This window comes from Treponema sp. UBA7570 (assembly GCA_002477955.1).
In the GTDB taxonomy this organism is placed as follows: domain Bacteria; phylum Spirochaetota; class Spirochaetia; order Treponematales; family Treponemataceae; genus Treponema_D.
This window is the reverse complement of sequence record DLLE01000043.1, coordinates 10767-51363: the sequence shown is the minus strand read 5'-3', so window position 1 is coordinate 51363 and position 40597 is coordinate 10767. Positions and strand designations below refer to the sequence as shown.

General features: G+C 40.1%; 31 protein-coding genes and 1 pseudogene. 17 read left to right on the top strand and 15 right to left on the bottom strand.

All coding sequences use genetic code 11. The features are described from left to right. The 6 genes from B4N75_RS05250 to B4N75_RS05225 form a co-directional block, all read left to right on the top strand. Positions 1-375: GDP-mannose 4,6-dehydratase (locus tag B4N75_RS05250; protein ID WP_296706787.1), on the top strand; the 375-nt coding region annotated here is incomplete at its 5' end. Positions 376-1188: 813 nt separating this feature from the next. Next, a complete protein-coding gene (locus B4N75_RS05245) occupies positions 1189-1794 on the top strand; it encodes a hypothetical protein (protein WP_296669018.1) in 606 nt (201 codons plus the stop codon). Between the two features lie 132 nt (positions 1795-1926). Continuing rightward, a complete protein-coding gene (locus tag B4N75_RS05240) occupies positions 1927-3642 on the top strand; it encodes a Mur ligase family protein (protein WP_296706785.1) in 1716 nt (571 codons plus the stop codon). A gap of 8 nt (positions 3643-3650) precedes the next feature. After that, positions 3651-4781, top strand: a complete 1131-nt coding sequence (locus tag B4N75_RS05235; RefSeq protein WP_296706782.1) for a D-alanine--D-alanine ligase family protein — start codon at positions 3651-3653, stop codon at positions 4779-4781. Positions 4782-4925: 144 nt separating this feature from the next. Then, positions 4926-6509: a UDP-N-acetylmuramoyl-L-alanine--D-glutamate ligase gene (gene murD / locus B4N75_RS05230; RefSeq protein ID WP_296706780.1), complete on the top strand. Its 1584-nt coding sequence runs from the start codon at positions 4926-4928 to the stop codon at positions 6507-6509. 33 nt (positions 6510-6542) lie between these two features. Beyond that, positions 6543-7382 carry a Cof-type HAD-IIB family hydrolase gene (locus B4N75_RS05225; RefSeq protein WP_296706779.1) on the top strand — a complete coding sequence of 280 codons (840 nt, stop codon included), beginning with the start codon at positions 6543-6545 and terminating at the stop codon, positions 7380-7382. A 279-nt stretch (positions 7383-7661) separates the two neighbouring features. Here the strand turns inward: B4N75_RS05225 and purA are convergent, their stop codons facing one another. The 8 genes from purA to B4N75_RS05185 all read right to left on the bottom strand — a co-directional run bounded on the left by purA (position 7662) and on the right by B4N75_RS05185 (position 18847). Continuing rightward, entirely contained in the window at positions 7662-8894 is a 1233-nt protein-coding gene (gene purA, locus B4N75_RS05220; RefSeq protein WP_296706778.1) for an adenylosuccinate synthase, read from the bottom strand. 165 nt (positions 8895-9059) lie between these two features. Then, the gene (locus tag B4N75_RS05215) at positions 9060-10718 is read right to left on the bottom strand and encodes an AMP-binding protein (protein ID WP_296706776.1); all 1659 of its coding nucleotides are present in this window, start codon (positions 10716-10718) and stop codon (positions 9060-9062) included. Positions 10719-10939: 221 nt separating this feature from the next. Beyond that, positions 10940-11821: a methylenetetrahydrofolate reductase [NAD(P)H] gene (metF, locus tag B4N75_RS05210; RefSeq protein ID WP_296021646.1), complete on the bottom strand. Its 882-nt coding sequence runs from the start codon at positions 11819-11821 to the stop codon at positions 10940-10942. Positions 11822-12024: 203 nt separating this feature from the next. Beyond that, the gene (locus B4N75_RS05205; RefSeq protein WP_296706775.1) at positions 12025-13620 is read right to left on the bottom strand and encodes an NFACT RNA binding domain-containing protein; all 1596 of its coding nucleotides are present in this window, start codon (positions 13618-13620) and stop codon (positions 12025-12027) included. 126 nt (positions 13621-13746) lie between these two features. Beyond that, positions 13747-14376 (bottom strand): adenylate kinase, encoded by a 630-nt coding sequence (locus B4N75_RS05200; protein ID WP_273066130.1) that lies wholly within the window; start codon positions 14374-14376, stop codon positions 13747-13749. A 184-nt stretch (positions 14377-14560) separates the two neighbouring features. Then, on the bottom strand, positions 14561-17023 hold the full coding sequence (locus B4N75_RS05195; protein WP_296706772.1) for an AAA family ATPase: 2463 nt from the start codon (positions 17021-17023) through the stop codon (positions 14561-14563). A gap of 20 nt (positions 17024-17043) precedes the next feature. Further along, a complete protein-coding gene (locus tag B4N75_RS05190) occupies positions 17044-18225 on the bottom strand; it encodes a hypothetical protein (protein WP_296706770.1) in 1182 nt (393 codons plus the stop codon). Between the two features lie 19 nt (positions 18226-18244). Next, complete coding sequence (locus B4N75_RS05185; RefSeq protein ID WP_296021620.1) at positions 18245-18847, bottom strand: TP0733 family outer membrane beta-barrel protein; 603 nt, start codon at positions 18845-18847, stop codon at positions 18245-18247. A gap of 163 nt (positions 18848-19010) precedes the next feature. Between B4N75_RS05185 and folD the strand changes: the two genes are divergently transcribed. From folD to B4N75_RS05140, 9 genes and pseudogenes are all read left to right on the top strand, one after another. Beyond that, on the top strand, positions 19011-19892 hold the full coding sequence (gene folD / locus B4N75_RS05180; RefSeq protein WP_296706768.1) for a bifunctional methylenetetrahydrofolate dehydrogenase/methenyltetrahydrofolate cyclohydrolase FolD: 882 nt from the start codon (positions 19011-19013) through the stop codon (positions 19890-19892). A gap of 233 nt (positions 19893-20125) precedes the next feature. Then, the gene (folE2, locus tag B4N75_RS05175) at positions 20126-20908 is read left to right on the top strand and encodes a GTP cyclohydrolase FolE2 (protein ID WP_296667548.1); all 783 of its coding nucleotides are present in this window, start codon (positions 20126-20128) and stop codon (positions 20906-20908) included. A 132-nt stretch (positions 20909-21040) separates the two neighbouring features. Continuing rightward, on the top strand, positions 21041-22447 hold the full coding sequence (miaB, locus tag B4N75_RS05170; protein ID WP_296706766.1) for a tRNA (N6-isopentenyl adenosine(37)-C2)-methylthiotransferase MiaB: 1407 nt from the start codon (positions 21041-21043) through the stop codon (positions 22445-22447). A gap of 46 nt (positions 22448-22493) precedes the next feature. Beyond that, entirely contained in the window at positions 22494-22955 is a 462-nt protein-coding gene (locus B4N75_RS05165) for a hypothetical protein (protein WP_296021597.1), read from the top strand. Positions 22956-22993: 38 nt separating this feature from the next. After that, the gene (locus B4N75_RS05160) at positions 22994-24004 is read left to right on the top strand and encodes an SPOR domain-containing protein (RefSeq protein ID WP_296706764.1); all 1011 of its coding nucleotides are present in this window, start codon (positions 22994-22996) and stop codon (positions 24002-24004) included. A gap of 23 nt (positions 24005-24027) precedes the next feature. After that, positions 24028-24675 carry a thiamine diphosphokinase gene (locus B4N75_RS05155; protein WP_296706762.1) on the top strand — a complete coding sequence of 216 codons (648 nt, stop codon included), beginning with the start codon at positions 24028-24030 and terminating at the stop codon, positions 24673-24675. A 132-nt stretch (positions 24676-24807) separates the two neighbouring features. Further along, on the top strand, positions 24808-25989 hold the full coding sequence (locus B4N75_RS05150; RefSeq protein WP_296706760.1) for an MFS transporter: 1182 nt from the start codon (positions 24808-24810) through the stop codon (positions 25987-25989). A gap of 259 nt (positions 25990-26248) precedes the next feature. After that, a pseudogene (lysS, locus tag B4N75_RS05145) lies at positions 26249-27871 on the top strand (lysine--tRNA ligase); the annotation flags it as partial. 27 nt (positions 27872-27898) lie between these two features. After that, entirely contained in the window at positions 27899-28456 is a 558-nt protein-coding gene (locus tag B4N75_RS05140) for a hypothetical protein (RefSeq protein ID WP_296706789.1), read from the top strand. Positions 28457-28747: 291 nt separating this feature from the next. On the opposite strand, the gene B4N75_RS05135 is transcribed toward B4N75_RS05140, so the two are convergent. Then, the gene (locus tag B4N75_RS05135; RefSeq protein ID WP_296706759.1) at positions 28748-29182 is read right to left on the bottom strand and encodes a MarR family winged helix-turn-helix transcriptional regulator; all 435 of its coding nucleotides are present in this window, start codon (positions 29180-29182) and stop codon (positions 28748-28750) included. A gap of 137 nt (positions 29183-29319) precedes the next feature. On the opposite strand from B4N75_RS05135, the gene B4N75_RS05130 reads away from it, so the two are divergent. After that, positions 29320-31005, top strand: a complete 1686-nt coding sequence (locus B4N75_RS05130; RefSeq protein ID WP_296021571.1) for a formate--tetrahydrofolate ligase — start codon at positions 29320-29322, stop codon at positions 31003-31005. Next, complete coding sequence (locus B4N75_RS05125; RefSeq protein WP_296021565.1) at positions 30977-31852, top strand: hypothetical protein; 876 nt, start codon at positions 30977-30979, stop codon at positions 31850-31852. Before B4N75_RS05130 ends, B4N75_RS05125 begins: the two co-directional genes overlap by 29 nt. Positions 31853-31921: 69 nt before the next feature. On the opposite strand, the gene B4N75_RS05120 is transcribed toward B4N75_RS05125, so the two are convergent. The 6 genes from B4N75_RS05120 to polA form a co-directional block, all read right to left on the bottom strand. Next, complete coding sequence (locus B4N75_RS05120; RefSeq protein ID WP_296021559.1) at positions 31922-32596, bottom strand: ATPase domain-containing protein; 675 nt, start codon at positions 32594-32596, stop codon at positions 31922-31924. A 66-nt stretch (positions 32597-32662) separates the two neighbouring features. Next, positions 32663-34747, bottom strand: a complete 2085-nt coding sequence (gene fusA / locus B4N75_RS05115) for an elongation factor G (RefSeq protein WP_296021555.1) — start codon at positions 34745-34747, stop codon at positions 32663-32665. Positions 34748-34938: 191 nt separating this feature from the next. Next, positions 34939-36402 carry a hypothetical protein gene (locus B4N75_RS05110; protein WP_296706757.1) on the bottom strand — a complete coding sequence of 488 codons (1464 nt, stop codon included), beginning with the start codon at positions 36400-36402 and terminating at the stop codon, positions 34939-34941. A 175-nt stretch (positions 36403-36577) separates the two neighbouring features. Then, on the bottom strand, positions 36578-37504 hold the full coding sequence (locus tag B4N75_RS05105) for an SPOR domain-containing protein (protein WP_296667563.1): 927 nt from the start codon (positions 37502-37504) through the stop codon (positions 36578-36580). A gap of 68 nt (positions 37505-37572) precedes the next feature. Next, positions 37573-38193: a dephospho-CoA kinase gene (locus B4N75_RS05100; protein ID WP_296706754.1), complete on the bottom strand. Its 621-nt coding sequence runs from the start codon at positions 38191-38193 to the stop codon at positions 37573-37575. A gap of 12 nt (positions 38194-38205) precedes the next feature. Then, the coding region (gene polA / locus B4N75_RS05095; protein ID WP_296706752.1) for a DNA polymerase I at positions 38206-40597 on the bottom strand (2392 nt) is incomplete at its 5' end.

Sequence of the window (40597 nt, the reverse complement as noted above, 5' to 3'; positions counted from 1 at the left end):
CTTTGGGGCGACGGCTCTCCGTTGCGCGAATTCCTTTTTGCAGGCGACTTGGCGGATGCGGTTGTCTACCTTATGGAAAACAAGAACGCAGAAGATTTGCGAACTCCGACTGGAGACTTCGTGAATGTTGGAACCGGAAAGGAGCTGACAATCAGGGAGCTTGCCGAGACAATCCGAGCGGTTGTTTATGCTGATGTCGCAAAAGACGGAAGAACTTGCCGGATTGAGTGGAATTCCTCAAAACCGAACGGAACTCCAAGAAAACTCTGCGATGTAACCCGCCTGAACAACCTCGGCTGGAAGGCAAAAGTCGAGGTCCGCAAGGGAATTGAAATCAGTTATGACGACTTTCTGCATGGAAAGGTGCGAAAGTAAACATCATTTTTTTTAGCAAAATAAAAGTAAAAGGCTTCGATATTGTTTAGTTACCGAAGCCTTTTTTATATATTTAATTGTTGTTTTCTTTTATTGTATTAGATGGTTGTTTGATGAAAATCTTTGGGAGAAATAAATCATAAAATATTTTGGTTGAAGTCGGTAATTATAATAATTTAAAACATAGTTCAAATGAATATGCATATAGAAAACTTGTTCTTGAGCCGCTGTCGTCTAGTGTTCAGTTGAAATTGATAAAAAAATATAGTGGAAAATCATTTTCTTTTTATATGACTTGCATATTGCCTATATATCCTGATTATTCAAAAAATGATTGTATTCATCCTTCTTTTATAGTTGAAACTTTGGACGGGATAAAAATATTAAAAAATGGTAATTGGAAACTTGTACTGCTAAAGATAATTATTGCTTTAGTTTTAGTTTGATATGTGGCTATTGTAAACTTGTTATGCTGGAAACTCCGGTAGAATATCAACACAAAGGATTTGCAGGGGCTGCATTGTGGATATCATTATCGAGTATAACAAATTTATAGAAACAGAGTCGTATCAGATGTTAAAATATTTAAGAAAAATTAGATATATTGCGGGTGAAGCTATACCTTGTGGAAATTGTGCATTAAACTTTGAAAGACTAATAAATTTTTATAAAAAAAATGGATTTTCCGTTAATGACACAAATAAAATACTTTTGATATTTGAAAAGTGATTTTTGATGGCATTTTGATTTCTTTTTATATTATGTTGCCGATTCTATCAGCAATAGAAGAGTAGATTTAAGGAGAAAATATTTTTGGAAATAACCGACCTTTTTAACAATATAAAAGACGTTTTTAATAAACCTGTTTATCTTATCAAATTTCTTTCGATAGCCATAGTTTTTGACATTAGTTCAGTCCTTGCTGCTCAAGAAAATTTGATTTTGTTTTATTTTTCATTTGATAAACATAGAATAGAATGTGTTGAATCATTAGTCAGATTAGTGTTTTTAGGGACGCTTATATGTTTTTGTGTAAAAATCATAATAGGCGGAATTTGCAGGATTGCTTTGGCACATTGGAAAAAAGAATATATTTCTAATGCAAAAGAAAATCTTTCTGTTGAAAATGCTATAAGAATTGCAGAGCGGAAAAATAATGAATTTGCATATAAAAAATTCTCTGAATGTAAACAGGCAATTTTTCAAGAACAGTCGATGTTTTGCGATATTGCGATTAACTTTTTGCTGGCTATTGTATATAGTCGCTTTTATCTTAGAGGTCTTACTGCTTTTAATTTGATTAAGATGCCGATATTATTTCTCGTGGTTCTGGTTTATTTTGTGATTTTAGTAATTATAATACTGACTCTTCTTAACAAGAAACTGTCGTACAGTACTGATTTCAATTTGGATTCTTGATATTATTTGTAACTCAACGGCTTTGGTAACATTTTGTTGCCGAAGCCGTTTTTTTGCACACGCATTTCTTTGGTTTTCAACTTTATTTTTCCCATTGAAGAAACCATTTCTTAGCGGTAAAATAAAAATATTATGGCTAAGAATCTTTCGGAGCTTTTGGGCTCTTTTGACTATATTTCCGTGGAAGGTGACGGAAAAACTGGATGTATCCTTTCTTCGGACTGTGTAATTTCTAACCTTGCTTTTGACAGTCGCGATGTTTCTGAGGGTTCTCTTTTTTTTGCGCTTCCGGGAACTCATACTACTGGTAATATTTTTATCAGTGACTGCATTAAAAAAGGTGCGGCGGCTGTTATTTTTCAGGACGATTTTGATGAAAAAACGGCTTTGGAAATTCAGAATGCCCTTCAAAATTCCAAGAATAAACCTGTTTTTTTACGCGTAAAGGACAGCCGTAAGGTTATGGCGCCTGTTGCAGCCTGTTTTTTTGATTATCCTTCTCAAAAACTCGGTGTTATCGGTGTCACTGGCACTGAAGGCAAATCTTCAACTGTAAGTTTTATCTGGCAGCTTTTGCGTCTTAACGGTCATAAGGCTGGCTTTATTTCTACCGTTCAGTATTCTGTTGGCGGTGAAGCCCTTGCTAATCCTCAGCATACTACAACTCCTGAAGCTCCTGTAATTCAAAATTATCTTGCTCAAATGGTTCAGAACGGCTGTGAATACGCTGTAATCGAAACTTCAAGCCATGGTCTTTCTCCTAAGCTCAACCGTACTGGAAATATTGATTTTGACTGTGGTGTTTTTATGAATGTTACTCTCGAGCATCTTGAATTTCATAAAACTTTTGAGCAGTATCGCGACGACAAGGCTAATCTTTTTAGAAAACTTGACGAAAATTCTCACCAAAAAACTATTCTAGGAAAAAAAGTTGCTGTTCCTTCTTTTGGAATTGTAAATCTCGAGGACGAATCTGCCTCTTTCTTTATAAAAGCTACAAAACAGCCGGTTATTGGCTTTACAACGGAAGGCAAGGCCGGAAAACAGGCTGTCGCTGGTCTTGAAGAACAAAAGCCGCTTCCTCCAGTTCCTCCTTCTATTCCTTATCTTGTTGGCCGTAACATTGCGAGCGCGGCTTATGGACTTTCGTTTAGCATTGTAGAACCGAATCTTGTCGATAAAAATTCAAAACCTGTTGCCGCAGGCGTAATCCATATCAAGGCTTCTCTTCCTGGTGCTTTTAACGCATACAATATTATGGCGTCTTTGATTGCCGTTAGCCGTCTGACTTCGACCCCGCTCGAAAAAGTTGCAGAAAAAGTTTCTGAACTTGTGCCTGTAAAAGGCCGTATGACGGAAATTGACGAAGGCCAGCCTTTTGAAGTTATCGTGGATTACGCCCACACTCCTTCTAGTTTTGAAACTATTTTTCCGCCGTTAAAAAGACGCGCTTCTGGAAAGATTATAAGTCTTTTTGGTTCTGGCGGCGAACGCGATTTAAAAAAACGTCCTTTGCAGGGTGCTATTGCTGCTCGTTTTTGCGATGTTGTGATTTTGACTGATGAAGATCCGAGAGGTGAAGACAGTGTTGCTCTTCTTGAGCAGATTGCTGTTGGTGCAAAAAAAGAGGGCAAAGTTTTGAATAAGGATTTGTTTATAACTGCTGACCGTCCGTCGGCAATTCGTCAGGCTTTTAAAATGGCTAAAAAAAATGATATTGTTCTTTTGCTTGGAAAAAGCCATGAAAATTCAATCATTTATAAAGACGGACCTCATCCTTACGATGAAATTTCTGAAGCAAAAAAGGCCCTTGCAGAAATGGGCTACAATGCGAATTATGGGAGATAAAAAATAAAATGAATGTGACTGTTATTTACGGCGGAAAGTCTGGCGAACACGAGGTTTCTCTGGTTTCTGCGGCTTCTGTTGCTAGAAATATCGACAAAAAACATAAAATCACCCTGATTGCAATTACAAAGACCGGAAAATGGTTTTTGCAGCCGGAAACTGAGCTTGAAAGAATCAGAAACGATGAAAAATCTCATTTTGAAATAACCGAAGACAAAATAAATGAGGTTTTTGCAATTCCTGGCGGCGGAAAGGAAAGAACCTTTGTCGTAAACGGATGCGAAATTCCGTGCGATGTGGTTTTTCCGGTTTTGCACGGAACTTTTGGCGAAGACGGAACGATTCAGGGGCTTTTTGAAATGATAGGCGTTCCTTATGTCGGATGCAGTCCTTTGGGTTCTGCAATTACGATGGACAAAGAAAAAACAAAAGCTGTGCTTGAAAATGCCGGAATTCCTGTTGTTCCTGGAATTTGCGTAAGAAGAAGCGACCTTGCTGACTGGAAAAAATACGATGAAATTTTGGAGAACGCCCAAAAAAAGCTTGGTTTTCCGATGTTTGTGAAGCCTTGTTCTGCAGGTTCTTCTGACGGAGCTAATCTTGCCGTTGACCTGCGTCATTTGAACAGCGCAATTATTGATGCTTTTGATTGGGACGATAAAATTCTTATTGAAAAGGCTGTAAATGCCCGCGAAATTGAATGTTCTGTAACTGGAAATCCTACAATCTGTGATGGACAGAAAAGTTTTGAGGTTTTGACGGCTTATGGCCCTGGAGAAATTGCTCCTAAGCATGATTTTTATGATTATGACGCAAAGTACAATGACCCTGACGGCGCTGAGCTTTTGATTCCTGCGCGGCTCGAAGAAGATAAGCTGGAAGAAATTCGGAGTTTGGCAAAAAAAGCGTATGCTGCGCTTGATTTGTGCGGATTGAGCCGTGTTGATTTTTTTATGGACAAGGATTCTTCTGAAATTTATTTGAACGAAATAAATACAATGCCTGGTTTTACGCAAATTTCGATGTTCCCGAAGATGTGCGCAAAATTTGGTCTTGATTTTACTGCGCTGACTGAACTTTTGATGAACGAGGCTCTGTCAAAATTTGAAGCGGCTTCTAAATTAAAGACATCGCGCTGATTTTTTTAGAAAAAATTCTGCGTTAGCGGGTGGAGTGGCGGCTGTGCCGTTCCGGGGCTTTGCGCCGGAATGAAACCACGCAACACGCGGCCTGCCAAAACTGGCAGGAAACGCCCGTCTTAAAAATTTTATTGGAGACAAAAAATGGCTGATTTGAATGAACCTCTTCCTCCTGTTCCGAAAATTTATCCGGAAGGTTGTTTTTTTGACAAAATCGAGGATATTGCCGGAAAGCACGTTGTTGTTATGGGACTTGGGCTCAACGGTGGCGGCGAAGCGAGCGTGCGTTTTTTGCTTAAACATGGGGCTTACGTTCTTGTTACGGACATGAAGACGGCTGAACAGCTTGCTCCGACAATAAAATCGATTTCGGAAGACCGGGAACTTGATAAAAGCCGGCTGACCTACCGTCTTGGCGAGCATAAAATCGAAGATTTTGAAAATGCGGACTGTGTAATTAAAAACCCTGGCGTAAAATACGACGGAAATAAATTTTTGGCTGCTGCAAAGGCGATTGAAACGGACATCAGCCTGTTTTTGCATTTTACTAAGGCGCCGATTATTGCGGTTACCGGTTCTAAGGGAAAAAGCTCGACTGTGAGCGCGATTTACTATGGTTTGAGGGAAGCTGGTTTTGAGGCGTTTCTTGGCGGAAATATTACTGTAAGTCCGCTGACTTTTCTTGAAAAAACGAGCGGAACTACTCCTGTTGTGCTTGAGCTTTCGAGCTGGCAGCTTGCCGACTTGCACGGAAGAAAAACTCTAAAACCGCACATTGCGATTATTACGAAAATTATGCCTGACCATCAGAATTTTTATCATTCGATGCTTGCCTATGTCGCTGACAAAAAGCTGATTTATGCTGACCAGACTAAGAAGGACTTTACGATTCTTGATTTTGATGATGATGCGGCTTGTGACGGCGGAACTTTGATTGACAACTGGGGAAATATTTTTGCAAAAGAGACAAAGGCCCAGGTTTTGAGATATTCTAAGTCAAAATTGCCGGAAGGCGTTTTTGGCGTATGGCAGGATAAGAATGGAAATGGAATCTGCCGTCTGCCGGAAAAACTTTTGAGCCGTTATGCGCAAGGACACGGAAAAACAACCGATACAATTTTGAAGGAGCTTGTTGTTCCTGGCAAACATATGCGTCTTAATGTTTTAAACGCCGCCCTTGTTCTTGAGCTTATGGGTGTTGCTCCTGAGCAGACTGTCGAGATTTTGGGAAAATGGCACGGAATTGAACATCGTCTTGAATTTTTTCATTCGTACACGGTCAAATATAAGTCGGGAAATTCCTGTGTCTTTAGGTTTTACAACGACAGCGCGGCGACTGTGCCTGAGGCGGCGGCGGAAGCAACCCAGGCTTTTGGAAAACCTGTTGTTTTTTTGACTGGCGGAACGGACAAGGGGCTTGATTTAAGTCCTGTCGCTGATACGATTTCTAAAAGTACGGCTTTTAAACCTTCTTCGATTTATATGCTTGAAGGAAGCGCCAGCGACAAGATGATCTGCGATTTTAACAGGGCGAATATTTCGTTTAACGGACCTTTTAAAAATCTTGACGAAATGCTCAAGTCTCTAAAAACCGATATTTTGTCAAAGAATTGTTCCGGTGAAAAAGTTGTGGTTTTTAGTCCGGGCTCTACGAGTTTTGGAATGTTTATGAACGAATTTGATCGCGGAAATCAGTTTAAGGCGAAAGTCCGCGAGATTTTTATATAGACGGAATACAAGTCCTGGAGAAAAAAAATAGCCATGAAAAATACTGGAAAACTGCATGTAAATCTTATCGCCCTTGATTTGGACGACACTCTTTTAAACGACGAGCGCAAGATAAGTGACAGAAATGCAGAAATCTTAAAGCGATGCGCCCAGCGCGGAATTTACGTTGTTTTGTGTTCTGGCAGGGCAGAAGACGGAATCAAGCCTTTTGTAAGCAGACTGAATATTGCTGCCTTGGAAAGCGGAAAATATGTAATTGCAATAAACGGTTGCTCTATTTTTGACATGCACAAGCGTATTCAGATTTACAAAAAAACTGTGAGTGGCGAAGTCCTTTTGGAAGCGCATAAAATTGCTGTTGAAGAAGGTTTTGAAACAGAAGTTTATTCTGACGGCAAGGTTTTTTACAGCAAGGAGACGGACTGGACCTTGCGCGATGTCAGAATGTGCGGATTAAATGGAGAGGAAGCTCCAGATTTTGAAAAATTTTTGCTTGAGAACCAGAATTCATTTTTTAAAATGCTGATTCCTGGAGAACCTGAAAAAATTCAGGAACTGCAAAAAAAATTGAAGGCCAGCCTTGGTGAAAAAGCTGTAATTTTTACGAGTAAACCTTATTTTTTGGAAATTTTGCCGCCGGATTGTGGAAAAGGCGAGGCGATTGAATGGCTTTCTTCTTTTATAGGCATTGACCACAGCACGACTCTTGCCTTTGGCGACAGCATGAATGACGAAAGTATGATTGAAAAATGCGGTTACGGAGTTGCAATGGTGAACGGAAACGAGCACATAAAAAATATTGCGGATTTTGTGACGGAAAAAACAAACAACGATGACGGTGTTGCAGATTTTATAGAAAAATATATTCTGTAAGTTTTTTGTAATTAAGATTTTTGATGATTTAGCCAGAATGTCGAATTTTGAAAGGAACAGTCATTTAAGAGCCATTTACGTGCTGCGACACTGCGATATTTACGTAGCAAACTCGGTTAGGAATTTGTCGGAACTTTTCAATAAAAGATTATCGGCTCAAGCCCGATGATGGCATTAAATTATAAAACTCGAAATTAAGGGTATTTAAAACGAAAATGGGCGTCTAAAGACAATTTCTATCTTTGGACGCCCATTTTTTTATGGTTTGTCAATACTTAATTATTTTTTCCAAGGATTTTTGCGGATGAATGTCTCGTCGCGTTCGTATCCTACGGAGATTATTCCGACTGGAGTTTTGCAGTAGTCTTCGATAAATTCAACATATTCGCGCGCTTCTTTTGGAAGTTTTGAATATTTGCGGATTTCTTTGAGGGATTTTTTCCATCCTGTAAATTTCTGGAGAACTGGTTTTGCGTTTTCCATGTCTTCAACATTTGCCGGGAAGTCTGTCACGATTTTTCCGTTGATGTCGTAGGCAATGCAGGCTTCAATCTGTTCCATTGGATCGTAAATATCGAGATGTGTCAAAACAAGGCTGTCGATTGAGTTTACACGGCAGGCATAGCGCAATGCGACAAGGTCGAGATAACCGCAACGGCGTGCTCTTCCTGTTGTTACACCGTATTCACGTCCAGTGTCGCGTACTTTGCGGCAAAGCTCGCTTTCTGCTTCGTCCGAATCATTGAATTCTGTCGGCATTGGACCGTTTCCTACGCGAGTTTCGTAAGCTTTAAAGACGCCTAAGATTTTGTCTAAATCATGTGGACCGATTCCGCAACCTGTTGCAGCGCCAGCAGAGCATGAAGCTCCAGAAGAAACATAAGGATATGTTCCTGAATCAATGTCGAGCATTGCGCCCTGCGCACCTTCAAAAAGAATGTTGCTTTTGCGGTATTCGTACATTTTTTGAGTAAGGTCAACGCGCATTTTTATAAGCTGATCTTTGTATTTGTTGATGAATTCTAAATCTTCGCCCCCAAATTCATCCATTTTTTGTTTCCAGTCGAGGTCTGCAAGACGAATGCCGTCGCGCTGTGCTTTTTCTGAATAGGCGATTCCAATTCCGCGGCCTGTTGTTCCAATTGGGCGTTTGCGCTGAGAATCGCGATCTTTGTCCATTTGGCGGTAGCGTGGAAGAATAATGTGTGCACGGTCAGAAATAAAAACACGTCCTTCCCAGTTGATTCCGTTGTCTTTGAGCATCTGGAGTTCGTTAAAAAGTGCTTCTGGATCGATGACCATTCCAGCGCCTAAAAATACAGATTTGTTTGGATAAAGAATTCCGCTCGGAACTTGATGAAGCGCAAACTGTTTTCCGTCAACTACGATTGTATGACCTGCATTTGGACCGCCTGCGTAGCGAACAACGTATTCAGCATCTTCGGCAAGGTAATCAACGATTTTGCCTTTTCCTTCATCACCCCACTGGGCACCAATTACAACGACCTTCATAAAAAGCTCCTGCAAAACAAAAAACTAAATTTGTGTCGCCTCTGCAAGGGTTCTCACAAACGGCACTAATTTTATCATAAAAAAAGTTCTTATTCAATTAAACAAGACATTAAATAGACGTAGCAGGAAAAGCCTGTGCTGTTTTTTTCTGCACGCCGCTTAAAATCAGTTTTTCTCTCGCAGTTCTACACGACGGATTTTGCCAGAAATTGTTTTTGGAAGGGTTTCGGCAAATTCGATTATGCGGGGATGTTTGTATGCCGCCGTTTTTGACTTTATAAACTCAAAAAGCTCGAGTTTTAGCTCTTTTGTAGGTTCAAAGCCTTTGTTTAAAACAACGGTTGCTTTTATTGCCTGGCCGCGTTTTTCATCTGGAATGCCAGTTACTGCACATTCCAGAATCGCTGGATGCAAAAGAATTGCGCTTTCTACTTCAAAAGGACTTACTCTGTAGCCGGAAGTTTTTATTACGTCGTCTTTGCGTCCTATAAACCAAATGTAGCCGTCTTCGTCGTAATATGCAACGTCGCCAGTGTAATAGTCGTCTCCGTTAAATGCTTTTTTTGTCTGTTCTTCATTTTTATAGTAGCCGGAAAAAAGTCCTGTCGGGCGCTGACCGTGCAGATGGATGACAATAGAGCCTTCTTCGTTTGGAGGGCATCTTGTTCCGTCTGGCCGGACAATTTCCAAATCATAGCCAGGAGCAGGCTTGCCCATTGAGCCTGGTTTTATTTTCATTCCGGGAAAATTTCCTGCAAGAACGGTGGTTTCTGTCTGGCCAAATGCCTCGTGCATTTCGAGACCTGTTGCTTCATATACTTTCTCGTAAAGCTCCGGAGGAAGGGCTTCGCCTGCCGTCACAATGTGCTTTAAGGCTGACAAGTCGTATTTTTTTATGTCGGCTTTAACCATAAAGCGGAAAGTTGTCGGAGGCGCACAGAAAGTTGTAACGCGGTATTTTGAAATAATTTCGATTGTTTTTGATGGCGAAAAAGTTGCCATATCGTAAACCATTACCGCAGAACCGCAGATCCACTGTCCGTAGAGTTTTCCCCACATAGCCTTTGCCCAGCCGGTTTCTGCGACCGAAAGATGAAGTCCTCCGTCCATAACGTTCTGCCAGTATTTAGCAGTAACAATGTGTCCAAGAGGGTATGTAAAGTTGTGCTGAACCATTTTTGGGTTTCCGCTTGTGCCGGAAGTAAAGTAAACGAGCATTGTGTCGCTGTTTTCTGTCGGGCGGGTGTTTTCTGAATCAAAATCTCTGGCCTTAAAATTTTCAATTTCGTCATAATAATTGAGCCAGCCGTCGCGATTTTTTCCGACTGTTACAACATTTTTGACTGTCGGTGAATTTTTGAGGGCAGATTCAATTCTTGTCTGAACCTCCTCATCTTCGTACGAAACTATCATTTTGATTTCGGCGGCATTTGTTCGGTACTCAATGTCTTTTGTTAAAAGCTGGTTTGTTGCAGGAACGGCAATTGCTCCGATTCTGTGCAGAGCAAGCAGAAAGAACCAGAATTCGTAGCGGCGGCGCAGAATAAGCATAACTGTGTCGCCTTTTTTGATTCCGTGGAACTTCAAAAAATCAGCAGTTTGCTTTGAACGTTCCGAAATTTGGCTGAAAGTAAAGTAATGGCTTTTTAGAGTGTCATCGCACCAAACCATTGCCAGTTTTGAAGGAACAGTTTGCGCATAGCGGTCTACAATATCGTAGGCAAAATTGAAATTTGCAGGAATTTTAAGTTTAAAATTTTTCTTTAAATCCTCGTAATTACTGTATACTGTTTCGTCCTGAACGAAATCTTTGTAAAAGTTCATTTTTAGTCCTAAAATTATATTTAATGTGCATCCTCCTAGTTAGACACGAATTTTTTTTAAAGGTTGCAGAAAAACTTATTTAGCCCAAACTTCGAGTTTTATGATTTTATGTCGTTATCGGACTTGACCCGGTAATCTATTGCACTTTTTTTGCAAGATTGCCGTGTCAAGCACGGCAATGACACTTAAATTACTGTTCTTATCAAAACTCGACATTCGGGCTATTTATTTACAGCTTTTATGATTGAATCGATGTTTTTTACAATTGATTCTGCGATTTCCGGTTTGTTCATTGTGTAAATGTGAATTCCCCGGATTCCGTTTGAAATTAAATCTATAATCTGGTCTGTGGCATAAGCGATTCCTGCCTGCTTCATAGCTTCGCTGTCGTTTCGGAAGCGGTCGCAAAAAGAAAGGAGCTTGCGTGGAATGTATGCATTTGAAAGGTCAACCATTTTACTTACCTGATTTGCGTTTGTAATCGGCATAATTCCTGCCAGAACAGGAACGTGAATTCCTGCGGACTGGAGGCGGTACAAAAATGAATAAAGCATATCGTTGTCAAAAATCATCTGCGTAGTCAAAAAATCGACTCCGGCTTCGACTTTGTGCTTTAAGTTTTCGATGTCTGTGTCGCGGTTGGAGCTTTCCGGATGTCCTTCCGGATAACATGCGCCTCCTACACAGAATCCGTTTTGCTTTAAGAGCGGAACAAGGTCGGAAGCGTGGAAAAATCCTGATGGAAAAAGGTTTTCTCCTTCAAAAGCGTCTTTTGGCAAGTCGCCGCGCAATGCAAGCACATTGGTTATGTTTTTTTGTTTGAGGGTTTGGATTGTCTGTAAAAGCTGTTCTTTTGTCGAGCGGACGCAAGTTAAGTGCGCAAGCGAAGCTGTTCCTGATTTTTCGACAGCCTGTGCAAGGTCGGAAGTGTTTGTCTGTGTTGAACCGCCTGCTCCGTAAGTTATTGAAATAAAATCTGGCTTTAGAGAACTTAATGAAAGCGCAGTTTTTTTTACTGAATCAAAAGCCTCCTGTTTTTTTGGAGGGAAAATTTCAAAAGATATGGTAACTTTTTTAGAATTTAAGATTTCGCTGATTTTCATGGTTTTTAAGTTTAACAGAAAAAAGTTTTGTAATCTATATTTGGGAAAAATCTGCGTTTTTTTGGAAAATCTGCGTCAGGGGCTGTTAGCCGCGAAAGCGGTTCGGACGCGCTTGCGCGGCTGAACGGAAAAATTGCGCAGCAATTTTATAACGCAAAGACCCGGCGGGCTGTCCTGGCAAGGTCAGCCCGGACGCCCGAAAGTTAAAATTCGCTTTGATTTTCTTCCAGCTGCCTTAAAATTGCAGAATCCATTTTTATGTGAAGGTTTTTTTCGTTGGAAGGCAGAACAAGTCCTTTTGGGCCGTTTTTTGCGCGGCGAAGGTGCTTGACCTGTGTGTAATAGAGGTCGGCTTCTCCGTTTTTGCGCGCCTTTGAGTAATGAACTGCAAGGTTTCCGGCGGCGAGCATAATTTCGAGCGGAACTGTTTTTCCTGAGCGTGCCTTTATAAAGACGTAGCCTCCCGGATAATCGCGCGTATGAAACCACAAATCCGGACCTTTTACATAATGGCGCAAAAGCTCGTCGTTTTCTGTGGCGTCGCGTCCAACAAGAATTGTCCAGCCCTTTGATTCGTAAGAAAGTCCCGGCCGTTCGCTCTGCTCCTGCTGCCGCGGTTTTTGCTGTTTGCGCAGGAGCTGTTCAAGTTTGACGGGATTTTTTTCTGCGAGCATTGAATTGTATTTTTTGTCGAGTTCGGAAATTTGTTTTTTTGAGAGGAGTATGTCGTGCTCCAAATCTTCGAGTCCGTGGCTTTGCCTTTTGTAAGTTTCGTAGTATTTTGCGGCGTTTTCGTGAGCTGATTTTTTCGGGTCGATTTTTATGTGGACTTTTTTGCCGTTTTCAAAGTCTTCGCAATCGAGGTAGCCGGAAGAAGCCTGTCCGTTTGTAAACATATAGCTGTAGGAAAGAATTAAATCTCCCCAGTGTTTCCATTGTTCCGCATTTAAAAAATCGCTTCGTTTTCGCTCAAGTTTTTCGAGCGCGTTTTCGAGCCTTGTTTTGTGCGAATTGTACCATTTTTCTGCCTGTTCGAGCAGTTTTTCGGTCGAAGTCCGTGAAGCGTTTTGAGAATAGAATAAATCGACTTTTTCGTTAAATGAAAGCTCTTTTGAGGTTTGTCCGCTGTTTTTTTTGTCTTTTAAGCCTTTTAAATTTTCCGAAGAATTTTGAATTTGATTAAAATCGCGGACTGGAAATTTTTGAAGGCTTAGGTTTTCCTCTTCGAGTTTTTCTTTTTCCGTCAAATCTGTAAAAATTTTAATTTCTGGCAAAACGAGAATTTCGCCTGAAATTTCGCCTTTTGCAGGACGGCGGTAAAAACTGTCAAAAATCACATTTTCTTTATTGCATAAAAAAATGTTTCCTGCGTTTGACCAAAGCCTTATGTAAAGATTTAATTCTTTAATTCCGTCTTCCTCGGCCTGGATTTTTTTCTTTTTTGCAAATTTTTCCTGGGCGGCAGGCATTACGTAAACCGGACCTTCGCGGTATGTTGAAATTTTTATAATCCGCTCTTTGCCAAGTTGCCGGCATTCCGTAATTTTTGCGCCTTTTATTCTTGAGCGAAGAATTTCGTAAAAACGCAGAGGTTTTTCGTTTTTTGGAATTTTTCTTTTTACTTCGTTGAGCCTGCATTCACCTGCGGCGAGGCAGATAAAAACTGTTTTTGGAACGCCGGGTTTGTAAGTATAAAGTGCAATCGAATCAAATGAAGGCTGTACAATTTCCTGAATAAACGAGCCTGTCAAATCCAGTTCTTTTAAGATTAAATCGATTTCGTTACAGTTAAGTGACATAAAAAAGGTTGGTTTTTGTTTGAAAAAAATGCCTGGAACTTTTATTGCCGCACAAAAAAAACTGTACGGCAATAAAAAATTTGAGCTTAAGCGGCTGCAATTTTTGAGGCTTAAACTCTCTGAAATTTATTTTTTAAATTTTGCTTCGAATTCTTCAAGAACTTTTTCTGGAGCTGGGCGCGCGTCGATGTCTACGAGGTTTCCTTTTTCCTTGTAAAAATCAATGAGCGGAGCTGTAGATTTTCTGTAAACTACAAGTCTGTTCTGAATTGATTCTGTTTTGTCGTCATCGCGGGTGTAAAGTTCTCCGCCGCATTTGTCGCATTTTCCTTCAACTTTTGGCGGATTGAATTTTACGTGGTACATCTGTCCGCAGTCTTTGCAGCATACGCGGCCGCCAAGACGCTCAACAACAGCTTCGTCTGCAATGTCGAAGTTTACGGCAGCGTCGATTTTTGCAAAAGATTCGAGCGCTTCTGCCTGAGGAATTGTGCGTGGAAAACCGTCCAAAATATAACCGTTTGCTGTGTCCGGCTGAGAAAGTCTGTCTTTTACAAGACCGATTGTAATTTCATCGCTTACCAAACCGCCGGCGTCAATAATCGCCTTTGCTTTTTTGCCAAGTTCAGTTCCGTTTTTAATGTTCTCGCGGAAAATGTCGCCTGTCGAAATGTGTGGAATGTTAAAAGCCTTTGCTGCTTCCTTTGCAAGAGTTCCTTTTCCAGCTCCTGGAGGTCCTAAAAAAATAAAATTCATCATTTTCTCCAAAAATTATTATAAAATGGGCGTTTCCCTCGCTTGTGTTCGGGGCGTGCGTTACGTTGCTCGGTAACCCTCGGCCTCCTCAGTCGCACAACAAAGTTGTGCTCCTTGCGGTGGCTGGCTTTGCCACAACTCCATGCACTAACGCTTTTCTAATATATCAAAAAATCTTCCTAACTTAAAGACCTTTTTTTTGCGTTGTGTCTGCCTGAACTTTTACCGTCAAAAATTCAATTGTCGTATTCCAGTTAAAAAGCGTGTTCTGGCAGGCAACGCTCAAAAGATTTTTGATTTTTGCCAAATCTTCCGTTCCGATTTCTCTTGCCATTGCCGAACCGTAAGAAGAATTTTCTGCATCAAACCAGCGGTTTATTTCTGTTTCTGTAATCCGTCTTTTTTCTGTAATTACTTTTGTTGCGGATTTTACAAAAAATCCATGTTCTTCAAAGGCGGCTTTTACTGAATTTTCGTTCCAGGCAAAAAGTGGATTTTCTTCGTTGCCAAAAAATTCTTTTTCGGCGTTTTCCATTTTTTTTAAGATTCCTTCGTAAGCGTTTCTTGTGCTCTCTGTCAGAATTTGGTTATAAATCAATTCCCAGATTTTCTGTCCTTTTGAAGGAATCCTTTGCGAAATTACAATCTGCTGGTCGTCTGCCACAAGGTTTTTCGGAAGGTTTTTGAGCGCGCTTGCAAGAACGTCCACGCTGTCCTGGCAGTTGAATGGATCTCTAAAGAAAATCCTGTCAAAAATCATTCCGTTTTCGTTGTATTCTTCAAGAATTTTTGCAAAAACCTGCATGCTCAGATAATTTTCTAGGCTTTCCGGCCGAAGTTTTAAAGCAGGACGGTCTAAATCGTCCAATGTGCGTCCATATTGTTCAAGAATTTCAAGTCCGCGTTGATTTGAACAAAGTCCAGCCGTTACGCCTTCCGGAGTTTTTCTGCTTACTTCCCAGATTAAAAGTCCGTCGTCCGCATTCCAGACAAGGCTTCTTGTGTGCCTGCTCAAGTCCGCCAGTTGAATCATTGCATTGCGGATTGTTGTAAGAATTTCCGCCCGGTTGGAGTCGAGCCTGCTTTTCCATGATTTGTCCGCACGGTCAAGAACTGTTTCGCGGCGTTCATTTTTTGGAGTAAATGTCAGGTTTTCTGGTTTCGTAATCGAGTTTTTTTCAAAGTTTTTATTTATCCACCATTCACCGATTGGATTGTCAAAGTCTGTTGCAAAATGAGGAAGAGGATGCATTCCGCACGAAACGTCGGATTCCGGTTTTTCGGGTTCAATTCCTTCCAAAATTGCAGAAATTTGAATTTCCCGGCGGCTCAAGACATCTTCTTTTATTTTTGCCTCGTAGCCCTGAGAGGTTGGCGTGTAAAAGACTCTTCCGACAAGTTCTGTTGGAAGATATTGCTGAGCAACCCAATGGTCGCGGTAAGCGTGCGGATAAAGATAACCGTTTCCGTGTCCAAAACCCTCGGCGTCTCGCGAAGAATCCCGCAAGTGGTTTGGAACTTCGGCATCTTCTCTTTCAACGCTCGAAAGCGCGTCAAAAAATGCCATGCTCGAATTCGATTTTGGGCAGGTCGAAAGGTAAAGCGCCGCGTGAGCCAGAAAATACCGTCCTTCTGGAAGTCCGACGCGGTCAAAAGCCTGAGCGCAGTTTTCTACAATGCAGACTGCGTTTGGATCTGCAAGTCCTGTGTCTTCGCAGGCAGAAATCAACATTCTCCTAAAAATAAAATGCGGATCTTCTCCGGCGCGCACCATTCTAGCAAGCCAATACATTGCCGCGTCTGGATCTCTTCCGCGCAAGGATTTTATAAATGCTGATATTATGTCGTAGTGATAGTCGCCATCGCGGTCATACAGAACAACTTTCTTTTGAATCGATTCTTCTGCGGTTTCTTTTGAGATAAAAATTGTCGAACCCCAGGCTGGAACAGGATTTGCGTTGTAAGGATCCCATTTTTCAGGTGTTGTTTCTACAGCAAGTTCCAGGGCATTTAAAAGTGAACGGGCATCTCCGTTCGCAGTTTCCACAAGGTGTTCGAGAGCGCCTTTTTCAAATTCAACGTTCCAGTGTCCGTATCCGCGCTCAACATCGTTTAAGGCAAAATTTGCGGCTTTAAAAAGGTCAGTTTTTGTGAGCGGCTTTAATTGAAAGACACGGCTTCTCGAAACAAGGGCTTTATTTACTTCAAAGAACGGATTTTCTGTTGTTGCGCCGATTAAAATAATTGTTCCGTTTTCTACCCAGGGCAGAAGGGCGTCCTGCTGAGCTTTGTTCCAGCGGTGAACTTCATCAACGAACAAAATTGTACGTCTTCCGTAAAGCTTAAAATAATCGTCTGCCTGTTTTATTGCGGCTCGAATTTCTGCAACTCCAGTCAAAACGGCATTTAGCGTAATAAAGTTTGATTTTGTGTGATTTGCAATTACTCGTGCAAGAGTTGTTTTTCCACAGCCGGGCGGTCCGTAAAAAATTACAGATGTTAGCTGGTCGGCTGCAATTGCGCGGCGCAGGAGCCTGCCTTTTCCGACAATATGATCCTGACCGATATATTCGTCCAAATTTCTAGGGCGGAGTCTTGCAGCCAAAGGTTCTTTTTGTGTTTTTGAAGCGTCAAACAAATCACTCATAAAGAGAGTTTAGCACAAAATTATTCACGGTTCCACTTTGCTCTTGCTGGATAATAAGACCACAAGCTTGCGTTTTTGCGTGTAGCAGAAGTGCTCGAAGGGTTTCCTTCAAAATTCAATGCGGCGTAAATGTCTGTGGCTGTGTCTGATTTTGTCGGGTCGATTGCCAAAAGTATCGGAACAATGTACGAAGAAGACAGGGTTGAAGTTGCGTTCGCGGAAATTGTTGTCGCAGAACCTGTCGGAATTCCATCGTTAAGAGCAGTATTGTCTAAACCGCTTGTTGTTCCGAGCAAAAGTTTGTCTTTTGTAACGGCAATCGAACGGATTTCGCTTGAGTCGCAAGATACCTTTGTCCATTCAGAATCTCCGGCTGCTCTGTAGTAGACTGTAGTGCTGCTTGCGTAGTAAATCATTGTTGCGTCTGAATTGTAAGATTCGTTGGAAGTGATTGCGGGAGAATCTGTAAAGTAGAATGTGCTACCGTCAAAAGTAGAAACTCCTTTTGCACTTGAGTAGATTGAAGTTGAATTGTCGCCTGACGTAAAATTATATTCACTGCTTTCTTCTATTAAAGTTGCTTTTCCGCCATCGAGTTTGTAAATTTTCCCATTAATTCTTGCAAAAGCGTAGCGGTTTTTGTTTTTTGGAGTATTTGTACAGAATATCGATGAAGCCGAAACTATTTCGCTTGTGATTGATTCGTCGTCAAAAGCAACAGTCTGCCAGCCTGCGTCTTTGTTTGAAGTGTCGAGGTATTTTAATTCTTTTGAAATTCCTTCCATCTCGCCATCGTCTGTAACTTCTTGTACAAAAAAAGAAAGAGAATAGATTTCTCCATTGTGGTTTGCGGCAAGTCTTACATAATTATTGCCTGGCCTTGAAGCCGTGAGCCAGTGTCCGTGTTCGGAAGTTGTGTAGTCTGTCGGATCTGTTCCGTCTGCCACGTATGTTCCGCCATTTTTTACGGCATTGTCTATATCTTTTTTCCACACGACAGGGTTTGCCGACAAATAAAGATATTCTTTTGAATCAGAACTGTCGGTTACGCGGACAAGAGAATGAACTGTGCCTTGAATTTGTGCATCCGAAAGTTTTACTTCTTCGCGGATTGTGTCAAAAATTACGCCGTTGCACGAAGTAAAAATTGAGATGGCAGAAAATATAAATATTGAAATTATGCTTTTTGAAAGTTTTTTCATTTTTTTTTATTTCCGTTTTTTAGAAGTGGTATCTTGCTGCTATTACGACAGAAGAAAAATTGCCGTGGTCGTTGTTTTCTGAATCTTCATACCACTGGGGCAAATACATAAAATTTCCCTTTATGCCAAACGACCAGCTTGGAGTTACGCGGTAAAAAATTCCTGCTTCTGGCTTAAGTGTAAGACCTGGAAAATATGTGTTGTTAAGATAACTTTCGACAGCCGCTCCGATTCCCATTGTTATTGGAAATTCAAATTTTTTTATAGTTGGCTGCACTGTAAAGCAGAATACAAATGGTACGTAAGTGAACATATTCTCTCCGATTGTCGGATTGTATCCAAAACTTACATCGAGACCGACTGCAAACCATGAAGTCAGAAATCTGTGGTAACCGATTGTTCCTGCTCCTCCGGTCGAAAGCTGACCTTCGCGGTAAAGTGGAAAATCGCCGCCAAAATTGAGCGGAAATGTTACCATAAGTCCAATATTTATGAATTGATCGCCAGGCTCGTTCATTCTATATTCAACGGCAAATCTGTCATCATCTTCGTCTTGTTCCTGACTAAAAACCGCAGTTGAAAATAAAAAAACAGTGCAACAAATTGCAATGAATTTTTTCATCTTATGCTCCAAATCTAATAGAAAAATTGCTAAAAAATATATATAGTTTTATCGAAAAGATTAACCTAATAAGGCTTTTTTTTCAATATTTAATCACAGTACAAAAACCGTCTTTGTGTCGCTAAGTTACGAAAAATTTTACGAAGTTTTTGGAGGTAAAAAAATGAGTGCTCAAATTATTGATGGAAAACAGATTGCGCTTGAAGTTCGTGCTGGTGTTGCAGAAAAAGTTGCCGCGCTAAAGGCAAAAGGAATAACGCCTTGTCTTGCAGTCATTCTTGTTGGAGAAAATCCTGCATCAGTAAGCTATGTAACTGGAAAACGCAAGGTTCTTGCAGAAGCCGGCATGACCGACCGCTCCGAAATTTTACCAGAAAATACGACAGAAGAGGAACTTTTGGCTTTGATTGACAAATTGAACAAAGACAGTTCTGTTCATGGAATTTTGGTTCAGTTGCCTTTGCCTAAGCATATTGATGAAGATAAGGTGATTATGGCAATCAGTCCTGAAAAAGACGTTGACGGTTTTCATCCAGTGAATGTTGGAAAAATGGTAATTGGAAAAAAAGCATTTTTACCATGTACACCGCATGGAATTATTGTTTTGCTCAAGAGAATGGGAATCGAAACTTCTGGAAAGCATGCTGTTGTAATCGGACGTTCAAATATTGTAGGAAAACCTGTAGCTCTTTTGCTTGCAAGACGCGAAACAAACTGTACAGTTACAATGTGCCATACAGGAACAAAAAATATGGCAGAAATCGTAAAGCAGGCTGATATTATTGTCGCCGCTTCTGGACATCCGCATACAGTAACCGCCGACATGGTAAAAGAAGGAGCTGTTGTAATCGATGTAGGCGTAAACAGAATTCCAGATGCGACAAAAAAGAGCGGTTTCCGCTTGATTGGCGATACAGATTTTGAAGCAATAAAAGAAAAAGCCAGCTTTATAACCCCGGTTCCAGGCGGCGTAGGCCCAATGACAATCGCCATGCTCATGTACAATACTCTTGAAGCTGCGGAACGAAGTGAGCAGCTTCAGTAAAATAAACGGGAATTGCGGGGCAATTGTCGGCTGGTTCCGTTTTTCGGAACCAGCGCTTGCACTAGCGATGTGCAGGGCGCGCAGCGTGGGGCTGCCTTAAAAATAAAAGGCTAATTTAAAACCAAATTTGTATATTTGTGAGCTTCTTGCAGCCCCATGGAGCGGAAGCGGAACCCGGAACGTAGCGACCGGCTCTGACGGTAGTGCCCAAATAAAAAATTATGGTAAAAAATATGATTGATGTTCAAAACTCTCCTGACACCAGGGAAGTGCCGCTGCAGAAAGTTGGCGTAAAAAATGTAAAATATCCTGTCCAGGTGTTGGATAAAAACAACAAAGTTCAGAATACAACTGCCTGTGTGAATCTTTTTGTTAATTTGCCGCATGATTTTAAGGGCACCCACATGAGCCGCTTTATAGAAGTTTTCCATAAATATCATTCTGACATTTCGATGAAGAGTTTTTTGGAAATGCTCGAAGAAATTCGTGAAAAGCTTGATGCGCAGCGTGCTTTTGGAAGAATAAGTTTTCCGTATTTTATTGAAAAAAATGCCCCTGTAACCAGTGCAAGCGGTTTTATGCAGTACAATTGCACTTACGAAGGCGAAAGCGAGATGCAGGAAAATGGTGTGGATTCTAAGTTTTTTGTTGGAATTGAAGTCCCTGTGGCAACTTTGTGTCCTTGCAGCAAGGCTATAAGCGAATTTGGCGCTCATAATCAGCGAGGCTGCGTAAAAGTAAAAGTTTTGTATTCGGATTTTTTTTGGATTGAAGACATTATCGAAATGATTGAAAATTGCGCTTCGACACCGCTTTATTCTGTTTTGAAGCGTCAGGATGAAAAATTTGTGACCGAACATGCTTACGAAAATCCGCGTTTTGTAGAAGATATGGTTCGGGAAGTTTATCTTGGACTTAAAAAAATGGGATTTGCCTGGTTTAAGGTTGAATGCACGAATTACGAAAGCATTCATTTTCATGACGCTTATGCTTGCGCAGAATTTGGAAGCTGCTGATTAAAAACGAAAAGTCAAAAATTGCATTTTGCGAGGAAATACGTGGTTTTGAGTGTTTTTTTTTGTGCGCTCTGCCACGTATTTTTTTTAGTATTCTCAAGTTGATGAAAATTTACTAAAATAATTAGAATTATGACTTATTTTTTTGAAACCTATGGGTGTGAAATGAATATTGCGGAATCTGCCGCAATTGAACAGCTTTTTATTAGCCGCGGCTGGTCGAAGGCGGAGGAGCCGGAACTTGCGGATATGGTTGTTATAAATACTTGTTCTGTGCGCGGTTCTGCCGAAAATCGTATTTTTGGCCGGCTCGGCTATTATTCCGGTGTAAAAAAAATTCGTCACAAAGAGCCTGGCGCTAAAACCCGCCTTGAAGAAATGCAGAAAACCGTTGATTTTGTTGAAAAAAATGGTGTTGTTCCGTTTTATGTTGTCTTGATGGGCTGCATGGCTGAACGTCTTTTGGACAGCGTTAAAAAAGATTTTCCGGTTATTGATTTTGTTGTAGGAACTTTTGGAAAAAGCAAATTTGGCGACATAATTTCTGCCGCGGAAGAACATAAAAAAGGTTTTAAAATCGAAGAAGATTCCGAATACACTTTCCCAAAAATCAGTTACGAAGAGCAGGCTTTTAGCACTTTTGTTCCGATTATGCACGGATGCAACAATTTTTGTACTTACTGCATTGTTCCGTATGTGCGCGGACGCGAAGTAAGCCGGCCTGTTGAACAGATTCTCGCGGAAATCGATTTTCTTTCTAAACGCAATGTAAAAGAAATTACGCTTTTGGGACAGAATGTAAACGCTTATCGTTGTAAAGACAAGTCTGTAGAAGGAGGAGAGTTGAATTTTCCTAAGCTTCTCAAAAAAATCAGCGCGCATCTTGACGAAACATCTTCTTCAATTCGCTGGATTCGCTTTGAATCGTCAAATCCAAATGATTTTAGCGACGAATTGATTGAAATGATTGCGAACGACAGCCATGTCTGCCACGGTTTTCATATTGCCGCTCAGCACGGAAACAACGAGATTTTGCGGAGAATGAACCGAAAAAATACCCGTGAAGAATTTTTAACTCTTGTAAAAAAACTTCGCAGTGCCATGCCGGACGTTGAGCTTATTACGGATTTAATGGTTGGATTTCCTGGCGAAACGGAAGAACAGTTTGAAGATATTCTTTCGTTTATGAACGAGATAAAATTTGAAAGCGCGTTTATGTACTATTATAATCCAAGAGAAGGAACTCCAGCTGCAAGTTTTGAAAATCAGATTGACGTTGCCATAAAAAAAGAACGCTTAAAAAAAGTGATAGATCTTCAGTTAAAGCATACGGCGGAAGTCATGAACAGCCGTGTTGGAAAAACCGTAAATGTTCTTGCCGATATTGTGAGCCGCGACGACGAAAATGAACTTTTGGGCAAAACTGAGCAAAACGAGAGAGTCGCCTTCAAAGCCGACAAAAAACTGATAGGCTCGTTTGTGACAGTAAAATTGACAGCCTTGAACGGGAATACGTTTAAGGGAGTTATGATAAATTAGGGAATTAAAAGTTTGTGTTGCAAACTTTTTTACATGGAGGAAAAATATGCCTTTAAAATTGATTGGAACAATAATTCTTCTTGTAATTGTAACTATTTTTTGTGGTTTTAATCTTGAAGATGTGAATAAATGCGACGTAAACCTTGTTTTTTATAATTTTCACAATGTGCCTGTTTTTTTAACGGTTCTTGCATCGTTTTTGGCAGGAATTGTCGTAATGTTGCCTTTTGCCCTGTTCAAAAAGAAAATGTCGAAAAAACAAATTTCTCAGGCAGCAGAAAAAATAAACGAAAAAGAAACAAAAAAAGCGGAAAAACAAAAATCGCTTGCGGAAAAAGCCGAAAAAAAAGCGCAGCATGAAGAAGAAAAGACTATTTTTGATTTTAAGATCCGCCGTCCAGTCGAAAAAAAATCTGCAAAGCCAAAAGAAGCTTCAAAAGACGGCAGCAACGTGAATTCTGTCCCAAAACCTGCTGTGGATATTGATAACGCCAAGACAGAAAAATAATTTTCCGGCGACTTGAAAAACTGTTTGTGAGGAAAGTTATGAAGCGTTTTTTTACAGTATTTTTTATTTTTAATCTCGTTTTTTTTGTTTTTGCCCAGAATTCAAATACTGCAAGAAAAATTGCTGAAGAGGCGGCCCGCAAAGATACTCTTGAGCAGTCGGTTATCTATCTTAAAAAAAATGTTCCGGCATTGCAAAATCTTGCAGAAAAACGTTCGGGCTATGCTTTTTTGGCCGGTGTTTTGGAGCAGAGCGGAAATTTTCAGGAAGCAATGAATTTTTATGTTCAGGCGGCGGCAATTGCGGCAGGCGATGCTGTAGGAATGCAGAAAAAATCGAGTGAGCAGCTAGTTCTTGATGCGGTGCGTTGCGCCTTGAGCGCAGGAGATTGGATAACTGCTCAAAATTATCTTAATTCTGCCGTCCGGAATTCTTCTGATTCTGAAATAATCGCTTTTATAAAACTTTATGAACAGTGGAGCATTTTGTGCCAGTCAAAAACTTCTGCTGAGCTTACAGAACCTGTTGCAATTCTAAAAACTTATTCGTCCCTGCCTTCTATGAAATCCGTTCAACCCCAGGTTTTGCTGACTTTGTGGCACATAACCGGAGAAGAAACATATTCTGCTCAATTAAAAAAAATTTTTCCTAAGAGCCTTGAATCGGCAATTGTAAAAGGTGAAATTCAGATTTTGCCGGCTCCGTTTTGGTATTTTGTTCCAAGAAAAACAGATTCTGTTCCAGAAATTGCAAGTGTTCAAGATTCTGAATCTGAAATTCAGTCAAAAAATGAAAATTCAGAAAAAAACGAAGATAATTCAAAAAATGAAAAAATTATTCGTCAGCAGCTTGGACTTTTTAAGGACAAGGCAAATGCGGAAAGTTTGGTTTCAAAATTGAAAGAAAAAGGCTTTTTGCCTCATGTTACCGAAGAAATACGTCCGAGCGGAACAAAATATTATCTTGTCGTAGTTGATGAAAATAAGGCAGGCTCTGTCGGAAACGAATTGCGCAATGCCGGTTTTGAATGTTATCCGATTTTTGAATAAAGTTTCGGCGAAAGATGAATGGTTTGGAAAAAAATATTTTAAAAAAAAGTCGCTGCGTAATTTTCGGGGCCGCAAAAATTCAAAATTATGGGCAGATAAAAAAAATTTTGCTTCCTGATGATTTTTTTGTTTTTTGTGACGGCGGACTTGTTCATTCAAAAGAACTGAAAATTGAGCCTGATTTAATTGTTGGAGATTTTGATTCTTTTGAAAAACCTGAGACAAATTCGGAAACAATTGTTCTTCCTTGTGAAAAAGATGACACGGATTCATTTTTTGCCGTAAAAGAAGCGTTTGGACGGGGCTTTAGAAATTTTATGCTCGTTGGAATGACTGGCGGCCGTTTTGACCATTCTATGGTCAACGTTTCTGCGCTTATCTGGCTTTTTAAACGGAAGTGCAGCGCTTTTGTTCTTGATGATTTTTCAAAAATGCAGATTGTTGGAAAAAATCCTGTTTTTGTGAATAAAAATTGCAAATATTTTTCGATAATTCCTGTTTGCGGAAAAGTAAAAGGACTAAATATTTTGGGCGCAAAATATCCGTTAAAAAATGGAAAAGTAAGTCCAGAATACATTTACACGACGAGCAATGAAGTTTTGCTAGATCAAACCGCAAAAGTAAGCGTAAAAAAAGGAATTGTCCTGCTCATTGAAATATTTTCAGAATAATTTGCTGAGTATATTTTATAATTTTAGAATTATTTTTTATATTTTTTATTAAGTTTGAATCATTTTTTGAAAAGTGATAGACTGAACAGGATTATAATATCATATTTTTACATGGAGACATGGGGATAAAAAATGGAAAAAAAAGTAAATTTCAAAAAATTTTTGCCAAACTATTTTTCGTTTTTTGTAAATGGTTCAGTCGTTTTGATTGTCGGCGCAATCTTGCCTTATGTAATCGATGAAGCAAAAATCAGTTTTGCAGTTGCAGGTTCGCTGCTTTCGTTCTTTGCAATCGGAAATTTTCTTGCAAGCTTTGTAAATCCTTTTTTGACTAAACTTGCAGGAAGAAAAATTTCGATATTCATAACATCTCTTTTTATGCCGTTGTCGCTTTTTGGACTTTCTTTTTTGCCGCATGTTTCTGTAATGCTTTTGCTTTTTATTCTTCTTGGGATAAGCCGCGGCTGTTACAGCGTTATAAATAATGCTTACATCAATGAAAATTCTGACGGAACTCCGGTTGCGCTCAATATTTTGCATATGGTTTTTGCAATCGGTGCATTTTTGGCTCCAATGGTAATGTCGCTGTTCTTTAAGTTTGATTTTACCTGGCGTGCAATTGTTTACACCCTTGCCATTGCTTCATTCTGTTCTGCGGTTTATATGCTGACCTTGGATTTGACTCCAAAAAACGTTTCTGCTGAAAAAACAGAAAGAGAAAGCCTTGCAAAAAAATCTCCATTCTGGAAGCAGCCTCTTTTTTATCTTTCGGGATTTCTTCTATTTTTCTATCTGGGACTTGAAAACTGCGTAAACGGTTGGTTTGTAACATATTTTAAAAATACAGGAATTATGTCGTCGGCATTTGCAAATTCTTTGGTTTCTTTTACCTGGCTTGCGGTTTTGTTTGGACGGCTTTTGACGGCCTATGTTTCGAGAAAAATAAAAAAACAGAATATAATTCTTTTTGACTGCATTATAACTGCCATTTTCTTTATTCTTTTGATATCGACAAAAAATTTGGGAATTATTACTTTTGCGATTATCGGACTTGGCCTGTTTTTTGCTGGAATTTATCCGACTACAGTTTCCAATGCTTCTGATGCAATTGTAGGTTCTGACCTTGGAACTTCTATGCTTTTGGCAATCGCTGCTCTTGGAGGAATTGTAACTCCTCAGATAGTTGGAATCGTAGCCGACAAAATCGGGCTTGTAGGAGCAATTTGCATTCTTTTGGTAAATGCTTCGGCAATGATTGTTATTTCTGTCGTAAATTTTTTGTTAAAAAGAAAATCTGAACGGCTTGAAAAATAACTTTGTAAGTTGAGCTTAAAAAGCAGATAAAAAAAGCGGTTTATTGTATAAACCGCTTTTTTTTTGTAAAATCAAAGTGAATTTTTTCAGATTCCTGCTTTCGTGGCAGGGGCTGTAAGGGACGCAAAGCGTGTGTTTTTGCGCAGCAAAAATACTGGAGGCGCCGGGACGCCGCAACCCTGAAAGACCCGGTTTTTGCAGAGCAAAAAGCCACCCGAATAAACGGTGGAAGATATATATTTTTTTCTAGGAATGAAAAATGTCAGAAAGAAACATTTCAGAACTCTGCCATTGGGCTGACCAGCAGGCAGAAAGAATTATCAAGCAGAAAGGCGAACTTGACCTTTATACTTGCGCTTCGGGAATTACTCCGAGCGGAACTGTTCATATTGGAAACTTCCGCGAAATTATTACTGTTGACTTGATTGTCCGCGCTCTACGCGATCGTGGCAAGAATGTGCGTTTTATTTATTCTTGGGACGACTATGATGTGTTTAGAAAAGTTCCTGGAAATATGCCTAAACCGGAAGTTCTGGAAAAATATTTGCGCTATCCAATAACTATGGTTCCGGACACTTTCGGACGCGACGAGAACTATGCGCGCCACCACGAAAAGGATATTGAGACTCAGCTTCCTCGTGTTGGAATTTATCCTGAATTTTTATATCAGGCGAGCCGCTACCGCGCTAACCGCTATGCTGAAGGTATGAAAACTGCAATGCAGAATCGCGGGGTAATTAAAGAATGTCTTAATACTTATCGTGACGACGAGCATAAAATGAAGCCGGAAGATGTTTACTGGCCTGTTGCCGCTTTTTGCTGTAATTGTAACAAAGACACGACCGAAATTTTGGATTATGACGGCGAATACGGAATTACTTACAAATGTACAAGTTGCGGTCATGTAGAAAAAGGCGATCTCCGCACTTCAAAAGAGTTTAAGCTTGGCTGGCGCGTTGACTGGCCGATGAGATGGAATGAAGAAAAAGTTGTGTTTGAGCCGGGCGGAAAAGACCACATTTCTCCGGGCGGTTCTTATGATACTGCAAAACTTGTTTCTAAGCGCCTTTACAACTGGGACGCTCCCGTCACAATGAAATACGATTTTGTAAAGCTTAAGGGTGTTCCTGGAAAAATGTCTTCTTCAAAAGGAAAGGTAATTTCTTTGGTAGACGCTCTCGAAGTCTACCAGCCGGAAGTTTTGCGCTACATTTTTGCGCAGAACAAGGTAGACCACGAATTTTCAATCAGTTTCGACCTTGACGTTGTTACTGTTTACGAGGCTTATGACCGTACAGAAAGAATCGCCTGGGAAAAAGAGCTTCCAAAGGAAAAAGACGAGAAAAAACGCGAGTCAATAATCAACCACGAAAAGCGCATTTATGAACTGAGCCAGGTTGAACCGGGATTCCCGAAAGTTGAGCCTTATCAGATTGGTTTTCGCCTTTTGACAACCCTTTTGCAGACTTATTCAGGCGACATCGATGCTGTAATCAAGAGCCTTGGAAATGTAAAACCTGAACAGGAAGAAGTTTTGCGTCGCCGCTGTGTTTGCGCATGGTACTGGATTAACGAAAGCGCGCCTGACTGCGCTCCGGACTTCTGCTTTAAAATCCGCGATGACGGAACAACAGCAAAACTTCCGCATGCATTGGCAGATGCTGTTAAAAAAGTTCACGATGAAGTTCTTCCAAAAATTTCTTCGTTCCAGACAGACAGAGATTGCCAAGAAGCAATTTACGCAGTTGCAACTTCTCTTGGAATTGACGCAAAAAAGCTCTTTACCGCTCTTTACGAAGTTATTATTGGAAAAGACCAGGGACCGCGCCTTGGAAGTTTTATGCGCATAATCGAAGCTGGCAAGCTCGATCGTCTTTTAGCAAGCGTTGAAGGCGTTGACGAATCAAAATTGCAGAAAAAGACAACCGAAAAAAAACTTACTCCAGAGCAGATTGATAAACTTCCTCCTGCAGAAAGATTCAGCAGACGTGTAATCTTAAAAGTAAGCAAGATTGAAAAAGTTGAGCAGCATCCGGGTGGTGCTTTCCTTTATATTTTAACTCTTAACACAGGCGATGCAGAACCTCGGCAGATTGTAAGTTCTATTGTTCCGTTCTATAAGGCGGAAGAGCTTTTAGGAAAGAACATTGTTTTGGTTTACAACTTAAAGCCTGCAAATTTCCGAGGAGTTCGTAGCAATGGGATGCTTCTTGCTGCCTCTGATCCGGCCGTTACTGACAAAGAAACTTGCGAAGTAATTTTTGCACCGCAGTTTGAGGTTGGAACAATTCTTGAGCCAGAAGGATTTAGCGCGCCAGAAGAAGAACTTTGCTTTGTAAAAGCCGACAAGTTTGCAGAAATGGGGCTGCATACAAAGTTAGGTTTTGTAGAAATTGATGGAAAGAAAATTGGAGCAAACGGAAAATTTTTGACCGTAGAACTCTACAAAGACGGAAAAGTAAAATAAAATTTTTGGGGCATTAAAAATATGGCGGTTAAATTTGTTGTCATAAGGCACAAGGGAATTAACCGCCGTTTTTTGTGTAATGACTTTTTATTTTAACGATAAACTTCGAATTTTATAGTTTAATGTCATTATTGGACTTTGCTACTTGTCATTATCGGGCTTGAGCCGATAATCTATTGAAATTTTTCAACAAATTTCTGACCGAGTTTACTGCGTAAACATCGCAGTATTGTAGCACGGGAAATGGCATATATGACTTTTCTTTTTTTTATTCGACATTCCAGTTAATTATTATTCTTCCAGATTTGCTGACAGCCTGTTTAAGAGAGAAACCAGTTGATTTTTTTCTTGTTCGGAAAATTTTTTCCAGCAGTTTTGCATAAGTTTGTTCGATAAATCGTTTGTTTTTTCGTTATATTGGCTTCCTTTTGGAGTCAGTTGGATTTGTTTTTTGCGGCTGTCGTCCGGGTCTTTTTTTTGTTCAACTAAGCCAGCTTGTTCAAGTTTTTTTACAAGGGCTGTTGTTGTGGATTTATCGCGGTTTATTTTCTGAGAAAGTTCACTGAGCGAAAGGCTTTTTGTGCGGCTAAGACAAAAAAGAATGTTTCCGTGGCTTGTCGCGAGTTTTGTAAGGCCAAGAGCCGAAAGTTTTTTTTGCAAAAAATTTTGGCTTTGAGAGTGAATGTGCGAAATTAGGCTTAAAATTGAATACTGATCGTAAAACATTGAAGTAATTATAACCTTTTACGAAAAAAACAAGTAGCAAATTTAGAAAACAACAGATTGTTATTGTTTTTTTTGTTTGTTGTAAATGCGCTAGAATTTTATTAAAATGTGAAAATATTATTTTGCGAGGTTTTGAAATGTTTTCAGATATTGAAATTGCTCAAAAAAACGAAATGGCTCCGATTGCAGATATTGCGAAAAAAATTGGGATTGAAGAAGATTGTCTTGATTTTTACGGAAAATACAAAGCAAAAATTACTATGGCTGAACTTCGCAAATTTCAAAAAAAAGTTCTTGATCCTAAGAATCGCGGAAAGTTGATTTTGACAACGGCTGTAACTCCGACTCCTGCTGGCGAGGGAAAATCTACAGTTTCGATTGGTTTGGGCGACGGTTTGAATAAAATTGGCAAAAAAACTGTTATTGCTTTGAGAGAACCTTCTTTGGGACCGTGTTTTGGCATTAAAGGCGGTGCGTGTGGCGGCGGTTATGCACAGATTGTTCCGATGGAAGAAATCAATCTGCATTTTACGGGTGACATTCATGCGATTTCGATTGCGAACAACCTGATTGCGGCTTTAATCGATAATCATATTCAGCAGGGAAATGCTCTTCACCTTGATCCGCGCACAATTATTTGGAAGCGTTGTGTTGACCTTAATGACCGGGAGCTGCGAAATATTACAATTGGTTTGGGCGGAAGAACAGACGGTGTTCCGCGAGAAGATCATTTTATAATTTCGGTTGCATCGGAACTTATGGCTATTGTGTGTCTTTCGGTTTCGATTTCCGATTTAAAAAAGAGAATTGATAATATTACAATCTGCCAAACTTATGACAAAAGGGCAGTAAGATTTGGTGAATTAAAGTGTACTGGAGCGATTGCTGCTCTCTTAAAAGATGCAATTCGTCCTAATCTTGTGCAAACATTGGAAAAAAATCCGGTATTTGTTCATGGAGGACCGTTTGCAAATATTGCGCAAGGAACAAATTCTATCAATGCAACATACAGTGCTCTTGCTTGTGGCGACTATGTTGTTACAGAAGCTGGATTTGCCGCTGACCTTGGCGCAGAAAAATTTATGGACATTAAATGCCGTACTGCTGGATTAAGTCCTGACGTAGTTGTAATTGTTGCTACTGTCCGCGCCCTTAAGATGCACGGCGGAGTCGCAAAGGCCGATCTTTCTATGCCGGACACAGACTCTTTGAGAAAAGGGTTTGAAAATCTTGCCGTCCACATTGAAAATATTTCTAAATTCGGAGTTCCTTCCGTTGTTGCAATAAATAAATTTGTTACTGATACTGAAGAAGAAATTGAGCTTTTGAAAAAACTTTGTGCGGAAAAAGGCTCAAAGGCTGTTTTGTGCGAAGGCTGGGGCAAAGGTGGAGAAGGCATGACCGAGCTTGCTCATACAGTTGTCGAGATTGCCGAATCTGGAGAAGCTAATTTTCATTACCTTTACGAATCTCATCTTTCGCTTGCAGACAAGGTTCGAACTATTGCTAAAGAAATTTACCGTGCAAAGTCTGTTGAATTTCCGCCTAGCGTTCTTAAAAAATTGCGTGAATACGAAGAGCGTGGTTTTAAGGAACTGCCTGTTTGTATTGCAAAAACGCAAAATTCTATCAGTCATGATCCAAAATTGATTGGCGCTCCAAAAGATTATGTTTTCCCTGTGCGCGATTGTCAGCTATACAGCGGCGCTGGCTTTGTTGTTGTGCTCGCTGGCGATATTATGACAATGCCAGGCCTTCCTAAGTTGCCTGCTGCCTTGAATATCGATGTAGACGATGACGGAAAAATCTCTGGATTATTCTAGAATTAAAACTGTACTGATAAAAACAAAATCTGCTGGAGAAAAAATGTTCGGATTTTTTTTGAAAAAAAATTTTTGTGATGTTTGGGATAATCTTTTTTATCTTATTTTGACAAATGTTTTGCCTGTTGCAATTGGCGTCGGCTCTTATTTTGCAATTTCTGCTTCTGTTGCAATAAATCCTTATCTTCCTAACGTAATTTTTGTTATATGTGCTGGAGTTTTGATGAGCGTTTTGTTCGCATGGGGAGCAAATGCGCGTAAAATTGCGGATTTTAATTCGCCGAGATGGAGCTTATTTCTTGCTTCCTTAAAAAAATGTTTTTTGACTGGCTTTATCTTTGGCGCGTTGCTTGCGGTTTTGGTTTTGGTTGTAAGAATTGCCTTTATTTTTTACCTTGGAATGTATTTTAAAAACGGAAGTTTGATGAGCATTTTGCTTGCTGCGGTTCTTGCCTGGTTTTTTATTATTGTTGTTATGGCTTTGCAGTGGTTTGTTCCATTGTATTTTTTGCAGGAAGACAATACTTTTGGAAAGAATTTAAAAAAATCGTTTATTGTATATTTTGACAATGCGGGTTTTTCATTTTTAATGCTTTTGCATAATCTTGTGCTTTGTGTTCTGACGATTCTTACATTTGGCCTGATTCCTGGGTTGAATGGAATTACGCTCAGTTGTATGAATGCCTGCCGTCTGCGTCTTTACAAATACGATTGGTTTGAGGAACATCCGGAGTGTCTGGAAGATAAAGAAAAACGCACTTCTGTTCCGTGGGATGAATTGATTGCAGATGATAAAGAGTCTCTCGGTCAAAGAAAATTGAGTTCGTTTTTGTGTCCGTGGAAATAAGTTAAAAAAATCACAACAAAAAGCCCGTGGCGAATGCCACGGGCTTTTTGTTGCTTCTAAAAATTATGTTTATTTAGAAATAAGCAATGTTTTTGAATCAAGCTTAAGACCAGATTCTACGTCTTTTTTGTCGCCGAGTTTAAGAATATCTACAGCGACGTTTGAACCTGTCTGAGAGAGATTTATAACAACATCGAAATATTTTTCCAAGTTTGCAGGAACTACATCTGCAAGTTTAGCGCCTTCTGATGTTGCAGAAGTCCATACAGTTACTTTTTCTGACTGTGCATAGCCTGCAACTGCTTTAACATCGTCTTCTGAAACTTTTGTAAAGTCGATTCCGTCCATTACAACGCCTTTTACAGCAATTCCTGCTGCAGAAAGAGCTTTGAGTGTGTTTACAACTTTTGTAACAGAGAAGTTGTCGAGAGAGAAGTTGAGGATTGTGCGTTTTGAAACTACATCTGTTTTTAGTTCCGCACTGTTTCCTGCTGATTTTTTAGCAATTTCTGCAAAAATTCCATCGTACCATGAAATTACGTTTGAAGAATGAAGATCAAAAGTTACGTGAACAAGCTGTTCGTCTTTTAACAAAGTGTCCATTCCAAACTGAACAAGCACTGATGTCTTTCCCAAGCCTTTTTTAGAAGTAACTAGACCGAGGCCACCTTCTTTAAGACCACCTTCTGTTGCAGCATCAAAAAGGCGAACTGGGCTTTTATTGTAAAGATCCTGTTTTACCATGTGTTTCTCCTATAGGAAATGTAAGTCCGGCAAAATACCGGACTTTTTTGAGTTGCTTAAATCGAATTAAGCGTTCTTTTTTGCTTCCTGATGCTTTTTGATAAGCTCATCAGCTACAGCGTTTGGAACTTTTCCATATTTAAGGAATTCCATTGTAAATTCAGCTTTTCCCTGTGTAGAAGAACGAAGGATTGTTGAGAATCCGAACATTTCTGAAAGTGGAACTTCTGCGTTTACAGTTGAGATGTTGTTTTCATCTGTTGATTCGAGAATTACACCACGGCGCTGGTTGATAAGACCAAACATATTTCCCTGGAATTCAGTAGGTCCTTCGATAGAAACCTTCATGATTGGTTCAAGAATAACAGGCTTTGCCTTTTCATAAGCTTCACGGAATGCACCGATAGCAGCTGTCTGGAATGCAATATCAGAAGAGTCAACTGGATGGTACTGACCGTCGTTAATTGTTATTTTTACACCAACAACTGGAGCTCCGATAAGAGAGCCTTTTTCCATTGCGCGGCGGAAACCTTTATCACAAGAAGGAATGTATTCGTTAGGAATTGCACCGCCCTTGATTGCGTCTACAAATTCGTAGTCTTTGTCGGCGAGAGGCTCCATGAATCCTGCAACGCGTCCGTACTGACCAGAACCACCTGTCTGCTTTTTGTGTGTGTAGTTGAAGTCTGCACGAGCCTGGATTGATTCACGGTAAGCAACCTTTGGAGGAGTTACTTCTACTTCGCATTTGTATTCACGTTTCATACGCTCAACGTATACTGCAAGGTGGAGTTCACCCATACCTTTGATGATTGTTTCATTTGATTCTGGATCAAGCTCTGTCTGGAAGGTAGGGTCTTCTTTTGTAAAGCGGTTGAGGGCTTTAGCAAAATTTGCGGCCATTGACTTGTCTTTTGGCTTGATAGCCTGGGAAATAACTGGCTTTGGAACGAACATAGAAGTCATAGCTACGTTGATTCCTTCTGCACAGAAAGTATCGCCTGAAGCACAGTCAACACCGAACAATGCACAGATGTCGCCTGGTTCTCCAACGCTAATATCTTCCATTGCAGCAGAATTCATGCGTACAAGACGACCAACCTTGAATCTTTTGCCTGTACGAGTATTTGTAAGTTCGCATCCTTTTGGAATACGTCCCTGGTAAATACGGATGTATGTGAGCTGACCGAACTGACCATCATCGAGTTTGAATGCGAGTGCAACAGCTGGCTTGTCTGGAACATTGAAAAGTTCAACTTGTTCTTCGTTTTTGTCGAGATCGAGAGCATAGTTGTGAACTTCTGTCGGGTTAGGAAGATAGCGGACAACACCATCGAGAAGTGGTTGAATACCTTTGTTTACGTGAGCTGAACCGCAGAATACACTGACAAACTGTTCTGCAAGAGTTCCCTTGCGGATTGCAGCAATGAGTTCTTCTTCTGTTGGTTCTTCGCCTTCGAGAACTTTTTCCATAAGGGCGTCATCGAAGTTTGCTGCTTCTTCAATCAATTCCTGATGATAGCGTGCGGCATCGTCTTTCATATGAGCTGGAATATCTGCATAGCGGAGATTTTCACCGTTTTCACCATCGAAGTAAATTGCTTTCATTCCAACGAGGTCTACAACACCTTCGAGTTTGTCTTCAAGACCGATTGGAAGTTCAACCATGTGTGCATTGAGAGCGAGTTTGTCGCGAAGCTGACCGCATACACGAATTGGATTTGCACCCTGACGGTCGCATTTGTTTACGAATGCAACGCGAGGTACATGATAGCGTTTGAGCTGTCGGTCTACTGTAATAGACTGTGACTGAACACCTGCTACAGCACAGAGAATCATGATTGCACCGTCAAGAACGCGAAGAGAGCGTTCAACTTCTACTGTAAAGTCAACGTGTCCCGGTGTGTCGATCAAGTTGATTGTTGTGTCTTTCCATTGAACCTGTGTTGCAGCTGACTGGATTGTAATACCGCGTTCGCGTTCCAGTTCCATGTTATCCATTACAGCGCCAACACCGTCTTTACCGCGAACTTCGTGAATAGCGTGAATTTTGTTACAATAGAACAAAATACGTTCAGAAGTTGTTGTTTTGCCTGAGTCAATGTGGGCACTGATACCGATATTACGTACTTTAGTAATATCAAAAGCCATATTGTTACCTCTCAAAAAAAAGTTTACAATTTAAAAACCGTTTAAAAATTTATCATATATAATGATTTCAAGATAACGGTAGATTAAAACAATATAACTGAATTTTGTACGTTATTCAATTGGTAAAAAGTAAAAATTACTTTAATTCCTTAAAAACAAAACCTTGCGCTAAAAAAAATAATCAATTGTTGTTAGTTTTTTTGTTTGAATGTGATTTTTATTGATGATGTAAAGTGCTTTTTTTTAATTTTCCAGGCGGCGGACAGAGAATATGTGCTGCTGTCTTTTGTTCCGTTGTATAAAACTGAAGCGAGCGAACCAGAAATTCTTATGTTGCGTTTTCTTCCGAGCGATATTGAAGAATCTAGCGAAAATTCTTGTTTTACGCTGTCATTTTCGGTTTTAGACGGATAATGTCTTCCTTTTATAGTAAATTTTTTTGAAAAATTCGGAGAAGTTTTTGATATGCCGAACAGAATTTCGTAAAATTTATTTGGAATTGAACTTTTTGAAGGCGGATTTCCAGAAATAAGAATGTTTCCGCCGGTAAAATTCGATTTGAACGAAAAATTTGGTTTTTCAAAGATAAAGCCTGCCGCAATTTTTGCAATATTTATTGAAGAAACTTCGCTTGTTCCGGCAATTTTCCATGTTTCGGTGGCAGTTATGCCGAATCTGAGCAAATTTCCGCCTTTCGTAAGAAAAACAAGCTGCGGGTTTAAAGAAGCCTGCTCTGCCGTTTTTATGATTGACGAATCTGAAGAAATGAGCGGAACCGCTTTTGGAGAAATTTTTGTTGTCGGAATTGCAAAAAAAGAAGCATCAAGAATAAAATTTTGCGCTGAAAGTCTTATTTTTGAATTAAAGTAAAAAGCGTTGATTCCGTAAGGATTTTGCTGAAAACATGAATAAAAATTGAATTTAAAAAAAGGCGAGATGAAAAAGTTTTCCCAGAAAAAAGAATTGCATCTTTGGCTTGTAAAAGTACAGTTGTTTTTTTTAAGATACGAAGAATTATTTTCCAGAATTGTTGAAGAAAAAGTTATGTGGCTTTGAAAAAATATTTTTTTTGAAAAATGAATTTTTGTTTTTGCGCTAAAAAAAGCCGCCCGGTCTTCGTGTCTGAACGCTGCCTGGACCAAAAACGGAATGTTTTTCTTAAAAAAATCCAGACTGCAGAAAAAGGCGGGCGGCTTTTCGGTTGAGGAAATAGTCGGAAGAGAAAAGCCGATTCCTGCCGAAACCGGAAAACTTTTTTGAACAGGATTTGACGAAATTGCGGGCACAGGATTTTTTAAGCGTCCAATCGATTTTGAAAAACTGATTGAACCTGCGGCAAGCGTTAAAGGAATTGTGTTTTTAAAAAGAGTTGAATTTGCGCTCCAGCGTCTGTCTGAAAAAATCGAATTAAAATTTTTCGATTTAAAGGCAGAAGAAAATTCTGAAAATTCGCTTTTTGGAACAGAAACAAAGCCTCTCAAAAAAATTGAACCGAAGTTAACCAGAATTCCGCCTGAACCTGAAAAAGAATTTTGTTCGTTTGCAGAAAAATAAAAGTTTCCGCTGGATTTTAATTCAAAATTGAATTGAGGCTCTTTTCCGAAAGCTGGAAAAAATATTTGTAAAATAAAACCTAATAGAAATAATCTTTTCATCACAATATAAGTTGAGATGAATGTTAATTTTTGACAATTTTTTGGAAATATTTTTGAAAAAAAACGGGAATTTTATTTTGCGGCAATGATTGGAGGGGGGCCGGAGGCAAACAAACGCCTGCGTTTGGTCGTAGCCCCGGAAAGCATGGTGGGGCAAGAATTGCCCCAGCCGCCCTTAATTTTGAACTATATAGCTGTTTATTTTTGCAAATTCATTTGTCGAGGCAATGCGTTTTTGCCAATATTCGGCTTCGCTTTTTGTTGTGTAAGGTCCGACGCGTACACGGTAGAACAATTTTCCTTTTGCGTCGTTGTAAGTGAACACTTCGTTCGGAATTTTGTTGTTTTCGAGGCTTGTGCGCGCTTCGTCCGCGGATTTTTTTGCTTCGTATGAGCCCACCTGAATCCAGTAAGAAACTGGTTTTTGCGCTGTGGTTTTTGCCGATTTTGCGGTTTTTGAAACAGATTTTGCAGTTGCTGTAACTTTTTTTGCCGGAGTTTCTTTTTTTGAAACTGTTTTTGAAACGGCGGTTGTTTTTGGCTTTGATTCTGTTTGAGCTTGCGGAACAGCTGTTTTTTCCGCTTTTTCGTTTCTGTTATTTTCGTTTAACTGCTCTGCCGTGTAAATGTTTTGAGGTGTAACCTGCGAAACGGCATTTGGGTTTGTTTTGAGCGCATTTAAGTCGATTGTTGTGGTTGTTCCTGTTCCATAAACGAGAGCGCTGTCTGTAAATACGGTTACATTTTTTGCGTTGATTGGATTTTCGTTTGGAGAAGAGCTTTCGTTCTGCTGATTTGTGTTTTGAGCGAACTGTTTTTGAGGTTCAATGCCGGTCTGTGCAATTGCATTTGCGTTTGACTGCGGCAAAGGCTGAACCGCATCCTGAGCTGTGGTCTGTGAGTTGCTGTTTAATGTCTGATTGTTTTCTGCAAAAATTGATGAATCTGGAACTTTTGCAGAAGAAACCCAGCCGTCAGCAGGATTTGAGTAAGTTTGAGATGCGCCTGTTTTTTGAAAGGAAAGCAAAAGGGCAGCGCCTGCGACTACCAATAAAAATATACCTGATGCAGCGACAATCCATAAAGTTTTTTTCTGTTCCATAATATTTTAGCTCCCGATACAGTGCAATTTTTTCACTATAGTTTTTATCGGAATTTCAAAAAAAATGTTTAGTTTTTTATGAAGATGACTGGAAGTTTTGTTTTTTTATATTCGGAAAGAAGTTTGTTTTGGGTTTTAAAACGTTTTATTATCTGTTTGAGAGGCATTTTGTCGCGGCGTTTTGCGCGTATAAGGCGTTTTATGAATGGTGCAGTGACAAAATAGATTTTTGAGCAAAGCTCCAAAAGTTGCGGCGTCTTGTAAAGGACTGTCGCGTTTAGAAAAATGGTTTTGTTTTTATTCTGCGCGATAAATTCTTTTGCAAGGCGGACAGTTTCCGGATAAACGAGGTCTTCTTGTTTTTTTAGCAAGTCCGGCCGCGCAAAAATCAAGGCGCCGAGCGCACGCCTGTTGAGGCTGCCGTCTTTGTTTTGCAATTCGATTTTTGCTTTTTTTGCGTCTTTCTCAAAGGTTTGGAGAATTTGCGGTGTGAGTTTTTCGATTGCAAGATGTACTGTCTTGTCGAGGTCTAGGGAAACGCATTTTTTGTCCGCAGTTTGCGAGCATAGTTTTTGAGCGGCATAGTTTTTTCCTGCCGCCATCTGTCCGCAAAGACAGATTATTTCCGGCGAGTCAGGAATCAATTTTAAAAAAAAATTTTTGTCAGAAAGTTTTACAATTTTTTTCATAAATTTTCAAAATTAGTGGAATTCGCCCCAGGTTTTTCCGCTTTCTACGCTTACTCTCAAAGGAACATTCAACTGAACTGCGTGTTCCATTTTTTCGGTTATAAGGGCGATTGTGTCGCTTACCGGCTTTTGGCCTTCTGGACATTCAAAAATCAATTCGTCGTGAACCTGAAGCAAAAGCCTTGCTCCTGTCGGATTTTCTTCGAGCGCCTTAGAAACGTCAATCATCGCTTTTTTTACAATGTCTGCCGCGCTTCCTTGAATTGGACTGTTTTTTGCAATGCGGATTGCACCTTCTTTTTCCATTTTGTTTGCAGAATTTATTCCGCGGATCCACCGTCTGCGTCCCATAATCGTTTCGATAAAACCGTTTTTTTCTGCCTGTTCAACGTTTTTGTCAAAAAAATTGCGCACGCCCGAATAGACCATAAAATAGTTTGCAATAAATTCTGAGGCCTGGGTTCTTGAAATTTTCAAGTCCTTTGCCAGCGAAAAAGCGCCCATTCCGTACATTAAACCGAAGTTGAGGGTTTTTGCATTTCTGCGCATTTCTGCCGTTACGCTTTCCATCGGAAGTCCGTAAATCAAGGCGGCCGTCGACTTGTGAACATCGGTTCCTTCGTTGAACGCTTTGCTCAAGTTTTCATCTCCGCTTAAATGGGCGAGGATTACAAGCTCAATCTGAGCATAATCTGCCGAAATCAAGACTTTTCCCTGAGGCGCTGTAAAAGCCGAACGGATTTTTCGTCCTTCTTCCGAGCGAACCGGAATATTTTGCAAATTCGGGTCTTTTGAAGAAAGTCTTCCTGTTGCAGTTCCAGTCTGCATAAAATTTGTGTGAACTCTTCCGGAAGAATCTGCCATTTTCGGCAAAGTTTCAACATAAGTCGAAAGAAGTTTTGCCTTTGCCCGATAATCCAAAATCATTCCAGGAACGCAGTCAAATTCGCGCAAAGATTCCAAGACGTCCGTATCCGTCGAGTATCCGGTCTTTGTTTTTTTGCCCGGCTTGAGTTTTCTTTCGTCAAAAAGAACCGCGCTCAGCTGTTTTGGCGAAGCAATATTGAATTCGTGTCCGACCTGAGCGTAAATTTCTTTTTCTGCCTTTAAAATCTGGGTTTTCAGTTCAATTTCGTAGTTTGCAAGGCAGGTAGAATCCAAATGAATTCCGTCAATTTCCATTTTTGCAAGAACTGGAAGAACCTGCATTTCCATTTTTTCAAAAAGCTCCCAAAGATTTGAGCTTTTTAATTCGTTTTCAAAAAGTTGCCAAAGCTGCAGCGTAAAATCAGAATCTTCCGCGCCGTATTTTGCCGCAACGTCGATTTTTACATCTGCAAAAGTCTGGTCTTTGCCGACAATTTCTTCAAATTCCGTGCCCTTAAGCCCCAGTTTTTGTTCTGCCAGAGTTTCCAGCGCAAAAGGAGATTTTCCAGTTCTGTCAGGTTCCAAAAGCCAAGCCGCAACCATAGTGTCGCAAAGTTTAAAATCCGGACGTTCCCCTGCGCTTTGCGCCGGGTCGGGCTCTTGCTCGACGGGGGCGCTCGCGGCGATCCCTAACGCATTTTTTCCCAAAAGATTAAGTCCGTTGTAAAAAAGCACTTCAATGTCAAACTTTGCATTGTGCATTACAACGGTTGTTTCCGAAAAAAATATTCGCTTTAACTGTTCAAAAGCGTCTTTTTTTGAGATTATTGGCGGAGCAAAGAGGGGATCTTCGTTCAAAATCAAAGGAACGTAAATTCCGCTTCCTTTTTTGTACGCAAGAGAAAATCCCACTAAATTTGCTTCGCGTGTGTTGAGGCTGTCGGTTTCTGTGTCAAATGCGGCAGTTCCGGTTTTTAGAGCTTCGTCTACAAATTTTTTTAATGCCTGCAAATCTGTGCATGCAGAATAATCGCCCTTATTTTTTTTGATTTCTGTTGCAACCTGCGAAAATTGTTTTTTTTGCTCGGAATCTTTTTCGTTTTTTGGGGAAGTTTTCTCGGTTTTTGCTGTTTTTTCGCTGAGTTCAGAATATGTTTTTGCCAGTGCCGGAAGTTCGCGTTTTATCATTTCGCTGCAAAATTCTTCTAAATTAAGTTTTTTTATTTTAAAATTTTCAAGGCAGTCTTCACATTCTGGCTTTAGCTCTTCAATTGGAACATTTTCTTCAAGAGTAATCAGTTTTTTTGAAAGAAAGGCGTTTTCTTTGTCCGAACGGATTTTTTCGCCAATGCTTCCTTTTATCGAGTCTGCGTTTTCGTAAATTTTTTCGAGGCTTCCGTATTCGTTTAAAAGTTTTACCGCAGTTTTTGGACCAACGCCTTTTACTCCAGGAACATTGTCCGCGCTGTCGCCCGTAAGGCTTAAAAGATCAAGTATTTTTTCTGGCTTTAAGCCCCATTCGTTTTCGACGTCCTGC

Bases quoted from the DNA above. Each gene is read 5' to 3' on its own strand.
- folD (WP_296706768.1), top strand. From the start codon at position 19,011: ATGAGTGCTCAAATTATTGATGGAAAACAGATTGCGCTTGAAGTTCGT.
- B4N75_RS05135 (WP_296706759.1), bottom strand. From the start codon at position 29,182: ATGTTTTACGATCAGTATTCAATTTTAAGCCTAATTTCGCACATTCAC.
- B4N75_RS05190 (WP_296706770.1), bottom strand. From the start codon at position 18,225: ATGAAAAAACTTTCAAAAAGCATAATTTCAATATTTATATTTTCTGCC.
- B4N75_RS05120 (WP_296021559.1), bottom strand. From the start codon at position 32,596: ATGGTAAAACAGGATCTTTACAATAAAAGCCCAGTTCGCCTTTTTGAT.
- B4N75_RS05185 (WP_296021620.1), bottom strand. From the start codon at position 18,847: ATGAAAAAATTCATTGCAATTTGTTGCACTGTTTTTTTATTTTCAACT.
- B4N75_RS05240 (WP_296706785.1), top strand. From the start codon at position 1,927: ATGGCTAAGAATCTTTCGGAGCTTTTGGGCTCTTTTGACTATATTTCC.
- B4N75_RS05215 (WP_296706776.1), bottom strand. From the start codon at position 10,718: ATGAACTTTTACAAAGATTTCGTTCAGGACGAAACAGTATACAGTAAT.
- folE2 (WP_296667548.1), top strand. From the start codon at position 20,126: ATGATTGATGTTCAAAACTCTCCTGACACCAGGGAAGTGCCGCTGCAG.
- B4N75_RS05195 (WP_296706772.1), bottom strand. From the start codon at position 17,023: ATGAGTGATTTGTTTGACGCTTCAAAAACACAAAAAGAACCTTTGGCT.
- B4N75_RS05225 (WP_296706779.1), top strand. From the start codon at position 6,543: ATGAAAAATACTGGAAAACTGCATGTAAATCTTATCGCCCTTGATTTG.
- B4N75_RS05105 (WP_296667563.1), bottom strand. From the start codon at position 37,504: ATGGAACAGAAAAAAACTTTATGGATTGTCGCTGCATCAGGTATATTT.
- purA (WP_296706778.1), bottom strand. From the start codon at position 8,894: ATGAAGGTCGTTGTAATTGGTGCCCAGTGGGGTGATGAAGGAAAAGGC.
- metF (WP_296021646.1), bottom strand. From the start codon at position 11,821: ATGAAAATCAGCGAAATCTTAAATTCTAAAAAAGTTACCATATCTTTT.
- miaB (WP_296706766.1), top strand. From the start codon at position 21,041: ATGACTTATTTTTTTGAAACCTATGGGTGTGAAATGAATATTGCGGAA.
- B4N75_RS05235 (WP_296706782.1), top strand. From the start codon at position 3,651: ATGAATGTGACTGTTATTTACGGCGGAAAGTCTGGCGAACACGAGGTT.
- B4N75_RS05160 (WP_296706764.1), top strand. From the start codon at position 22,994: ATGAAGCGTTTTTTTACAGTATTTTTTATTTTTAATCTCGTTTTTTTT.
- murD (WP_296706780.1), top strand. From the start codon at position 4,926: ATGGCTGATTTGAATGAACCTCTTCCTCCTGTTCCGAAAATTTATCCG.
- B4N75_RS05200 (WP_273066130.1), bottom strand. From the start codon at position 14,376: ATGAATTTTATTTTTTTAGGACCTCCAGGAGCTGGAAAAGGAACTCTT.
- B4N75_RS05205 (WP_296706775.1), bottom strand. From the start codon at position 13,620: ATGTCACTTAACTGTAACGAAATCGATTTAATCTTAAAAGAACTGGAT.
- B4N75_RS05125 (WP_296021565.1), top strand. From the start codon at position 30,977: ATGACGGAAAAATCTCTGGATTATTCTAGAATTAAAACTGTACTGATA.
- fusA (WP_296021555.1), bottom strand. From the start codon at position 34,747: ATGGCTTTTGATATTACTAAAGTACGTAATATCGGTATCAGTGCCCAC.
- B4N75_RS05150 (WP_296706760.1), top strand. From the start codon at position 24,808: ATGGAAAAAAAAGTAAATTTCAAAAAATTTTTGCCAAACTATTTTTCG.
- B4N75_RS05110 (WP_296706757.1), bottom strand. From the start codon at position 36,402: ATGAAAAGATTATTTCTATTAGGTTTTATTTTACAAATATTTTTTCCA.
- B4N75_RS05100 (WP_296706754.1), bottom strand. From the start codon at position 38,193: ATGAAAAAAATTGTAAAACTTTCTGACAAAAATTTTTTTTTAAAATTG.
- B4N75_RS05130 (WP_296021571.1), top strand. From the start codon at position 29,320: ATGTTTTCAGATATTGAAATTGCTCAAAAAAACGAAATGGCTCCGATT.
- B4N75_RS05165 (WP_296021597.1), top strand. From the start codon at position 22,494: ATGCCTTTAAAATTGATTGGAACAATAATTCTTCTTGTAATTGTAACT.